Source organism: Serratia sp. CC22-02 (genome assembly GCF_900182895.1).
Lineage (GTDB): Bacteria > Pseudomonadota > Gammaproteobacteria > Enterobacterales > Enterobacteriaceae > Serratia > Serratia nevei.
In genome coordinates this window covers 169,439-223,051 of the sequence record NZ_FXUD01000007.1, presented here as the reverse complement: position 1 = coordinate 223,051, position 53,613 = coordinate 169,439, and the positions used below count along the sequence as shown (strand labels likewise).

Below are 53,613 nucleotides of genomic sequence, written 5' to 3'. Positions count from 1 at the left end.
CTGGCGGAACCGCTGTACCGGCAGATCTACCTGCGGATTAAAGACGCCATCGCCCAGGGCAGCCTGGCGGCGGGCAGCCGATTACCCTCAGTGCGCGGGTTGGCGAGCGATCTGGGCGTGGCGCGCGCCACGGTGGAAAGCGCCTACGCGCAACTTATTGCCGAAGGTTTCTTGCAGAGCCGTGGGCAGGCGGGCACCTATGTCTCGCCGCAGCTGCCGCACGTGCCGCCGGGTGCGGTATCCGCTGCGCCGCCGCTGGCGGCGATGGCGCCCGATCCGCTGCAGCCGCAGGGCATGCTGCAGCCTTTCCAACTGGGCGTGCCGGCGTTGGACGCGTTTCCCCGGGCGTTATGGCAGCGCATTGTCGCCCGCCAGCTGCGCGGTTCCACGGTGTCTTCCCTGGCGCTGCCGCCGGCCGGCGGCCTGCCTGAGCTGCGTGAGGCGATCGCCCATTATCTGCATTTGTCGCGCGGCATCAGCTGCAGGCCGGAGCAGGTTTTCCTCTGCGCCGGTTATCCGGCGCTGTTGGACTGGGTGGTGGAGACGCTGTTGCACGCCGGCGACGCGGTATGGATCGAAGATCCCGGCTATCCGGTCACGCGCCCGCTGCTGCGGGCCGCCGGCGTCAGGCCGATCGCCGTGCCGGTGGATGAACAAGGCATGGACGTGGCCGCCGGTAGGCTGACGGCGCCTGAGGCGCGGCTGGCGGTGGTGACGCCGACCCATCAAAGCCCGCTCGGCGTCACGCTCAGCCTGGCGCGGCGCATGGCGCTGCTCGACTGGGCGCAGCAGCGCAGGGCCTGGATCCTGGAAGATGACTACGACAGCGAGTTTCGCTATCACGGGCGGCCATTGCCGCCGCTGAAAAGCCTCGATGTTCAGGGGCGGGTGCTGTACGCCGGCACCTTCAGCAAAACGCTGTTCCCGGCGCTGCGCATGGCCTACCTGGTGGTGCCCGCCGGCCTGACGGAGGCCTTTGCGCGCAGCAGCCGGCTACGTGGCTGCGGCTGCCCGCCGCTGCTGCAGGCCGGCGTGGCGGATTTTATCCGGCAAGGGCATTTCTACCGCCACCTGAAACGCATGCGGCCGCTGTACCGCCAGCGGCGTGAGTGGCTGACGCAGGCGCTGGAACGGCAGCTGGGAGCGTGGCTGACGGCGGTGCCGCAACAGGGCGGTATTCAGCTGCTGGCACGGCTGCGTGACGGGGTGGCGGATACGCCGTTGGCGGCGCAAGCCTGGCAGCAGGGGCTGGCGGCGCAGGCGTTGTCGGACTGGCGAATCGACCATCCCGCGGGGCAAGGATTGCTGCTGGGCTTCGCCAATTTTACTCGGCAAGAGGAGACGGAGCGGGCGGTGCAGGGGCTGGCGCAGCTGTTCAAACGCCTAAATTAAACGGCCCGCGATTTCCGCGGGCCAGACGCACATCTGTTTTATCTTTATGACTGCAGGGGTGTTAACGCCGGGCCAGCAGCACGCCGAGCACGATGCCGACGGCGGCACCGATCCCTACGCCCTGCCAAGGTTTGTCACGCACATAGCTGTCTGCTTGATCGACCGCGTCGCGCGCATGCTGTGTCAGACTGGTGGAGCCATTGAACCGCGCCCGGGCGTCGCGCAGCACGCCTTTCGCCTTGCTGTGCAGCTCTTTCAGTTCCTCTTTGGTCTTGTCACCGGACTCGCGCAACACTTCATCCAGCGTATCGGCCAACAGAGTGACGTCCTGATCGATATCGCGTTCTGTTCTTTCCGCTTTCTTAAACATTCAGCTCTCCATTTCGACACATGTCTTTTAAGTGTAGACCATGCCGAGATTTGTGTGGCCGATCACGCAAAAAAACGACGATTTACCGGCGTTAGCAGCCGGCGGCGATAAAATCGCCGTTGGCGCTGACCGGGATCACCGAATTGAACAACACCAGCGCGAACAGGATCAGGATCACGCCGCCGAGCATCACGGCGATGCGCGACGCCTGTGCCAGATAGTAGCCCGTCAGGCCGGGTTGATGGGCCAGAAAACGCTCGCGCGCGTGGTGCACCAGCGTGGCGAGGATCATGATCGACAGCCCGGTGCCCAGCGCCATGCTCATGGCGGAGATCACCCCCCAGGTGAACATGCCGATGGCGTTGGCGAACACCAGAATCAGGATGGCGCCGCTGCATGGACGAATACCGATGGAGACGATCAGCCACAGCGCGTTGCGCCAGCCGCCGGTCAGTTCGGCTGCGCCGGGCTGATGCCGGTGGCCGCACTCGCACGCCGCGCTATGCGCGTGGTCCGCTGGGTGCAGCGCCTGAATGACCGGCGCGCGGCGCCGACGCCAGCGCCAGCCGCTGGCGCGCAGGATCACCATCAGGCCGAAGGCGGCGATGAAGACCGCGCTGCCTTTTTCCACCCAATAACGGCTGAGGCTGAGATCGCCCATCGACAGGTTGAGCGCCACCGCCAGCACCACCACGAACACAATGGCGACCACGCCTTGCATCAGGCTGCCCAGCAGGGTGATCGCCCGGCTGGCGTTCAGCCGTTCGCGGTGGGTGGCCAGATAAGTGGTGATGACGAACTTGCCGTGGCCGGGGCCGATGGAGTGCAGGAAGCCGTAAGCGAAACTGGCCAGCGTCAGCATTAGCCCGCCGCTGTATTGCTGGTTACGCTGCTGCAGCAGATAGAGCACCAGATAGCGGTGCATGTAAATCTGGAAGTTGATGCAATACTGCACAAACTCGGCCCAGTGCCGCACGAACAGGTAGAGCAGCGTCAGCAGCAGCAGACCGGCGAGGGCCAGACCGGCATAGCGGCCCGGCGCGTGTTTCAGCGAGACGGTTTTCATAGCGTGAGCGAGCCTGTACGAGGGGCATCTTCCTTCAGCATATACCCGCCGATGCGGTTCACAAGCGCCGTTCACAAACGTTGTACATTTGGTTACTCGGCGAAACCAATCACTCACGGAAACGGCAGTTTGATTCCACTAGTATCTGTTTCAACGGCTCCACCGGAGCTTACCGAAACAACACTCTGAGGATTTAAAGATGAAAAAAGTATTAGCGCTGATCGTTGCTGCCACTATGGGTCTGTCTTCTGTTGCTTTCGCTGCTGATACTGCAGCTACTGCTCCGGCTACCACCACCGCGCCAGCTGCGACCACCACTACCGCTGCGCCAGCGGCTGCTGCTGAAAAAGCACCAGCTAAAGCAACGCACCACAAGAAAGCTAAGCACCACAAAAAAGCGCCAGCCCAGAAAGCTCAGGCCGCTAAAAAGCACCACAAAAAAGCGCCAGCTCAGAAAGCCCAGGCTGCTAAAAAACACCACAAAAAAGCGCCAGTGCAGAAAGCTCAGGCCGCTAAAAAACACCACAAAAAAGCCGGTAAAAAAGCTTAATTAAGTGATGTTTGCGGAACCGAAAGGTTCCGCACTCTCCAGCCCGTACTCCAGACACCCGGTTCTTCCGGGTGTCTTCTTTTGAGGCGACGAACGATGATCAATCGCTATCTGTTTGAAGTCATTTTCAGTGCGGTAACCCTGTGCGGGGTGATCGTCGGTTGGGAACTGTTTTTGGCCGGCAGCTTTTTGTAATTATTGCGCCGCGGCGGTTTCGTGCAAATGCCGCCAGCCGAGTACGTTGGGCTGACGTTCAAAGACCACCGTGGAATAGCGCAGCGTGGCGCTTTGCCCCGGCAGGCTCTGTTTTTCCCGGTAGCTGACTACTGCGCCCGTCGGCCATTCGGCCACCAGCTTCATCTCTTCTATCTCGATTTCCAATCCCGGTTTGGCGGCGCGATGCGCGCGGAAAAAGGCGCACAGCGCGGCAAAATCCAGCGGAGCGCCGCTCAGCGCGATCATGCTGAAATCCGGCGTAAAGCGCGCCAGCAGCGCCTGTTCTTCTCCAGCCCCTTTGCCCAGCCAGCGTTCAATGGCGATGTGGGCGTCGATCACTTCGGTAAAGTACGGGTTCATAAAGCATCCTGTTGAGCGTTGAGTTGGCGCACGATGGCGCGGTTGGCGAGGCGCAGGCACAGCAGCAGCGGGATAAATACGCTGGCGCCCGCCAGAATGAAGCAGGTGCGGTAGGCCGCCGCGGGCGGCAGCCCGGTCAGCAGCAAATTCAGCAGCAGGCTGAGCAGCGCCACGCCGAGGCAAAAACTGAGCTGGCGATTGATGTTCCACAGCGCGCTGGCGTCCGCCAGCTGAGCGTCGGGGATCTGCAGGAACGCGCTGCTCTGCGCGGTGCTGCTGCACAGGCTGCCGCCAAACCCCATCAGGGCGAAGGCGGCGATCTGCAATGCGTGCTGGCCGGCCAGATCGATCTGCGCCAGCGTCAGCATGCCGGCGCCTTGTAACAGGCAGCCGGCGATCAGCAGCGGCCGCGGGCCGAGGCGATTAAAGGTTTTGCCGGTCAGCGTGATGGCCAGGAACGACGCCAGCGCCCAGGGCAGCATCAGGCCGCCGACCTGGGCGGCGGGCATCCCCAGCTGGTTTTGCAGATACAGCATCGCCACCAGGCTGACGCCGATGAACAGGCCGGGAATGCACAAATAAACCGCCATGGCGTTGCGCAGCAGCGGATCGGCGACCAGCCGCAGGTTCAGCAGCGGCTGCGGGGTGCGCAGGCTATGGCGCAGATAATAGGCCAGCACCAGCAGGCCGGCGGCCAGCAGCGCCGCGCCGGAAGCCTGATGACCGGCCTCGCTCAGCCGGGTCAGGCCGAGCAGCAGCAGCGTCAACGCCGCGCAGGCGCTCAGCAGCCCTTTGCCGTCGAGCGGTTTACGCACCGCCGCCGACGTTTCCGCGCGCAGCCACAGCGCCGCCAGCGCCAGGGCCAGGGCCGCCAGCGGCAGGTTGGCGAAAAACACCCAGCGCCAGTCCAGCCGATCGACGAGCCAGCCGCCCAGCGCCGGTGACAGCGCCGGCGCCAGCAGCCCCACCAACATGATGGCCGCCGACAGCCCGGCGCGTTCATGGCTGCGGTACAGCTGGTAGGTCAGCGTTTGGCCGATGGGGATCAGTAAGCCGCCGCCCATGCCTTGCAGGGTGCGCCAGCCGATCAGCGCGCCGATGCTGTCGGCGTTGCCCGCACCGAGGGTGGCCAGCATGAACAGCGCCAGCGACAGCAGGAACACCCGCCGCCCGCCGATGCGCTGCGCCAGCCAGGCGCTGAGGGGGATCACCAGCGTCAGGCCGAGAATATAGCCGTTGCTGACCCACGCCAGTTGGCTGACCGACGCCCGCATCACCTGGCCGATGGCGGGGTAGGCGACGTTGGCGATAAACATATTGATCAGATCGACGAAAAAGCCGAGCAGATAGACGATTGCCACTTTGCTGCGATAAGACATGGTGCCTCCGGTTGAAGGCGAGCAGTGTATCGGGGGGAAAAGTGCGGATAAATCGGCGGCGGGCGATTACACTGTCAAAATGATTTTGACAATAAGGGCGGCGAAATGCTGAATCTGCAGCGCCTGGCGATCTTTGCGGCGGTGGTGGAAGCGGGCAGCTTTACCGCGGCGGCGGCGGCGCTGGGGCAAACCAAGGCGGTGGTGAGCTTTAACGTCAAACAGCTGGAGAACGAGCTGGGGGTGTCACTGCTGGCGCGCAGCACCCGGCGGCTGTCGCTGACCGACGCCGGCGAACGCTTTTACCAGCGCAGCCTGCAGCTGCTGCAGGAGGCGGAAAACGTGCTGGACGACGTGCGTCGCGATCATCACGGCCTGAGCGGCGTGCTGCGCATCACCAGCACGCCGGAGTACGGCGCGCAGGTGGTGGTGCCGGCGCTGGCGGCTTTTTCGCGGCAGCATCCGCGGCTGCGCATCCAGCATGTCTCTTCTTCTTATCATGCCGATCTGATCTCGGAGCGCTTTGACGTGGCGATCCGCCTGGGCCAGCTGGCGGACTCCAGCCACCGCGCGGCGCTGATCGACAGCTTCGCCATTTTTCCGGTGGCGTCGCCGGGTTATCTGGCCGACCGACCGATTCATTCGCTGACGGATCTGGCGCAGGCGCAGTGGATCGCCCACAGCCGGCTCAGTTCACCGCTCAGCTGGCAGGTGGCCACGCCGCAGCGCGAAGCGGTGCTGTTCAAGGTCGCGGACGCTGCCACGCTCACTGGCGATAGCGCCGCGGCATTGCTGGCGTTCGCCCTGCATGGCGCCGGGGTGGCGCTGCTGCCGGCGTGGCTGGCACAGCCCGAAATCGACGCCGGCCGGCTGCAGCGGTTGCTGCCGGATCACCGTTTCCCCGAGCAGAGCATCTATGCGCTCTACCCGAACACCCGCCATGTGCCGGAAAAGGTACGGGCGTTTATCGATTTTCTGCGCGCGCGGGTGGCGGCAAAATCGTTAGCGAAATAATAATTCGTTATAACTCTCTCATTTATCATCAGATCCCATCGGGGTATGCTGGCAATCTCTGTCTACCCCGTCCGATGCGAGCCACCTTCGATGACCGCAGAAAATAACCTCCAGCTGAACCGACGCATTCTGTCCGTGGTGATGTTCACCTTCGTCTGCTACCTGACCATCGGCCTGCCGCTGGCGGTGCTGCCGGGATTTGTGCATGAGCATCTGGGCTACAACTCGGTGCTGGCGGGCCTTATCATCAGCGCGCAGTACTTCGCCACGCTGTTCAGCCGCCCGCACGCCGGGCGCTATGCCGATCAGCTGGGGCCGAAGAAGGTGGTGCTGTTTGGCCTGGCGTGCTGCGGCGCCAGCGGCCTGTTTTACGCGCTGGCATTCGGCGTTGACGGTTACCCGTGGCTCAGCCTGCTGTTGCTGTGCGTGGGGCGGGTGTTTCTCGGCGTCGGCGAAAGCTTCGCCAGCACCGGTTCCACGCTGTGGGGTATCGGCCGGGTTGGAGCGATGCACACCGCGCGGGTGATTTCCTGGAACGGCGTTGCCACCTACGGGGCGATGGCGGCCGGGGCGCCGCTCGGCGTGTACCTGAATCAGCAGTGGGGATTGGCCGGGGTGGCGGCGCTGATCGTGCTGGCGGTCGCGGTGGCGCTGCTGTTGGCGAGCGGCAAGCCGGACGTCTCGATCGCCGCCGGGCAGCGCATCGCCTTTCGCGCGGTGTTCGGTCGTATTTGGGCCTATGGCCTCGGGCTGGCGATGGGCACCGTCGGCTTCGGCGTGATCGCCACGTTCATCACGCTTTACTATGCCGACAAAGGTTGGAGCGGCGCGGCGTTTTCGCTGACGCTGTTCAGCTGCGCCTTCGTCGGCATCCGCCTGATCTTCAGCAACGTCATCAACCGCCACGGCGGTCTGAAGGTGACGCTGGCGTCGTTTCTGGTCGAGATCGTCGGGCTGCTGTTGATCTGGCTGGCCGGTGAGCCCTGGATGGTGCAAACCGGCGCGTTGCTGGCCGGCGCCGGTTTCTCGCTGGTGTTCCCGGCGCTGGGCGTCGAGGCGGTGAAACAGGTGCCGCCGCAGAATCAGGGCACGGCGCTCGGCACCTATTCGGCGTTCCTCGACCTGGCGCTGGGCATCACCGGCCCGCTGGCCGGGCTGCTGATTGGGCAAGCGGGCGTGCCGTCGATCTATCTGGCGGCGGCGCTGCTGGTGGCGCTCGGGGTGTTGCTCACTCTGCGCCTGCTGCAGCGCAGCCGGAGCTGATTCAGGAATAGTCCGAAACCCGGATTCCTCCCCAGAAAATCATTGTTTCGGTGAATGATTACGGTAAGGTCGCTCAGCGGTCCAGAATGAGAGGAGGAATCGATGTATTTACGGCCGGATGAAGTGGCTAAAGTGTTGGAGAATACCGGCTTTGAGCGTGATTATGTCACCGATCAGGCCTATGGCTACCGCAAGGGTGCACACTACGTGTATGTGAATCGCGAAGCGCGGATGGGCAGAACCGCGTTGGTGATCCACCCGGCGTTGAAAGAGAGAAGCGTGCATTTCGCCACGCCAACCTCCCCGGTGCGCACCAGCGAGCAGTATCTGGAGTTTCCCCTGGATTTAAGCGGCGACGCCCCGAACCTGCGTTACGGCATCGCACACGGCTTCAGCTCGCGCGAAGCGCTGTCGCGCTACCTCTTCAGCATGTTCCTGTAATCGGTCCCCCGCTTCGGGGGACGCGATCAGCCGTGGGCCAACGCTTCGCGGTTGAAACGCTCGTTGTAGGCGCGACGGAACTGCGCCAGTTCAAACGCATCGATATCCAGTTCGGCGAAGTAAAACAGCGCCGCTTCGGTGTGCTCGGCGTGCAGCTCCGGCGATAGCCCGGCGCGCAGCAGCACGTCGCGCCACAGGGCAATCTGTTCGTCGTCCGCCTGTTTGATGAACGTCAGGTAGATGAACAGCAGATAAGCCGCCTGGTGCATCTCTTCGGTGTAGCCGTTGTTCAGCATGCGAATAAAGGTCTGGCTTTGGCGGCCGCCCATTTCCTGGATCATCGATTCGATCAGCATTGGTTTGACCCTCAGCAGATGGGCCAGCGAATCGATGGCTTTGCGGGTGTCGGACGTCAGGATGCGGTAACCGATAATGAATACGACGATCAGGGCGGCGAGGATGATCCAGGTCATTTAGGCTTTATTACACTCTCAATACGCCAGAAGAGGGGCGGGAGGCGCTGTGCGACAGCGCCCGCTATCAATGCTGTTCGCCGCTGAAATTACCGACCGCGCTCTGTTGGCGCAGGTGGTGATTGAAGGTGGCCGCGTCTTTGGCCAGCGCGTCCAGATGGGCGCCGAGCATTTTGATCTGCTTCACCAGCGCATGCTGTTCCGGCACCGAACTGGCGGTGCTCAGCTTGCGCGCCAGTTGTTCATTCTGCGCCCGCAGCGCGGCTTCGCGCTGTTTGGCCTCTTCCAGCAGTTGCTGCAGCGCCTGGTAGCTCTGCTGCCATTCGCGGTGTTGCCGTTCGAAGCTGCTCTGCAACTCATTCATCGCATTTTGAAACTGGATTTCCAGCTCGCGCATTGTCATGGGCTCGATCCTTTGCGGCACTCAATGATGGCTTAGCAGTATAGCGAAAACTGTTCGCAAGCTCACCCGTTGACGACAAATGAGACAAATGCTGCTGACAATTCCCGGCTTGCAACCGTGGCAAGGCGTCTTACAATCGACCCCATTCCCGGCCGTAAAGGCTGCCGTTCAAGAGAGGTGGAAGATGAGCGAGCAGGAAAAAGACTTTTTTGAACAGGCGATGGCGGACGTGGTGCCGCTGGCGAGCGGACGGCAGACGCTGTACCTCAAGCCGCAGGAGGCGATGGACAAAAGCGCGCGGCGCGAAGCGCAGCGGCTGATGCAGGAAAACTTCCTCAGCACCGATTTTCTCGAGGTGATCCCCTGCGAACAGCCGCTGGAGTTCAAAGGGGAAGGCATTCAACAGGGCGTGCTGGACAAGCTGCGCAACGGGCGTTATCCGCCGCAGGCGTCGCTGAACCTGCTGCGTCAGTCGGTCGAAGCCAGCCGGCAGGCGCTGTTTCGCTTTATCGTGCAGGCGGAGGCGCAAAACCTGCGTTCGCTGCTGATCGTGCACGGCCGCGGGCGGCAGAACGAAAGCCATCCGAATATCGTGCGCAGTTACGTCGCCAAATGGCTGGCGCAGTTTGAACAGGTTCAGGCGTTTTGCCGTGCCTTACCGCGCGACGGCGGCGAGGGCGCCTGCTATGTCACGCTGCGTAAATCGGCGCAGGCCAAGGCGGAAAACTTTGAGCGCCACGCCAAGCGCAGCCGTTGAAGGGATAGCCGAAATAAAATGGCCGGCGATATTCGCCGGCCATCGATGAATTATTTATTAAATATTTTATAGTCCAGCGAATAACGGCCGGCGCCGGTTACCGCCAGCAACAGCAAGCCGCCAATGATGCTGATGTTTTTAAAGAAGTTGATTTCATTGCCCATCATTTCCATGCCGGTCATTTTCCAGAACGGATGGCCGATAAACGCGGTGCCCAACACATACAGGGCGAAAATGACCGCGATAGGGCGAGTAAACAGACCGAGAATAAGCGCGATGCCGAAAATAAACTCCACCACTACGGCAACGATCGCCGCTAAATAAGGCATCGGCGTGCCGTAGCCTTCCATCGCCGTGACGGTCGCACCGAAGTTGACCAGTTTCATCCAGCCGAAAATGATAAACAGAACCATCAGTAATATGCGGGACAGCAGAATTACGCCGTCTTTTGAGCTATCACCCATTTCGAACTCCTTAGCCACTGTCGGAATGATGTTGTCTTACTGAATAAAGATTAGAACAATTTACGTTTTTTTCTAGCGGCGGCGGGCGGTTGCGCCACTTTTTTCGGTGAGCGAGACGCGTGGTGAAGCCGGCGGCATTGCCTATACTTGAGCCTGGAGCAAAAACAATAAAACAGGCAATGTGAGGCCAAAATGGACGAGGAATTGACCGCCGCCGGTTACCGCCGTTATTCCGGCGACAAGATTGACGTTTATTTTAACAGCGCGATATGCCGCCATTCTGCCAACTGCGTGCGTGGCAACGCGGCTATTTTTACCCTGAACCGCCGCCCGTGGATTATGCCGGACAATGCCGACGCGGCGGAGGTGAAACGCGTTATCGACACCTGCCCCAGCGGCGCACTTAAATATAGGGAGAAATAATATGGAACATAAAATACTGGCAGACGACAAGCGTTTTTATATCAATGACGAGCAGGGCAAGCTGATCGCCGAGATCTCTTTCGTGCCGAGCGGCGACAAGCTGACCATTATCGATCACACCTGGGTGGATGAGTCATTGAAGGGGCAGGGCGTCGGCAAAAAGCTGGTGGCGCTGGTGGTGGAGAAGATGCGCGCGGAGCGGCGTAAAATCATTCCGCTCTGCCCGTTCGCCAAGCATGAGTTTGATACCACGCCGGCCTATCAGGACATTCGCGCCTGAGGCGATAACGGGGCGCGGTGCGCCCCGGTCATTCAGCAGACGCCGAAATCGCCGTCTTCGTGGTACAGCGCCACGTCGCTGGCCTGCACCTCCGTGCGCTGCTCTTTGCCCAGTTCATTCCAGCTGCAAACCAGGGTTTCACCGTCGATCGCCACCACGGTCATCTTTGGGCCGCCGGTGGTGCGTTGAACAAAATCACCGATATTGAATGCCATGCGTTCCTCCACAACAGATTAAACCTCACCTATTGATAACACAGAATGGTGCTGCCGTTGGCACGAGTTTCGTTATGTATTATTTTATATAGCGATTATCACCAAGGAGAGCAGAATAACATGCCGGGATTATTGATGTTTTATGTGGGCGGTACGGCGCCGGGCGCCAATATTGAGCTGCACGACGTGCAGTTCGCGGCGGCGGATCGGCCGGAAGAGGCGTATCCGCTGCTGCGTGAAAAGTGGTTCGGCGATAAGCGCAAGGTGCATGTCGACGGCTATGCGCGCATCGACTGGGCGGACGGTTACGACGTGAGCCTGGAGCCTGCGCCGTTCGCCGGTGAAGAGAAGCTGTTTTTCGTCAACGTGGGCGGCTACCGCAGCGATGAGCTGGCGGAATTGCACCAGTTCGGCCTGTTTGTGGCGCGTTCCGCCGACGAGGCGAAGGACAAAGCCAAACGGGTGCTGCTGACGGACAGCGCGCAGCAGCACAAGGATGACCTGGCCGAGGTGGACGACTGCCTGCTGCTGCAGGCGCTGCAGGGCTACCACGTGCATCTGCGGGCCAACCCGCACGGCAAACCGGCCCGGCCGCTGTGGCAGGGGTATCTGCCGATCGGCGAACCCGCGCTATAACGCCGCCAACGCCTGCAGCTGTTGCCGCAACCAGCGGCAGGCCTCTGGCCGGCCGTTCTTGCGGTGCAGGTAGATTTTGATCTGATACGGCGGCACCGGAAACGGTAGGGGGTGGATATCCAGCGCCGCCGCCTGCCGCAATTTTTGCGCGGCGTAGCGCGGCATGCTCATCACCAGTTCGCTGTCGGCGACGATGAACGGCGCTCCCAGCAGCGAAGGCGTGCGGATGGCGATATCGCGCTGCAGCCCCAGCTTATCGAGCTGGTAGTCAATGACGCCGCGCTGTTCGTTCCACGGCGTCACCACCAGATGGCGCGCCCGCAGGTAGTTTTCCAGCGTCAGTTCGCCGTATTTTACGCTGAAGGCGGGTGAACAAATCGCCACATACTCATCCTCCAGCCAGTTCACCTCGTCGATCTCCGGGTAGCTTTCGCCGTCGGTTTCGGTAAAGCCCAGCGCGAAGTCGATGCGCCCCGCCAACAGATCGTTCAATGCTACCTTACGCTCGGAATAGCGCAGCTGGAACGACAGCCCGGGCGCCAGGCGTTGCATCTGCGCCATCAGCGCGGGAAACACCGCGAAGGCGGTGTAATCGGTAATGGCGAAGGTGAAGCTCTCCCGGCTTTCGGCGGGGACGAAGCGCGGGCGCGGATGCAGCCCTTTGGCCAGCAGCGCCAGACTTTCGCTGACGGTCGGGGCCAGGCTGTCGGCATACACCGTCGGGTGCATGTCGTTGCCGACCCGGTAGAACAGCTCGTCCGCCAGCGCCTTGCGCAGCCGAATCAACGCGTGGCTCAGCGCCGACGCGCTGAGGGCCAGCTCTGCCGCGGCGCGCGTCACCGACCGCAGCCGATAGACCGCTTCGAACACCAGCAGCAGGTTGAGATCGAGACGCTTCAAATCCAGATGCATGATATTCATTACCTGTTGATGAAAATGCAGTTCATACAGTATTTGAGGCGCGATATGCTGGCAAGCACAGTCATCAACACACTCAGGATTTGCCATGACCATTGAGATTTACCCGGCGCAAAAAAGTGACGCCAAACTGATTCTGGACATGATTATCGAGCTGGCGGTGTACGAAAAGGCGCGCGAGCAGGTGCTGGCCAGCGTGGAAGATATCGAACGCAGCCTGTTTGGGCCGGGCGCCTGTTCCGAAGCGCTGATTTGTACGGTAAACGGCGAGCCGGCGGGTTATGCGGTGTTCTTTATGAGTTACTCCACCTGGCTGGGTAAAAACGGCATCTATCTGGAAGACCTGTACGTGGCGCCGAAGCATCGCGGCGCGGGCGCCGGTAAAAAGCTGCTGCGGCACATCGCCCAACTGGCGTGCGAACGGCAGTGCGGCCGCCTGGAGTGGAGCGTGCTGGACTGGAACCAACCGGCCATCGATTTCTACCTCAGCATCGGCGCGCAGCCGCAGAGCGAGTGGGTGCGCTATCGTATGGAGGGCGAGGCGTTGACGCACTTCGCGGCGCATGGGGTGGCGTTGCCGGCATAATAGCCGTTGGGGGGAGGCGGACTCCCCAACTGTGGTGGTGTGAACGGTTTACTGCGGATCAATCAGGCGGGTTTGCGGGCGGCGAGAATGAAGATCATCGGGCGCTCCTGCTCTTCGTCCAGCGCCGGATTAGCGGCAATTTGCTGCGCGCTGGGGCCCCATTCGTTCAAATGCTGGATGATAAACCCTTGCTGCGCCAGCGGGTTGATATAGCCGCCGAGCGTGCGGTGCTGCTTGATGACGCCTTCCGCCAGCCAGTTGGAAACGCGCTGGCCTTCTCGCTGGTAGCCGTTCACCGGCCAGGATTTCTGCCCGTTGCCGTCGGTCAGCCAGCCCTGCTGCGCCGGGGCGGTGTAGATCGGGTGCTCGGCGGTGAAGATGAACTGCCCGCCGGGTTTCAACGCGGCGTAAACCGTGGCGAACAGGGCGGCCAGATCCTCGAGGTAGTGCAGCGTCAGCGAGCTGTAGACAAGATCGTAACTTTCCGGCGGCAGCTGCAGCTGCGCCAAATCCTGCCGACGGTACTCGATGCCCGCGTCGGCGGTCATCTCCCGCGCCTTGGCCAGCATTTTTTCCGAGACGTCCAGCCCCAGCACGCTGGCTGCGCCCTGTTCGCGCGCGCTGCGGCAAAACCAGCCGTAGCCGCAGCCGAGATCGACCACGCTTTTGCCCTGCAAATCCGGCAGGATGCGGCGGATGGCGGCCCATTCCGGCGCGCCGTCCAGGCCGTGCTGCGAGCGGCTGAGCTGCGCATAGCCGTCGAAAAAGGCCTGATTGTCATAGATATTTTGCGTCATGATGACTCCTTGGGGTGAATGACGGCGGCGGAATGCCGCTGCCATACCGTGCATATTGCTGCATAATTCTACGCTGACAACATGAATAACGGGAATGACGATGGACATGATTTCGGTGCGGCAAGCGCCCGAGCTGGCGCCGCGCGCCATTGCGTATTTTCAGCGGCACTGGGCCACGGCAGAGACGCTGATAATGTATGAAGACGCCATCAACCGCAGCCTCGGCGCCGCTAACCCGCTGCCGCAGTGGTACCTGCTGATGGAAAATGATCAGATCCTCGGCTGCGCGGGGCTCATCACCAACGACTTTATCAGCCGTGGGGAGTTGTATCCCTGGCTGTGCGCGCTCTATGTAGAGGAAGCGCAGCGCGGCCGGGGCTACGGCGCCAAACTGATTGAGCATGTGGCGGCGGAAACCCGCCGGCTGGGCTTCCCGCAGCTGCACCTGTGCACCGATCTGGAAGGCTACTACGAGCGCAGCGGCTTCGTTTATAACGGGCTCGGGTATCACCCGTGGGGCGAATCCTCGCGGGTCTATTCGCGAGTGCTGTGATCGCCGCCGCCGAGGACGATTAAGACAAATCTGACTTTTCTTTCACCTCATCGCGCATCGCGGGTTACACTGGCCGCTTGTTCGCCACCGACCGGGTTAATTCGCCGCCGCGATGAGAGTACCACGCCAGCTACAGCAACGCTTTACCGCCTGCATCGCCATTATGGCGGTGCTGTTGCTGTTTGTGGCGCCGGTGGTGTCGAAATCGCTGATGCACCACCCGATGATGGGCGGCATGGCGCAGACGGACGCCGCTATGCCGCACGACATGCACGCGATGGCGATGCCCGCCGCCGAGCATGCCGGCCACCACGGCATGGATCCTGCGGAGATGATTTTCTGCGGCTATTGCGAGCTGCTGATCCACGTGCCGCTGCTGCTGTGGACATTCGTCCCGCTGCTGTGGCTGATGGCGCGCATCGCGCGCCTGCCTTGCGCGCCGCGCATCGTTTCTCCGCCCATTCGGCGCCTGACTCTGCGGCCGAGCCCGCGCGGGCCGCCCGGCCAACCGTTTTTCCCTATTGCTTGATCATGGGTAACGCCGTTCGTATCGCTGCGGACGGTTTGCCTGCGCGCACAGTTTGAAAAACGAGAAAGGCCATGTCTTCAATAACCAAAACTCCACCTGCCGCATCGCCGCGTGGCGCGATGCTGAACCTGATCAGACGGCTGCATTTTTATATCGGCCTGCTGGTCGCTCCTTTTATTCTGGTCGCTGCATTGACCGGCACGCTGTATGTGTTGACGCCGCAGCTTGAAGAGGCGCTGTATCGCGATGCGCTTTTCACCGAACCGCACGGGCAGGCGAGATCGCTGGCTGACCAGATCGCCGCCGCCCGCCGCGCGGTGGGTGACGAGGCGCGCATTTACGCCGTGCGCCCGGCACCCGGCGCAATGGACACCACGCGCGTACAGTTCGCGGGTGCCGATCTGGGTGCTTCCGAGTCGCGCGCGCTGTTTGTCGATCCTTATACCCTGGCGATCAAGGGCGATATGACGGTGTACGGCACCTCCGGCGTGCTGCCGCTGCGCACTTGGCTGGACAAGCTTCACAGCAGCCTGCTGCTCGGCGATCTGGGGCGTAACTACAGCGAGCTGGCGGCCTCCTGGCTGTGGGTGGCCGCGCTGGGCGGCGTGGCGCTGTGGTTGGCGACGCGGCCGAAGCGCAAGCTGAAAAGGGCGAAAGGGGGCTTTGCCGCCAGCCGCCATTGGCATATCACGCTGGGCGTGGTGTTGCTGGCCGGGCTGCTGTTCTTCTCGGCTACCGGGCTGACCTGGTCGCAGTGGGCCGGCGGCAACATCGACGCGCTGCGGGCCAACCTGGGCTGGCTGACGCCGCAGGTCAACACCAGCCTGCAGGCCGATGCACCGCAGACGCCGGCCGATCCGCACGCCGAGCACCGCGGGATGATGCCGGGCATGAAGATGGGGCCTGCCGCGCAGAGCAATGCGCTGAACGGCGACTGGGATCGGGCGCTGCACGCTGCGCGCGCCGCTGGAATAGGCGCCGCCAAGGTCGAGCTGCGCCAGCCGAAAGGCGAGGGCAAAGCCTGGACGGTAACCGAAGTGGATCGCAGCTGGCCAACGCAGGTGGACGCGGTTGCCATCGCACCGCAAAGCTTCGCCGTCATCGATCAGGTGCGGTTCGACACCTTCCCGCTCATCGCCAAGCTGACCCGCTGGGGCATCGACGCCCACATGGGCATTCTGTTCGGCTTGCCGAATCAGCTGCTGCTGGCGGCGTTCGGCCTTGGGCTGTGCTTGATGATTGCGTTGGGTTACCGCATGTGGTGGATCCGCCGCCCGGCGGCAGGGGCGCAGCATCCGGTGCATACGCTGGTCGCCGCCTGGCTGGCGCTTTCCCTACCGGCGCGTGCCGTCACGCTGCTGGTGGCTTCCGTACTGGGGTATTGCCTGCCGGTGATGGGCGTGAGCCTCGCGGCGTTGCTGCTGGTGGACGTGTGGCGCTGGCGCGGCCAGCGGCAAGGCCTTCAGAACGAAACGCCGGAAGCGGCCGCCCGCCGCGCCGAGGTGCGCAAGTTCCGCGCGGCGGTGGCGACGGTGGCGCTGGCGGTCGGCTGCGTGATGGGCCGAGCGATCCTTGGCGGCACTGTCGAGCAGTTTCAGCTGCCGATCGGCGACTGGAGCGCCCAGATGGTGATCATGCAGAGCCTGATGGTGCTGCTGTATACGCTGGTGTTCACCCTGCTGCTTTCCATTCCGCTGTGGTATTTCTTCCTGGGGGAGAACGAGGGGCGGTGAGGTATTTTGCGCCGACATGAAGCGTTCAACCCCGCTGCGGCGGGGTTTTTCTTGGTTACATCAGCCGGTGGGCGTGCAGCTTAACGCTCTCCATGATGCTGTCCATCGTCACCTGCACGCGGTGCGGCAACACGCCGCGCCGGCGGTAGATCAGGTAGGCCTGCATATCGATGCCGCGCTCGCGCGCCAGGCAGGGCTGTAGGGTGCCGGCATCCAGCTCGGCGGCGACGGAATAGTACGGGGCGTAGACGATGCCCAGGCCCTGTTTGGCCAGCTCGATCGCCGGCAGAATGTTATCGCAGACGCTGGCGCCGCCGATCTCGACCTGTACCAATTCCCCCTGCGCATTGTAGCCGCTCCAGGTATTGCGGATGCCGCCCAGCATGCGCAAGGTGATGCAGCGATGCTGCGGCAGTTCATCCAGCGCTGTCAGCGGCGAGCGGGCAATGTAATCCGGCGCGGCGAACAGCCCGACGCGAAAGCGGGTGAAGGGCCTGGCGATCAGGCTTTCGTTTTGCGGCTGGAAAAAGCTGATCAGCAAATCGCAGTCGCTGTCGAATACTGCGCCGTACTTTTTCTCGCGTTCGTCGGGGTTGCGGGTCACCAGATCGACAGTCAACGCCGGCGCAGCGTGCAGCAGCGGCGGCAGTAAATAACGGGCCAGGAAAGCGTGGATGCCGATCGGCGCGCCGAGCGTGACCATGCCACTCAGGCTGCGTTTATAGGTGCCGGACATATCGAGCAGCTCGCTGTGTTCGTCCAGCAACTGCGAGGCGCGCCGTAAGAATTGCTCGCCGAATTCGGTCAACGCCAGGGTACGCGGGCCGCGCAGGAACAGTTCCAGCCCGAGCCGCCGTTCCAGCGCGGTGAGGGCGCGCGACACGTTAGACTGCGGCATATCCAACCGCTGCGCCGCTTTGCTGACGCTTGCCGTTTCGGCAATGATGCGGACAATCCTGAGTTCTTCAATGCGGAAGTCTTTCTCTTTCATTGGCCGGCTCTTGTGAGTTTGTATATCAAAAATGATATACACCTTTGGCGGCATTGTCATATGACTTATCGTGGACGGGTGGGTATCATTCGATTTGATTATTTGCTATCCACCAAAATAAAGAGAAACCCGTCAATGAAAGTGACAAGAGCGGTTATTTTGCCTGCGCTGTTATTACTGGCCGCGTGTTCTTCCGCCGTGACCGAAAAAGAAAAGTACTCGACCTTTTTGACCAATTATAACGATATCAATAAAGGTCAATCCGCGTCCGGCAAAGACGTTTTATATTGGAAGGATAAGAACGTCGATTTTTCCCGTTATCAATATCTGGTTTATCAACCGATGATCTATTTCCCGCGGCCGAAACCGAGCGAGATGGTGAGCCAGCGCGCACTCGACAATATCCTGAATTACACCAACCAGCAGTTTAAGCAGGCGATGGGTACCCACTTTACGCTGGTGGATATGCCGCGCGAGCATACCCTGATTTTCCGCGGCGCCATCACGGCGATCGACACGCAGAAGAAAGGGCTGCAGATCTATGAAGTCTTGCCGATCACCCTGCTGATCGCCGCGACGCAAAGCGTAACCGGGCACCGCACCATGGAGAGTGCGGTCTATATGGAAGGCGAGTTTATCGATGCGGCGACTAATCAGCCGGTCATTAAAGTGGTGCGCAAGGCTTCAGGGGAAAATCTCAATAACGAGAAAGCGCAGCTTAAAGTCACCGACGTGAAGAATGCCATCGATACCATCGCCAACGATATTAGACAATATAACACGCTATAAACCTCGTTTATTTCCGCTATGACCAATCAGGGCTTTACATGTTTCTTAATTATTTTGCTTTAGGCGTACTGATTGCGGTATTCCTGATTTTATTCTACGGCGTCATTATTATTCATGACATTCCCTATTTGCTGGCCAAAAAGCGCCAGCACCCGCATCAAGATGCGATTCACGTCGCCGGCTGGGTCAGCCTGTTTACGCTGCACGCTATTTGGCCACTGCTGTGGATCTGGGCCACACTCTATCGGCCGGAACGCGGTTGGGGCATGAGTGAGAAGGCAGAACCTTCAACGGACCTGCAGGCGCAAATTGCGCTGCTCGAAGCCGAATTGCAACGCCTGCAGGAAAAGCCGACGGCGGTTTCCGGCCCTACGGTAAGTTGAGCGTAGCCTATGGATTTGCTCATTATTCTCAGCTACGTGGCGCTGAGCTACGGCGTATTTAAACTGTTCCGCATTCCGGTTAATAAATGGACCGTGCCGACTGCGGTGCTTGGCGGAATATTTATCGTCGGCGCCTTGATTTTGACGATGAACTACAACCATCCGTACAGCGATCGGGCGCAGAAAATTGCCGTTTCTGTGCCGATGGTGCCGCAGGTCTCGGGCATGATCGTTGAGGTGACGGAGAAAACCAACGTGCTGCTGCGCAAAGGCGAGGTGCTGTTCCGTCTCGACGACAGCCGCTACCGCGCGCGGCTCACCAGGCTGGAGGCGGATCTGGCCGGGGCAGAGGCGGAGATCAGAACGCGCCGGGCGGCGCTCAGCGAGTCCGCCGCCAACGTGCAGCGGGCTAATGCGGAGTACGAGCGTGCCCGCAAGGACTACCAGCGCTATGCGAAAGGGGCGGCGATGCCAGTCAACCCGTTCTCGGAGCAGGACGTCAGCCATGCGCAGCAGCAGTACCAGGCGCAATCCGCCGCGCTGCAGGCGGCGAAAGCCCAGTTCCAGCAGGAACAGGCGCGGTTGTCCGGGCGCTATGACGGCGAAGACGCCACGATAGCCAGCCTGAAATCGCAGATTGCCGAAGCGCGCTACAACCTGGAACAAACGGTGGTGCGCGCGCCGAGCGACGGTTATGTCACGCAGGTGCTGGCGCGGCCGGGCACGGCGGCGGTTCGCCTGCCGTTCAAGCCGGTGATGATTTTTATCCCGCAGCAAAAGCGCCAGGTGGTGGCGGTGTTCCGTCAGAACGCCATCCTGCGCTTGGCGCAGGGGGACCAGGCCGAGGTGGTGTTCAACGGCTTGCCGGGGCAGGTTTATGGCGGCACCGTAAGCCGGGTGTTGCCGGCGATACCGGACGGCAGCTACCAGGCCAGCGGCGCATTGCAGGGCCTGAGCGCCACGCCGGGCCGGGAAGGGGTGTACGTGATGATTGACCTGGCGGCCAACCCGGATCTGGATCATCTGCCCGACGGCGTGAGCGCCCAGGCGGCGGTGTATACCGGGCACTTCGAGCACGTCTCCGTGATGCGCAAAGTGCTGCTGCGCATGACCAGCTGGCTGCATTACCTTTATTTGGATCACTAGCCTGCATCGGCTCGGGGGAGCCCGGGCCGTGGGGCGAGCCTTCGGAATACGACAAAAACAAAAAAGCCCGCAACCGAAGTTGTGGGCTTTTTCGCTATTATCGCCGGGTCTATCTGGTTCACTGGCGACGTATTTGGTGGAGCTGGGGGGATTTGAACCCCCGTCCGAAATTACTACACCGTCGGCACTACATGCTTAGTCCAATCTTTACATTCGCCGGCCAGCTGCGGATGGACACGCTACTGACAGACTAGCCTGATTGAGTTTAACGCTTCAGCCCCAGGCAGGACGTCCACGCGATCTCTTTTGGGTTTGACCTCTCTTGATCCCCGTCCTAAGAGCGGAGGCTAGGGAGAGAGGGCTCTAAGCAGGGTATTAAGCTGCTAAAGCGTAGTTTTCGTCGTTTGCGACTATTTTTTTGCGGCTTTTTACGAGGCCAACCGCCCCTCGGCATGCTCCTAGGGCTTCGCAAATCCCGTCGAATCCAGAATCAGCCCCAAGTAACTTTGTGCAGTATACCAGAAGTTTACCTCGATAAGCCAGCGGCTTAACGATTGGCGTGCTTCATGATACGGGCTTTCGCCGTCTGCCATTCGCGATCTTTGATGTCATCGCGTTTGTCGTGCTCTTTCTTGCCTTTGGCTACGCCGATCTTGATCTTGCTCCAGGCATTTTTCCAATACAGGGACAAGGCCACCACGGTGTAACCTTCGCGGTTGACGCGGCCGAGCAGGGTATCCAACTCGCGTCGTTTCAGCAGCAGTTTACGGGTACGCGTCGGATCGCACACCACATGCGACGAAGCCACGTTGAGCGGGGTGATGGTGGCGCCAAACAGATAGGCTTCACCGTCACGAAACGTCACGTAGCTGTCGCTGAGGTTGGCTTTGCCTGCACGCAGCGATTTAACTTCCCACCCTTGCAGCGACAGGCCCGCCTCGAACTCTTCTTCAATGAAGTATTCGAAACGCGCGCGCTTGTTTTGAGCAATGGTGGCGGAACCGGGTTTGTGTGCTTTTTTCTTTGTCATAGTGCGTTCATTATACTGGATGCTTCAGCGAAAGAAATCCTTTCCCGTTCAGCACCTGCGCAATTTTTCGCATTTTTGGCGCCCCCATCCCTTAGCAGATTTTTTGTTTGCCGCCAGATAAATGGTATTATCTGTACGTTTTATGTCTCACAGGAAATGATATGCCCCAGATCAGTCGGTCTGCATTAGTGCCGTTCAGCGCCGAGCAGATGTATCAGTTGGTTAACGATGTTCATTCTTATCCCGATTTTCTGCCAGGCTGCACAGGCAGCCGGGTGCTTAACGCTACCTCCAACGAAATGACCGCCGCGGTGGACGTCGCCAAGGCCGGTATCAGCAAGACCTTCACCACGCGCAATACGCTGCTGGATAACCAGAGCATCAATATGCAGCTGGTCGATGGTCCGTTCCGCAAGCTGATGGGTGGCTGGCAGTTCACGCCGCTGAGCGAAGAGGCCTGCAAGGTGGAGCTGCACCTGGACTTCGAGTTCACCAACAAACTGATAGAGCTGGCGTTCGGCAAGGTGTTCAAAGAGCTGGCGGGCAGCATGGTGCAGGCATTCACCCAGCGGGCGAAAGAGGTCTACAGTGTCTGACATCCAGGTCGAGGTGGTGTACGCCTTGCCGGAGCGTCAGTACCTGCGCAAGGTGAAACTGGCCGAGGGCAGCAGCGTCGAGCAGGCGATCCAGGCTTCGGGCCTGCTGGAGCTGCGCCAGGATATCGATCTCAAGAGCAACAAAATCGGCATCTACAGCCGCCCGGCCAAACTGGGCGATACGCTGAACGACGGCGACCGGGTGGAGATCTACCGGCCGCTGATAGCCGATCCGAAAGAGCTGCGCCGGCAACGGGCAGAAAAGGCAAAAAAATAAGGCGCTTATAGCGCCTTATTTTTTTATCTGAAACTGATTTTCTCTTCCGCGTTGCAGCCTGCGACTGTCATGAGGAACATCATGCCCCCTCATGGGCCGGAAGAGCGGGCGGCGCCGATTACTTGGTCAGCGCCGGTTTGTTTTGGATATCGGTCAACACGCCTGCGCTGTCGAAGGTCAGCGTCAGCGTCTGCTGGGTGATGTCTTCATGGCCAGGCTGCTGACGGAACACATAGAACCACGTCTGAGTCCCGAACGGGTCTTGCAGCATTGGGGTGCCCAATGTGTAAGCGACCTGTTGCTGGGTCATCCCTTTCTGAATTTTCGCCACGTCGGTCGACGTCAGGTAGTTCCCCTGGTTGATGTCAGGACGATAAACCACCTTTTCAAAAGTAGAACAGCCTGCAGTCAGCATCACAAGAACTACAGCGGCGGCAGTCAGCGTTTTACAGCGCATAGTAATCACATTCCTTTAGGGCATAGGATGCCGATGATAATAGACCTTGCGGCAGTTGGAAACCTTTATACCCTTCATCTTTCAAGTTGCGACGCGTTGGCTTTCTTTTAGCACCTCAAGCGCTTGGCCTGTTTCAGGCCGTTGAGGAGGCTTCGAATCGCCGCCGCGCCGCACTTTAGATATCTTTCGGGTCAACAGCGTCACTGTCAGACCGCAGGAAAGTGAAAAAGTTGAGCTTTTTTATGCCGCCAGCAGTTCTTTGGCGTTCGCCAGCGTATTGCGGGTGACTTCGCTGCCGCCGAGCAGGCGCGCCAGCTCCTGCAGTCGGGCGCGCTTATCCAGCGGCGCCATCTGGGTTTCGGTGACCGTGCCGTCGGTCTGCTTGCTGACGAACAGGTGTTGATGCCCGCACCCGGCCACCTGTGGCAGGTGGGTCACGCACATCACCTGGGTGGATTCGCCGAGCTGGCGCAGCAGGCGGCCGACAATGGCGGCAGTCGGGCCGCTGATGCCCACGTCCACCTCATCGAATATCAGCGCCGGGGTTTCCATCTTGCGGGCGGTGATCACCTGAATGGCCAGCGCGATGCGCGACAGCTCACCGCCGGAGGCGACCTTCGCCAGCGGCTGCAGCGGCTGCCCCGGGTTGGTGGAGACGCAGAACTCGGTGCGGCTGGCCCCTTCGGCGCTCAGATGCTGCGGCTCAAAACGCACATCGATGTTGAACTTGCCGTGCGGCATGGAGAGCGCCTGCATGCTGTCGGTAATGAGCGTGGTCAGCTCGGCGGCGTAGTGCAGGCGTTTCTGATGCAGCTGCTCTGCCAGCGCCAGCGCCTGCTGGTGATGCAGGGTGACCGCCTCGTTCAGGTGTTCATGGTCGCTTTCCTGCTGTGAAAGCAGCTGCTGTTCATCCAGCAACTGCTGATGCAGCTGCGGCAGCTCCTCCGGCGCAACCTGATGTTTGCGCGCCAGGCTGATTTGGCGCGACAGGCGCTGTTCCAGTTCGTGCAGGCGATTGGGATCGAGATCCATGCGATCGGCGTAGTGGCGCAGCTCGTCGCTGGCTTCGCTGATCTGGATAGAGGCCTCTTCCAGCATGTCCAGCAGGCCGCTGAGCTTGTCGTCCAGCCCGGCCAGCTCGAGCAGCAGGTGCTTGGCGCTGTAGAGTTGGCTGAGCATGTTGTTCTCGTCGCTGTCGGCCAGCAGCTGCAGCGTCTGCTGGCTGAGGGTCAGCAGCTGGCCGCTGTTGGCCAGGCGCTTGTACTCGGCGTCGGTCTGTTCGAACTCGCCGGCCTGCGGCGCGAATTCGTTCAGCTCTTTCAATTGGTATTGCAGCAGCTGCTTGCGCGCTTCGCGCTCGATGGACTGCTGCTGATGGTGCGCCAGCTCGCGGCAGCTCTGGTGCCAGCGTTGGTAGGCCTGGCTCATCGCCGCCAGCAGGGCGGGTTCGTCGGCGTAGGCGTCGAGCAGCGCTTTTTGGTGCTCCGGTTTGAGCAGCAGCTGATGGGCGTGTTGGCCGTGGATTTGGATCAGGCGTTGCCCCAGCTCGCGCAGCTGCGACAGCGGCACGGCGGTGCCGTTGATAAAGCCGCGCGAACGGCCGTCGGCGTTGATCACCCGGCGCAGCAGGCATTCGTTGCTGTCGTCCAGCTGGTTCTGTTCCAGCCACTCGCGCGCAGACGGGGTGTCCGCCAGCGAGAAGCGGGCGCAGATGTCGGCGCGGGCGGCTCCCAGGCGCACCACGTTGCCGTCGGCGCGGTTGCCGAGGCACAGCCCCAGCGCATCGATGGCGATGGATTTGCCGGCGCCGGTTTCACCGGTGATCGCCGTCATACCCGGTTGAAAATCGATTTCCAACTCACGAACGATAGCAAAGTTGCTGATGGTTAATTGCGCCAGCATGGGAACCTTCCTGTGTATAAACACATAACTGTAATTTCATACAGTATAAACTGGTTTTATATACAGTAAAGTGGCCGGCGCAGATTTTAGAACAATTTTTTCGACCAGCCCAGCTTGGTGCTTAACGTGTTGAAATAGCTGTAGTCCTTCGGGTGAATCAGATTCAGGTGGAAATCGCTGCGGCGGATCAGCACTTCTTCGCCTTCCTGGATAGGCAGCGCGATCTGGCTGTCGCAGCTGATCTCCAGATCGCTGCCGATCTGCGAAAACTTCAGGCGGATGGTGCTGTCGCCGTTGATCACCAGCGGCCGGGCGGAGAGAGTGTGCGGGAACATCGGCACCAGCGCGATCGCCTCCAGCGACGGGGTGAGGATCGGCCCGCCGGCGGAGAGCGAGTAGGCGGTGGAGCCGGTCGGCGTGGCGATGATCAGGCCGTCGGAGCGCTGCGAGAAGGCGAAGCGATCGTCGATGTACACTTCGAATTCGATCATGTGCGCCACTTTGCCGGGGTGCAGCACCACTTCGTTGATGGCGGTGCTGATGCGGCACTGCTGGTGCTCTTTATGCACGATGGTTTCCAGCAGGAAACGCTGTTCGTCGATGTACTCACCTTCCAGCACGTCCGCCAGCTGCTGTAGGGCGTTGTCGGGATCGAGATCGGTGAGGAAGCCGAGGTTGCCGCGGTTGACCCCGATCACCTTGATGTCGTAACGCGCCAGCACGCGCGCGGCGCCGAGCATATTGCCGTCGCCGCCGACCACCACCGCCAGATCGGCGCGCTGGCCGATATCCGCCAGGCTGCCGGTCACGGCGTCTTTCAGCCCCAAATCATGGGCGATCTGGCGTTCGACCATCACCGAATAGCCGCGGGCGACCAGCCAGTGGAACAGCATCTCGTGGGTTGCCAGCGCTGAAGGGTGACGCGGGTGGCCAACAATGCCAATACAGGCGAATTTTTTATTCATTTGTTGTGATTTTCCTCACCGGGACCCGTTTATGCCCCACATTGTGACCGGTTGACTTGAAACCCCGGTTTTGATCCCCATAATAAGCCAAGTTGCGAGATTAATGCTAAAACGCGGAGACATTCATGAGTAGTAAAGAACAGAAGACGCCAAACGAGCAAGTCTCGGAAGAAATGGAACAACACGCTCATCACGATGATACGCTGCCGGAAGCGGCGGAAGGCGTCGATCTGCGCGATGCGCGTATCGCCGAACTGGAAGCCCAACTGGCGGAAGCTCAGCAGCACGAGCGCGACAGCCTGCTGCGCGCCAAAGCGGAAGCGGAAAACATCCGCCGCCGCGCCGAACTGGACGTCGAGAAAGCGCACAAGTTCGCCCTGGAGAAATTCTCCGGCGATCTGCTGCCGGTGATCGACAACCTGGAGCGCGCGCTGGATCTGGCGGATAAAAACAACCCGGAACTGGCCGCGATGATCGAAGGCATCGAGCTGACGCTGAAATCGCTGCTGGACGTGGTGCGCAAGTACGGCATCGAAATCGTCGGCGACGTCAACGTGCCGTTTAACCCGGAAGTGCATCAGGCGATGAGCATGATGGAATCCGCCGATCATCAACCGAACCACGTGATGATGGTGATGCAGAAAGGCTATACGCTGAACGGCCGCCTGCTGCGTCCGGCGATGGTTGCAGTCTCCAAAGCCAAGGCGTAATCGCCCCGGCAACGCATAAAGAAAGGCACCCGAGGGTGCCTTTTTTGTCTCTGTGCTACGCCTGCGGCAGGCGCGGCATCCAGTCGATCGGCGTGAGCCCTTGCTGCTCCAGCAGCTGATTGGCCTGCGAGAAATGACGGCAGCCGAGGAAACCGCGGTGCGCGGAGAGCGGCGACGGGTGCGGCGCCTTCAGCACATGGTGGCGGTTGCGGTCGATAAAGTTGCCTTTCTTCTGCGCGTGCGAGCCCCACAGCAGGAACACCACGCCTTCACGGTTCTCGTTCAGGGCGGCGATCACTTTATCGGTAAAGGTTTCCCAGCCCAGGTTGGCGTGCGAGTGCGCGCGGCCGCCTTCCACCGTCAGCACGGTGTTGAGCAGCAGCACCCCCTGTTCGGCCCAGCTTTGCAGGTAGCCGTGATCCGGGCGTTCGAAGCCGGGAATGTCGGTCGCCAGCTCTTTATACATGTTCACCAGCGACGGTGGCGCCGGCACGCCGGGGCGCACCGAGAAAGAGAGGCCGTGCGCCTGATTGGGGCCGTGATACGGATCCTGGCCGAGGATGACGACCTTGACGTCCGCCAGCTCGGTATAGCGGAAAGCGTTGAACACGTCCTTCTGCGGTGGATAAATGGTCTTACCGGCCTGGCGTTCAGCGGCAACAAAGGCGAGCGTTTCAACAAAATAGGGCTGCTCTTTCTCTTTGCCGATCACGTCATGCCAGGTGAGGGAGGTGGCCATAAACGCTCTCCTTTGTTTTCTTTAGCAATTCATGGGCTATAGCTTACCGTTTCGGCACGCACAGCGAAACCCGCTTTTCATTTCTCGCCGCCGTGTCTTATGCAATTATTTTTGAAAATTTACAAAAATAATTGGTTTTTGCCGCGGTGGGAAAATTGATATAAAACATAAATTTGCCCCTTCACGCCCTGTGCCTACCCGGTAAAAATTGACTTTAATCAAGGAACTGCCCCGGTCAGGCTGGTATACAGAACAACAAGACAACAATGGTTTTACCAAATGGCCGAAACCAGAATTGGGTTTTCTCACGACGTGAATTTTTACGCCCTTGTACGGAGGCAACATAATGATTACCGGTATTCAAATTACCAAAGCGAATGACCAGGCGCTGGTGAATTCTTTCTGGCTGCTGGACGATGAAAAAGCGGAAGCTCGCTGCGTGTGCGCCAAGGCCAACTACGCGGAAGATCAGGTTGTCGCGGTGAGCGACCTGGGCCAGATCGAATACCGTGAAGTGCCGCTGGAAATGCAGCCGACCGTGCGCGTGGAAGGCGGTCAGCACCTGAACGTCAACGTGCTGCGTCGCGAAACCCTGGAAGACGCGGTCAAGCACCCGGAAAAATACCCGCAGCTGACCATCCGCGTGTCCGGCTATGCGGTGCGCTTCAACTCCCTGACGCCGGAACAGCAGCGCGACGTTATCGCCCGCACCTTTACCGAAAGCCTGTAATTTGCGGCGCAGTCAATCAGGGAGCTTCGGCTCCCTTTCTGGCGTTTGGCGGCCGAAAACCGAACGCGGATCACATTCTGTACAAAGATAAGCATTTCTAATACAGAACTCATCCGACCTGCCGATAGCTAAATCAGCACCTATTCAGGTGCTCAATAAAAAGTCTATCGACAAGGAGTCGGCATGAGTATGCCTTTAAGTTTTACCTCTGCAGTATCCCCGGTGGCCGCGATCCCTACGCCTCGCGCCGCTGCCGAGACGGCGACGGCGGCGCAGCCCGCGGCAGCGCCGGCAAATCCGGCGCCGGTGGCCTCTCCCTCTCAGAACACGCTGAACGCGCAGAATCTGTTGAATACGCTGGTCGGCGATATCTCAGCGGCGGCACCGACGGCGGCGGCAGCGCCGGGCGTGACGCGGGGGCAGCAATCGCAGGAGGGGGATTATGCGTTGGCGCTGTTGGCCAAGGACGTTTACTCACTCACTGGCCAGGGTGCCGCCGGGTTCAACCGCCTGAGCGACAGCGCGCTGCTCGGTTTCGGCATCGATCCCGCCAGCCTGCACGACGTGGGCAGCGGTTTCCAGGCTGGGATTTACAGCAACGACAAGCAGTATGTGTTGGCGTTCGCCGGCACCAACGACTGGCGCGATTGGCTGAGCAACGTGCGGCAGGCGACGGGCTATGACGATGTGCAGTACAATCAGGCTGTTGCCGCTGCCAAAAGCGCCAAGGCGGCCTTCGGCGATGCGCTGGTGATCGCCGGCCATTCGCTTGGCGGCGGCCTGGCGGCCACGGCGGCGCTGGCGACCGGCACGGTCGCGGTCACCTTCAACGCGGCCGGGGTCTCGGATTACACCCTGAATCGCCTGGGCATCGATCCGGCGGCGGCGAAGAAAGATGCCGAAGCCGGCGGTATTCGCCGCTACAGCGAGCAATATGACATGCTGACCAGCACCCAGGAGTCGACCTCGCTGATCCCGGACGCCATCGGCCACAACATCACCCTGGCCAACAACGATACCCTGACCGGCATCGATGACTGGCGGCCGAGCAAGCATCTGGATCGCAGCCTGACGGCGCACGGCATCGACAAGGTGATAAGCTCGATGGCGGAACAAAAGCCGTGGGAGGCGAAGGCCAATGCCTGAAGGGCGTCGCTTGCGGCGGGCGCTGGCGATAGCCTTACTGGCGCTGGTCGCGGTGACCGGTTTACTGATGATGGCTAAGGAGCAACAGATGGGGCAGGAGATTTCGCCGTTTGACGGCCGCAGCAATCTGGCGCTGGCTCAGGCGGTGGCGCGCGGTGATACGCAGGGTATCCATGCGCAGGCCACGCAGGATCGTTTGCGCGAGCGGGGCGATCGGCAGGTCACGCTGTTGCAGTGGGCGGTGCTTTCGCAGCAGCCGGATAGCGTGCAGGCGTTGCTGGATCTCGGTGCCGACCCGGCGGCGGCGGGGCTGGACGGCAACAGCGCGCTGCACACCGCGGCGATGCTGCAAGACGCGCAGTACCTGCGGCTTTTGCTGGCCGAAGGGGCGCAGGTGAACGTGCGTAATGCCGTTACCGGCGCCACGCCGCTTGCGGCGGCGGTGCTGGCCGGGCGTGAAGAGCAACTGCGGCTGTTGCTGGCGGCCGGGGCGGACACCACCTTGAGCGATCGGCTGGGGGATACCCCGCTGCATCTGGCGGCGAAGATTAACGCGCCGCACCTGGCGCTGTTGCTGTTGCAGGCCGGGGCCGATGCCCGGGCGCGCAACCAGCAGGGCGTCGCGTTCCAGTTTTACTTCTCGCAAACGCCGGCGCATTTGCAGAATGACGAACTGAAGGCACAGTTCCGCGAACTGGATAAATGGCTGCAGGGGCACCGTCTGGCCACGCACTACGCGCAGCCGTAAACGCCCATAAAAAAACCGCCTGTACAGGCGGTTTTTTCTTAGGCAGCGGGGGTTATTCCGCGTCGCCGGCCGGTTTGGCCTTCGCCTGACGGCGTTTGCCGACGTTTTTGGCGTCACGGTGGCGCACTTTCACCTTGGCCTTTTCTTTGTTCTTCGCTTTATCTTCCGCGCGTTTGGCCAGCACTTTCTTCGATGGCTTGCCGTTGCTCTTCTCGTTCGGCACCTTGGTTTTCGGCCGCAGCTCATCGATCACGCGCGCTTTCAGCGGCTCATTCAGGTAACGGCCCACTTTGCCCAGCAGCAGATGGTCGTGCGCTTCCACCAGCGAAATGGCGGTGCCTTTGCGCCCGGCGCGGCCGGTACGGCCGATGCGGTGCAGGTAGGTGTCCGCCGTGCGCGGCATGTCGAAGTTGAACACGTGGGTGATATCGAGGATATCCAGACCGCGTGCGGCAACGTCGGTGGCGACCAGCACGTTAACCCGGCCATCCATCATGCGTTTGACCGCTTCGTTGCGTTTGGCCTGCACCATTTCGCCTTCGAGATAGCAGGTGTTGATGCCTGCTTCGCGCAGCCAGGTGGCCAGCTCGTGCACGCGCTCGCGTTTGCGCACGAAGATCACCGATTTCTGCACGTCCGGCTGCTTCAGCAGGTGGATCAGCAGCGCGGTTTTGTGCTGCACGTCATCGGCACGGTAGTACCACTGCAGGATCTTTTTGCGTTCGCGGCGCGACGGATCGGCTTCCACTTCCACCGGCTCTTTCAGGATGCGCTCGGCGAATTCGCGGATCGCTTCGCCTTCCAGCGTGGCGGAGAACAGCAGCGTCTGGTTGCGCCAGCGGGTTTCGGCGGAGATGGTTTCGATGTCCTGCGCGAAGCCCATATCGAGCATGCGGTCGGCTTCGTCGAGGATCAGGGTTTCCACCGCGCGGCAGTCGAAGTTCTCTTCTTTAATGTATTGCAGCAAACGGCCGGTGGTGGCAACCACCACGTCCTGGTTTTCACTGAACACTTCCGCGTGGTTCATGTAAGCGACGCCGCCGGTGATGGTGGCGATATCCAGCGAGGTATGAGCAGCCAATTCACGCGCCTGATCGGCGACCTGCATCGCCAGTTCACGCGTTGGCGTCAGGATCAGTACGCGCGGCGGGCCGGATTTTTTGCGTGGAAAGTCCAGCAGGTGCTGCAACACGGGCAGCAGGAAGGCGGCGGTTTTGCCGGTGCCGGTCGGAGCCGAACCTAAGACGTCGCGCCCGTCCATCGCCGGCGGGATCGCAGCGGCCTGAATGGCGGTGGGGCGATCGTAGCCTTTGTCGCGCAGCGCGTCGATCAGGCGATCATCGAGTTCGAGTTCGGAAAAAGTGGTTGCTGTCATGGTCTACCTCTACTTGGGGCGCCGATTATAGACGGGTTGGCCGCGATCTTCACCTATTTAAGCGGAAAGCCGCTCTTTTCCCGTCGATCAGATTGCCTTATGCTACGCCAGTTTTATAGCCAGGTGGTGAGTGTGAGCAAGCGATCGAAAGCCGATTTTACCCCGCGCCGCGGGGGTTTTACCTTTAAACAATTCTTTGTCGCCCACGATCGTTGCGCCATGAAAGTGGGCACCGACGGGGTGCTGCTCGGCGCCTGGGCGCCGCTGGGGCAGGCGCGCCGGGTGCTGGACATCGGCAGCGGCAGCGGGCTGATCGCGCTGATGCTGGCGCAGCGCAGCGGCGACGAAGTGACCATTGACGCGGTGGAGCTGGATGAAGCCGCCGCCGGCCAGGCGCGCGAAAATGCGGCGGAGTCGCCGTGGCCGCAGCGCATCCGCGTGCATGCGCAGGATATTCACCATTATGCGCAGCAGCATGCCGCTGAGTATGATCTGATCGTCAGTAATCCGCCTTATTTCGAGCCGGCGGTGGCCTGCCGCGACCAGGCGCGCCACAACGCGCGCTACACCGAAACCCTGACGCACGATGCGCTGTTGGCCTGTGCGGCACAGCTGTTGGCGGAACAGGGAACGTTCTGCGTGGTGCTGCCGCACGACATCGGCGCCGAATTCGAACGTCTGGCGCAGCAAAGCGGCTGGCAGACGGCGGCGAAAGTGAACGTCAGCGATCGGGCCGATACGCCGCTGCACCGGGTGCTGCTGGCGCTGACGCGGCGGGAAACGCCGCTGCGGGAGCAGGCGCTGGCGATCAAGCAGGCCGATGGCAGCTATACCGACGATTTCCGCCGGTTGATCGCCGACTTCTACCTGTTCTACTGAAAAGAAAAGGGCGCCGATTAGGCGCCCTGTCGCAGAGGTTAAGGCTGCAAAATGGTCGGCAGCGCTTTCGGCAGCAGATCCGGATAGTCCAGCGTGTAGTGCAGGCCGCGGCTCTCTTTGCGCGCCATGGCGCTGCGCACGATAAGCTCGGCCACCTGCACCAGATTGCGCAGCTCCAGCAGGTTGTTGGAGATGCGGAAGTGAGCGTAGTACTCGTCGATTTCCGCCTGCAGCGTGTTGATGCGGCGCAGGGCGCGTTCCAACCGCTTGGTGGTGCGCACGATGCCGACGTAATCCCACATGAACAGCCGCAGCTCGTGCCAGTTGTGCTGAATCACCACCCGTTCGTCCGCATCGTCCACCCGGCTTTCATCCCAGTGCGGCACCTGTTTGGCCTGCTGAATGAACGGCAGGCGCTGCAGAATGTCTTCCGCCGCCGACCAACCGTACACCAGGCACTCCAGCAGCGAATTCGACGCCATGCGGTTGGCGCCGTGCAGGCCGGTATAGCTGACCTCGCCGATGGCGTACAGCCCGTCGAGATCGGTGCGGCCGTGCTGATCGACCATCACGCCGCCGCAGGTGTAGTGCGCCGCCGGGACGATCGGGATCGGTTGCCGAGTCAGATCGAAGCCCAGCGTCAGCAGCTTCTCGTGGATCATCGGGAAGTGCTGGGTGATGAACTCCGCCGGCTTGTGGCTGATGTCCAGGTACATGCAGTCGGCGCCCAGGCGCTTCATTTCATGGTCGATGGCGCGGGCGACGATATCGCGCGGGGCCAGTTCGCCGCGCGGGTCAAAATCCGGCATAAAGCGGCTGCCGTCCGGGCGTTTCAGATAAGCCCCTTCGCCGCGCAGCGCTTCGGTCAGCAGGAAGTTGCGCGCCTGAGGATGGAACAGGCAGGTCGGGTGGAACTGGTTGAACTCCAGGTTGGCGACCCGGCAGCCGGCGCGCCAGGCCATGGCGATGCCGTCGCCGGAGGAGATGTCCGGGTTGGTGGTGTATTGGTATACCTTGGCTGCGCCGCCGGTGGCCAACACCACCGTTTTGGCGCGGTAGGTTTCCACCCGCTCCAGCTCGCGGTTCCAGACGTAAGCGCCCACCACTCGGCGGGTGCCCGGCAGGCCGATTTTGTTCGAGGTAATCAGGTCAACCGCGTTGCAGCGCTCCATCACGCAAATATTGGGGTGAGCGCTTGCTTTCCCCACCAGCGTGGTCTCTACTTCCTTACCGGTAGCGTCCGCGGCGTGCAGAATGCGGCGATGGCTGTGGCCGCCTTCGCGCGTGAGGTGATAATGCTCCTCGCCCTGCGCGTTGACCTCGGTGTCGAACAGCACGCCCTGATCGATCAGCCACTGCACGCAGTGGCGCGCGTTGCCTGCGATGAATTCGACGGCCTCTTTGTCGCATAGGCCGGCGCCGGCAATCAAAGTGTCATCAACGTGTGAGGCAATGCTGTCCGTCTCATCGAACACCGCGGCGATCCCGCCCTGGGCGTAAAAGGTGGCGCCCTCGCTGAGCGGCCCCTTGCTGAGAACGGTAACCTTGCAATGCTGCGCCAGGCGCAGCGCCAGTGACAGGCCCGCAGCGCCGCTGCCGACGATCAGTACATCGCTAACATGTTCAGATGATGGTTGCATAACGTATGATGTGTGCAGAAGAAGAGTGAATTTCATGTTAGCCTAACTGTCCGGGCAAAAGCCACGGATAGGGCGACATCAACAGAAAAAACAATGGCGATATGGAACTTCGTGTTCTATATGAACTCCAAGCGAGTGCTTGCTCAGGAAAATAATGTATGGCTGGCAGTACAATTTTACGCGTGGAGACGGATTTGGGGAGAGTTTACCTCGGATGAGCGAGCAGTTAACGGATCAAGTTCTGGTCGAGCGGGTCCAAAAGGGCGATCAGAAATCGTTTAACCTACTGGTAGTGCGCTATCAGCATAAGGTGGCGAGTCTCGTTTCCCGCTATGTACCGCAGGGCGATGTGCCCGATGTGGTGCAGGAGTCGTTTATCAAGGCCTATCGCGCACTGGAATCGTTCCGTGGCGACAGCGCTTTTTATACCTGGTTGTATCGAATCGCCGTGAACACGGCAAAGAATTATCTGGTTGCTCAGGGGCGCCGTCCGCCATCCAGTGATGTGGACGCCAACGATGCGGAAAATTACGAAAGTGCGGGCGCACTGAAAGAAATTTCGAACCCTGAGAACTTAATGTTGTCAGAAGAGCTGAGACAGATAGTTTTCCGTACCATTGAGTCGCTCCCTGAGGATCTTCGCATGGCGATTACCCTGCGGGAGTTGGATGGTCTAAGCTACGAAGAGATAGCTGCCATCATGGATTGCCCGGTCGGAACCGTACGTTCGCGTATTTTCCGCGCCCGGGAAGCTATCGATAATAAAGTTCAACCGCTGATCCAGCGTTAGCAATGGCGGGCACAGGAAGGGTACTTAGGCATGCAGAAAGAAAAGCTTTCCGCTCTGATGGATGGTGAATCGTTCGACAGCGAGCTGTTGAGTTCTCTGTCGCAAGATCGAACGCTTCAACAAAGCTGGCAGAGCTATCACCTGATACGTGACACACTGCGAGGTGATGTCGGGCAAGTGATGCATCTCGACATCGCCGATCGCGTAGCCGCTGCACTTGAGAAAGAACCCGCCCGGCTGGTGCCTTCCGCCGTTCAGGAATCTCAGCCGCAGCCTCACACCTGGCAGAAAATGCCGTTCTGGGACAAAGTGCGTCCTTGGGCGAGCCAGATTACGCAAATCGGTATGGCGGCCTGCGTGTCGCTGGCGGTGATCGTCGGCGTACAGCACTATAACCAACCTGCTGCGTCATCGAACGCGTCCGAATCGCCGGCCTTCACCACGCTGCCGATCATGGGCCAGGCCTCACCGGTCAGCCTGGGCGTCCCGGCCGACAGCTTCTCCACCGGCAGCGGCCAACAGCAGCAGGTGCAGGAACAGCGCAAGCGTATCAACGCCATGCTGCAGGACTATGAACTGCAACGTCGCCTGCATTCGGATCAGCTGCAGCTTGAACAAAGCAACCCACAACAGGCTGCCATTCAGGTTCCCGGAACTCAGTCTTTAGGAATGCAACAGCAGTAATGAAGCAAATCTGGTTCTCCGTTTGTTTATTGACGGGCAGCCTGCTCTATTCCAGCATCGCCCCGGCGCAGCCAACTGCGTCCGGGGCGTTATTGCAACAGATGAGCAGCGCCAGCCGTTCTCTCAATTACGAGCTCGCCTACATCAGCATCAGCAAGCAGGGAATCGAGTCGTTGCGCTATCGCCATGCGGTGATCGGCAACGTGCCGCTCGGCCAGCTGTTGCATATGGACGGCCCGCGCCGCGAAGTATTGCAGCGCGGCGGCGGGATCAGCTACTTCGAGCCTGGCCTGGAGCCGTTCACGCTCACCGGCGATCACATCGTCGATGCGCTGCCGGCGATCGTCTATGCCGATTTCACCCGTCTGGCCAAGTACTACGACTTCATCTCCGTGGGCAGCACCCGCATCGCCGATCGGCCGTGTGAAGTGCTGCGCGTGGTGGCGCGCGACGGTTCCCGCTACAGCTACATCGTCTGGATGGACGAGGACACCAAGCTGCCGCTGCGGGTGGATCTGCTCGATCGCGACGGCGAAACGCTGGAGCAATATCGGGTGATCTCCTTCGCGGTCGGCGCCGACGTGCAGGGCGCGATGCAGGGGCTGCTCAAAGCCAACCTGCCGCCGCTACTGTCGCTACCGGCGGTGGAAAACGTCCAGCTCAGCTGGAGCACCGGCTGGCTGCCGGCCGGGGTGGACGAGGTGGCGCGCAATCGCCGCAAATTACCGAATGTCGCCGTGCCGGTCGAATCCCGGCTTTACAGCGACGGTCTGTTCAGCTTCTCGGTCAACGTCAGCCCGGCGGGCAGCGGAGCCGGGCAGCAATACTACCGTCAGGGGCGCCGTACCATTCAGACCGAAGTGCGCGCGGGCAACGAAATCACTATCGTGGGCGAATTGCCGCCGTCTACGGCCAAGCGCATCGCCGACAGCATTTCTTTCAAGGTATCGCCGTAATGATGAAAGAGTGGGCCACGGTGGTTTCGTGGCAACAGGGCGTAGCGCTGCTGCGCTGTGAACCCAAGGCCGGTTGCGGCAGCTGTACCGCGCGCTCCGGCTGCGGCGCGCGCGCGTTGAACGAGCTGGTGCCGGAAACCGCGCATCAGCTGCAGGTGCATATCGATCAGCCGCTCGAACCGGGGCAGCGTGTCGAGGTTGGCATTGCGGAGGGCAGCCTGCTGCGCTCCGCCATGCTGGTTTACCTGACGCCGCTGCTGGGCATGATGTTGGGCGGCACCTTGCTGCAATATTGTTTCGACAGCGACGCCTCGGCGGCAGTCGGCGCCGTGCTGGGCGGCGGGGCGGCCTTTATGCTGGCGCGCCGGTTGGCCCGGCGTCTGGGCGAGCAGGCCGATTACCAGCCGGTGGTGCTGCAGATTGGGCTGCCGCCTACCGCGATGCGCATGCAGGCGGAAAACTCCCCGCTGATTTAAACCGACGGCCGCGTCATCGCCGGGTTGTGATAGGCGGGGATGCGGTTGTGGATCATATGCTCCAACAGCGCGATAAACAGATCGGCGCTGAGCAGCGAATCGTAGTTAATCGCGAACAGCACATTTCCCTGGCCGTCGAGCAAACGGATGCCGAGCTGCGGATGGTTTTCCACCGCGCGGATCTGCTCGAGCGGCACGTTTCCCCGTTCCGTGGCCAGCAAGGTGGCGCTTAGCCGCAGCGTTTCAGTCGGCGTACCTTGCCGTTTGCCCAGCAGCAGCTGCCACAGCCAGCGTGCGTCGCCCTCAACGGTGTGAAACGGCACCACTTCCCCCTGATAGAGCGCATTCAATGCCAGCGGCCCGCGCTGCTGCAGCTGTTGGTCAACGATCACGTCCGCCAGCCGCCACGAATGGGCGACGTTGCTGAAAACCGTACACCAGGGCTGATCCGCGCCGGCGCGGAACGCCGTGACGTCAAACAGCCCGCCAAAAGCTTTGCCGCCGCGAAAGCGATAGATGTCGCCGATCTTCTCAAACGGGATGAAGCGCTCTTTGTGATGGTGGCCGTCAAAGACCCGCACGCCGTGCTCGTACAGGCGATAGGTCAGCGTCGGGCGCAGATAGTGCCGCAGCGCCAGCAGCGTACAGCCGAGTAAAACCGTGCCCGCGCCGGCCTGCAACAGCGTGATGACTTCACTCTCATCAATGCTGCTCAGCAGCGGCAGCACCAACAGCGCGGCCCCCACGCTAAACAGCAGCGCCGCCGCCGCCAGAATGCCCCAGTTGACCTTCGAAAAATCGTGCCGGCTCAGCATTTGCCCTTTATCGATCATATGCACCTTCCAATCAACGTACGCAGATATGCTGCTGAACCCCGGTGGGCTGCCGATGTAGTGCCCGGAATAATGTTTTGTCGCGGAGTTCACGCCCTTTCTATCCGAGGGGCGGTGGTGGCGTATATGGGGTTTTTCCTAAAGGCAGAGGGGCGAAATGGAATTCTAAGAGGTTGATCCAAATATTCTTTTCTTATAATTTCGGAGAGGGTTTATTGCGCTGCGGCCGGTTATGTATTAGTGCCGGAGTTTGACGGCCACGAAGCACCTGCAAGCCTTGGGTTCAGGCCGTATCGTCCGCGTTAACATCTGTTTTCACCCGCCGGGGTGCCCTGTAACATTTAGCTGCGCATAATAGAATGCCTTCACTGCACCGATCGCTAGGTTTTCAGTGGTGTGGCATGTAGAATGCAGCGATTCAGGTGCAAGACGGCCTAACCCATTCACTGTCGCTTTAGGTCCATGCGGGTTTCTATAGGCGAGTAATTCAGAAATACCAAGGCAGAAAAACTTTTATAATGAAGCATATACGAAATTTCTCCATTATTGCCCATATTGACCACGGTAAGTCGACGCTGTCTGACCGCATTATCCAAATCTGCGGTGGCTTGTCCGACCGTGAAATGGCCGCGCAGGTGCTCGATTCCATGGATCTGGAGCGCGAGCGCGGCATCACCATCAAAGCGCAGAGCGTGACGCTGGATTATAAGGCGCTGGATGGGCAGACCTATCAACTCAACTTTATCGACACCCCCGGCCACGTTGACTTCTCCTATGAAGTTTCCCGCTCGCTGGCGGCCTGCGAAGGCGCGCTGTTGGTGGTGGATGCCGGTCAGGGCGTAGAAGCCCAGACGCTGGCCAACTGCTACACCGCGATCGAAATGGATCTGGAAGTGGTGCCGGTACTGAACAAGATTGACCTGCCGGCCGCCGATCCGGATCGCGCCGCACAGGAAATCGAAGACATCGTCGGTATCGACGCTACCGATGCGGTGCGCTGCTCGGCCAAAACCGGCGTCGGCGTGCCCGAAGTGCTGGAGCGCCTGGTGCGCGACATCCCGCCGCCGCAGGGCGATCCGGATGCGCCGCTGCAGGCGCTGATCATCGACTCCTGGTTCGATAACTACCTGGGCGTCGTCTCTCTGGTGCGCGTCAAGAACGGCACGCTGCGCAAGGGCGACAAGATCAAGGTCATGAGCACCGGCCAGGTGTACAACGCCGATCGCCTGGGCATCTTCACGCCGAAGCAGGTCGATCGCGACGTGCTGAACTGCGGCGAAGTAGGCTGGCTGGTCTGTGCGATTAAAGACATCCTCGGCGCGCCGGTGGGCGATACCTTGACGCAGGCGCGTCAGCCGGCGGATAAAGCGCTGCCGGGCTTCAAGAAAGTGAAGCCGCAGGTGTACGCCGGTCTGTTCCCGATCAGCTCCGACGACTATGAATCCTTCCGCGATGCGCTGGGCAAACTGAGCCTCAACGACGCCTCCCTGTTCTACGAGCCGGAAAGCTCCACTGCGCTGGGCTTCGGCTTCCGCTGCGGCTTCCTCGGCCTGCTGCACATGGAGATCATTCAGGAGCGTCTGGAGCGTGAATACGATCTGGATCTGATCACCACCGCGCCGACGGTCGTCTACGAAGTGGAAACCACCGGCAAAGAAGTGATCTACGTCGACAGCCCGTCCAAGCTGCCGCCGTTGAACAATATCCAGGAACTGCGCGAGCCGATCGCCGAATGCCACATGCTGATGCCGCAGGAATACCTGGGCAACGTCATCACCCTGTGCGTTGAGAAGCGCGGCGTGCAGACCAACATGGTCTACCACGGCAACCAGGTGGCGTTGACCTATGAAATCCCGATGGCGGAAGTGGTGCTCGACTTCTTCGACCGCCTGAAGTCCACGTCGCGCGGTTATGCGTCGCTGGATTACAACTTCAAGCGCTTCCAGGCTTCCGACATGGTGCGCGTGGACGTGCTGATCAACAACGAGCGCGTGGATGCGCTGGCGCTGATCACCCACCGCGACAACTCGCAGTATCGCGGCCGTGAACTGGTGGAGAAGATGAAAGATCTGATCCCGCGTCAGCAGTTCGACATCGCGATTCAGGCGGCGATCGGCACGCACATCATCGCGCGTTCCACCGTGAAGCAGTTGCGTAAAAACGTGCTGGCGAAATGCTACGGCGGTGACGTCAGCCGTAAGAAAAAGCTGCTGCAGAAACAGAAAGACGGTAAGAAACGCATGAAGCAGGTCGGCAACGTCGAGCTGCCGCAGGAAGCGTTCCTGGCCATTCTGCACGTTGGTAAAGACGGCAAGTAACCGCGACGAGTTCGCGAAACGAGGGAGTTTGCATGGCGAATATGTTTGCCCTGATCCTGGCGTTGGCCACCCTGGTCACCGGGATCATCTGGTGCTTCGAGCGCTTTAAATGGGCGCCGGCCCGCCGCGCGAAGATCGCGGCGGTCAACGAGCAGACCGCGGGCGCCGTAGACGATAAAACGCTGGCGAAAGTGGCGAAGCAGCCTGGTTGGGTAGAGACTGGCGCATCGGTGTTCCCGGTGCTGTTGCTGGTCTTTGTGGTGCGTTCGTTTATTTACGAACCGTTCCAGATCCCGTCAGGCTCAATGATGCCGACGCTGTTGATTGGCGATTTCATTCTGGTGGAGAAATATGCCTACGGCATTAAAGATCCGATTACCCAGACCACGCTCATTGAAACCGGCCATCCGAAGCGCGGCGATATTGCGGTATTTAAATATCCGCTGGATCCGAAGCTGGATTATATCAAGCGTGTAATTGGCCTGCCGGGCGACCGTATTACTTACGATCCGGTGAATAAGCGCGTCACGGTGCAGCCGTCCTGCAACAGCGGGCAGTCCTGCGATACCGCGCTGGCGGTGACCTATGCGGACGCCCAGCCGAGCGACTTCGTGCAGCTGTTCAGCCGCAGCGGCATGGGCGAGGCCAGCAACGGCTTCTACCAAATCCCGCTGAACGACAACGTGCCGCAGGGCGGCATTCGTCTGCGCGAGCGTCAGGAGAGCCTGGGCAACGTGACCCACCGCATCCTGACCGTGCCGGGCACGCAGGATCAGGTGGGCGCTTACTACCAACAGCCGGGCAAACCGCTGGCGGAGTGGGTGGTGCCGGCCGGGCATTACTTCATGATGGGCGACAACCGCGACAACAGCGCGGACAGCCGCTACTGGGGCTTTGTGCCGGAGAAAAATCTGGTGGGTAAAGCCACGGCCATCTGGATGAGCTTTGAAAAGCAGGAAGGTGAGTGGCCTACCGGCGTGCGTTTCAGCCGGATCGGCGGCATTCATTAATCGCTGACTTATTCTCTGTCTATTTCACGCCGCAGCCTACTGCGGCGTGAAAGATTAAGGGGATATAAACACAGCATTATGTTTCCACTCGTTGTAGAATACTTTCTCGAGCGATAAAAAGTTGGCTCCTGCTGGGAGCCACTGCAAACGAAACAGCTTTGGATCGGCTTTCGGCGAAGCAGGCCTGTTCCGTATGCTGCAAGTTTTTGACGCATTCTTGATCTATTGGTAACTCATGAACCCCATCGTAATAAACAGGCTGCAGCGGAAGCTGGGCTACACTTTTCAACAGCAGGAGCTTTTACTGCAGGCTTTGACTCACCGCAGCGCCAGCAGTAAACACAATGAACGTCTTGAGTTTCTGGGTGACTCGATTCTGAGCTTTGTCATCGCCAATGCGCTCTATCACCGCTTTCCTCGCGTAGACGAGGGCGATATGAGCCGCATGCGTGCCACGCTGGTGCGCGGCAACACGCTGGCGGAGATGGCGCGCGAGTTTGACCTGGGCGAATGTCTGCGGCTGGGGCCGGGCGAATTGAAAAGTGGTGGGTTCCGCCGCGAGTCAATCCTGGCGGATACGGTGGAGGCATTGATCGGCGGCGTGTTCCTGGACAGCGACATCCAGACCGTCGAGCGTCTGATTTTGGACTGGTATCGCAGCCGGTTGGACGAAATCAGCCCCGGTGATAAGCAGAAAGACCCGAAAACCCGTTTGCAGGAGTTTTTGCAGGGGCGTCATCTGCCGTTGCCTTCTTATTTGGTGGTGCAGGTTCGCGGTGAAGCGCACGACCAAGAGTTTACCATCCACTGCCAGGTGAGTGGTTTGAGCGAGCCCGTGGTGGGCACCGGCTCGAGCCGCCGTAAAGCCGAGCAGGCGGCAGCGGAACAAGCGCTGAAAAAGCTGGAGCTTGAATGAGCGAAGTAAAACAACACTGCGGGTTTATCGCCATCGTCGGCCGCCCGAACGTGGGCAAATCGACGTTGCTGAACCAACTGCTGGGGCAGAAGGTTTCCATTACGTCGCGTAAGCCGCAGACGACCCGTCACCGCATCATGGGCATCGACACCGATGGCGCCTATCAGGCGATCTACGTCGATACCCCAGGGCTGCACATCGAAGAAAAACGCGCCATCAACCGCTTGATGAACCGCGCGGCCAGCAGCTCGATCGGCGACGTCGAACTGGTGATCTTCGTGGTCGAAGGCACCAACTGGACCGCCGACGACGAAATGGTGGTCAACAAGCTGCGCAGCCTGCGTTGCCCGGTATTGCTGGCGATCAACAAGGTCGATAACGTCACCGACAAATCCAAGCTGTTGCCGCACATCGCGTTCCTCAGCCAGCAGATGAACTTCCTCGACGTGGTGCCTATCTCCGCCGAGAAAGGGATGAACGTCGACATCATCGCCGGCATCGTGCGCAAGCTGCTGCCGGAAGCGGAACACCACTTCCCGGAAGACTACATCACCGATCGCTCCCAGCGCTTTATGGCGTCCGAGATCATCCGCGAGAAGCTGATGCGTTTCCTGGGCGAAGAGCTGCCGTATTCGGTGACGGTGGAAATCGAACAGTTCGTGGCTAACGATCGCGGCGGCTACGATGTGCACGGCCTGATCCTGGTCGAGCGCGAAGGCCAGAAGAAAATGGTCATCGGCAACAAAGGCGCCAAGATCAAAACCATCGGCATCGAAGCGCGCCAGGACATGGAACAGATGTTCGACGCCAAAGTGCATCTCGAGCTGTGGGTGAAAGTGAAATCCGGTTGGGCGGACGACGAACGTGCGCTGCGCAGCCTGGGCTATGTTGACGATCTGAAGTAACGATCCGTGGACGGCTGGGAGCGCGCTTTCGTCCTGCATGGGCGGCCGTACAGTGAAACCAGTCTGATGCTGGATCTGTTTACCGAAGGTCATGGGCGGGTGCGCTTGCTGGCGAAAGGCGCGCGCAGCCGCCGTTCCAATCTGAAGGGTTGCCTGCAGCCCTTTACCCCCCTGTTAGTGCGCTGGGGCGGCCGCGGCGAAGTGAAAACGCTGCGCAACGCCGAAGCGGTCTCCCTCGGTTTACCCCTCAGCGGCATGATGCTTTACAGCGGCCTGTACGTGAACGAACTGCTGGCGCGCGTGCTGGAGCAGGAAACCAACTACTCGGTGCTGTTCTTCGACTATCTGCAATGCCTGCAGGCGCTGGCGGCGGAAGACAGCTCGCCGGAGCAGGCGCTGCGTCAGTTCGAACTGGCCTTGCTGCACCACCTGGGCTACGGCCTCGATTTCCTGCACTGCGCCGGCAGCGGCCTGCCGGTGGATGATGCCATGACCTATCGTTACCGCGAAGAGAAAGGCTTTATCGCCAGCCTGGTGGTGGATCATTACAGCTTCACCGGGCGCGAACTGCGCGCGCTGGCGGAGCGGCAGTTTCCCGATGCCGAGACGCTGCGCGCCGCCAAGCGTTTCACCCGTATGGCGCTGAAACCCTACCTCGGCGGCAAGCCGTTGAAGAGCCGCGAACTGTTCCGCCAGTTCGTGCGCAAACAGCCGAATACGCCGGTCGACGACGCCTGACCTTTTCCCCTTTTGCCGCCCTGCGCCCGCGTGTAAACTGCTGGCACTGAAAATCGTATTTAGAGGTTGTCATGGCTGATTTGCTGCTGGGCGTCAATATCGATCACATCGCCACGTTACGTAACGCGCGCGGAACCCAATACCCGGATCCGGTTCAGGCGGCATTCATTGCCGAACAGGCGGGGGCCGACGGCATTACCGTGCATCTGCGCGAAGACCGTCGCCATATCACTGACCGCGACGTGCGCCTGCTGCGCCAGACCATCCAGACGCGCATGAATCTGGAGATGGCGGTGACCGACGAGATGCTGGACATCGCCATTGAGCTGAAGCCGCACTTCTGCTGCCTGGTGCCGGAAAAACGTGAAGAAGTGACCACCGAAGGCGGCCTGGACGTCGCCGGCCAGCTGGACAAAATGAGCGTGGCGGTTGAGCGCCTGGCGCAGGCGGGCATTTTGGTCTCGCTGTTCATCGATCCCGATCATCGCCAGATCGACGCGGCGGTGGCGGTGGGCGCTCCTTATATCGAGATTCACACCGGTGCCTACGCCGAAGCCCAGGGCGAGCTGGCGGTACAGGCCGAGCTGCGCCGCATCGCGGTAGCCGCCGCCTACGCGGCCGAGAAGGGGCTGAAGGTCAATGCCGGCCACGGCCTGACCTACCACAACGTGCAGCCGATTGCCGCGCTGCCGGAAATGCACGAGCTGAACATCGGCCATGCAATTATCGGCCAGGCGGTGATGTGCGGGCTGCCGGCCGCAGTTGCCGACATGAAAGTGCTGATGCGGGAAGCGCGCCGGTAATGGCGGTGCTCGGGCTGGGTACCGACATCGTCGAGATGGCGCGTATCGAAGCGGTGGTGGAGCGCAGCGGCGATCGTCTGGCACGCCGCGTGCTGAGCGACGCCGAGTGGGCGCTGTATCAGCAGCACCAGCAGCCGATTCGCTTTCTGGCCAAACGTTTCGCCGTGAAAGAGGCCGCTGCCAAGGCGTTCGGCACCGGCATTCGCAACGGCCTGGCGTTCAACCAGTTCGAAGTGTTCAACGATGCGTTGGGCAAGCCGAATATTCGTTTGCACGGCCGCGCCGCCGAGCTGGCCGGGGAGATGGGGGTCGCCGCGATCCACGTTTCGCTGGCCGACGAACGGCGCTACGCCTGCGCGACGGTGATCGTCGAAAGCTGAAAATAGAAAGGGCGCCTGTGGCGCCCTTGTCAGTCCTGCGGCGGATTAAATGCGATCGGCGTGGTGCAGCACCACGAACTTGTCCCACAGCTGTTCGTTGCTCTCGCGATGCTGCGGATCGGTGATGATGGTGTTGTCGATCGGGCAAACCTGCTGGCAGGTCGGCGTATCATAATGGCCGACGCACTCGGTGCAGCGATCGGTATCGATCTGATAAATCTCATCGCCCATCGAAATCGCCTGGTTCGGGCATTCCGGCTCGCACATGTCGCAGTTGATGCATTTCTTGGTAATCAGCAGTGCCATTGTCAGTTATCTTTCCATCGGTGTGCTCGGGCTGGCGCGCAATCTATCATAGAATCGCCGCGCGGCGGGCGTTTTTTCGTCATCTTACCGCTTAGGGTAACTCAGGTGGGTCGTCAGCCAACTGATCGAAATCAACCCTTCTCTGCCCGTCAAACACCCAGCGCTTATCGGTATCCGCCATACGCATCGTCGGCATCACCTCCGGATGAGCAACCCGTATTCCCGCCTCTTGAGCAAACAACCCGATAAAATCGAACGCGCTCAAGGGATCATCAATGATCTGGTGTTGTTGGTCGCGATCGCTCAGCACCAGCAACGGCACCTGGTAATTCTGCCGGGTATCGCCGCTGTGACGCAGAGAACGTATGCCGCCGATATCCTTATGGGAAAGACCGTGATCGGAGAAATAGAACAGTTTAAACGGCGCACCGGTCCGTTTCAGACTTTGATAAACCTGCTCGATAAAACGATCAGTCTTGCGATAGGTAGAGAGGTAGCAGGCCAGCTCCTTATTCGGCGACTCGACGCTCGGCGGTTCGCCGTTAAGCCGCGCGCAAAAGTCGGCGTGCGAGCCCATCAGATGCAGCACATACAGGTTGCCTTGCCCCTGGCGGCTCAATAGTTGGTCAAATATTGGCAGCAGCGCATCATCATCGGTGTTGCGCGATTGATAGTCGCCTTTCTTCAGGAAGTAATGGTTATCGCTGAACATGGCGATTTTTGATACCGGCGTATCGAATTGCCCGAACATGCCCTGATTGGACAGCCAGTGGGTATTGAGGCCGGCGGCTTTTGCCAGGGTGATGATATTATCTCCGAGGGCAATGTTGTGGCCGTTGCTTAAAGCCAGCGTGCGGGGGAGCGATTCGAACGTATTCGGCGCGGTGGAAATATAGTTACTGTAAAACCGTCCCTTGGCATTATCCAGAAACGGTGTAGTGGACACCGGATAACCAAATAAGGACATATGATCCCTGCGCATACTTTCGCCGACGATAATGACATAGTTCTCATTCGTTGGTACGCCGGCGGTAAGCGACCAGCGGTTTGGTGCTGAAGCGTCGGTGTTTAATTCATCAATCTGCTGTTGGTATTGATGGTAAGCCGAATAAGTGGATAAAAAGAAGTCAGGCAATCTGAGATTGCTCAACCCACCGCTGAATGCTCTGGCGATAATAATCGCCGTAAGCAGGCCCAATGCGATCAATATTGTTTTCTTTGACAGGGGGTGTCGCCAAATAAATCGACCGAGAATGGCCGGCGTAACCAGAATGGCGATAGGCAACAGATAACAGCTGACCGGGAGGGTTTGCAAAAACTCCCTTGCCTCTATCGGGTTGGATTGCAGCAGGGCTGACACCACGACGGCTGATGGGGAACCGTATATGGCCCCGACCGGCGCATACAGTGCGCACAGCAGAATAAACGGAATAATCAGGCCGTAACGGGTAAGCGAATGGATAGATAATAATAACAAGATAAGTGCAATAAAAAGAATATCAATGCCTTTTCCACCGCTGTATCCCATCGCTTTGATTAATATCAAAGCAATAATGGCGTAAAATAAAAAAGTGCGCAGGGTCGGGTGAGCCACGGAGTGCCGCAACTTATCTAAAATAACAGTGTGTGTATTCATAATGGTATCGTTAAATAATGCTGTCCATGCATGCTCAATTATTGATTGATAATTGAGCGAGTCACCGCCCGCACATTATTTTTCGAATGCAGAGAAGGGAAATAATTGAGCTGGCGGCGTTTTATCGGCCGCCATTATACGCCTCAAACCAACTTTTTCATTAACTGTTCGCTGTGCTTGATGCGGTCGCGGGCATGATCGAGATCGTGTTGAATCAGCGCCATAAACAGCAGATCGGTGAGAGCGTACTGGGCCGTGCTGGAAGAGATGGCCGCGCTGCGGGTGTGGGGCTCTTCGGCGATGGTGTAGAGGCAGTGATCCGCGCGCTGCTGCAGGCCGTTGGGAGAAAAGCTGGTCAGCGCCAACACCCTGGCGCCGGCCTGGCGCGCCTCTTCCGCCGCCAGATTGATTTCACGCCGTTCGCCGCTGAAGGAGATAGCCAGCAGCAGATCGCGTTTGTCCAGCGCCTGCACCGCCGCCAGCTGAACGTGCATGTCCGCTTCGGCCACCGCCATCACGCCGATTTTCAGCAGCTTGAAGGAAAAATCCTTGGCCACCAGCCCGGAAGCGCCGATGCCAATTAGCATTACCCGGCGCGCCTGGCGCAGCATGTCCAGCGCCTGATGCAGCCGCTCTTCGCTGTTGATGTCCAGCGTCGCGCGCAGCGCCGCCTGCTTTTCCGCCAATAGCTTTTCACCGACGGTTTTCAGCGTGTCGCTGCTGAGGATGTGGTTGTGAACGGTCACGACCGGCTCGGCCTGCGGCTGGGCCAGCGTCTCGCTCAGCGCCAGCTTCAACGCCGGGAAACCTTTATAGCCCAGTTTTTGGGCGAACTTCACCACGCTCGACTGGCTGATGCCGGCCAGCTGGGCCAGCTTTTGCGAGCTGAGATGGCGCGCCTGCTCGGCGTTGTTCAGCAAAAAATCCGCCAGCTTGCGGTCGTTTTGCGCCAGTGTCGGATACATCTGGCGAATGCGCAGAAGGGTACTCATTGATCTTTCCCTGGAAACCAGCGGCCATTTTGCCACGCAGGCGGCGAAAACGCGCGGTGAAAATTTTTGTGAGCTCGTCGTTAAAATAGCAAATAGCGCTCGCTTTGTTGAATAAAATATTCAAATATTGATTTAATTTTGTGAATTAAAAATTCAAAGGTGAACAGATGAACTTAGGCGCACTGGTATCGGAAACCCGCAACCCGGCCACCATGAGGCTGGATGAGATGTCGACGCTGGAGATGGTCCGCTGCTTTAACCAGGAAGACCGCAAGGTGCCGGAGGCGATCGAAAAGGTGCTGCCGGCGATCGCGCAGGCGGTCGATTTGGCGGCGGCGGCGTTGAAGGTTGGTGGGCGGCTGATTTATTTGGGCGCCGGCACCAGCGGCCGCCTGGGCGTGCTGGATGCCTCCGAGTGCCCGCCGACCTTCGGTGTGCCGCACGGCGTGGTGGTGGGGCTGATCGCCGGCGGGCCGGGCGCGCTGCTTAAAGCGGTGGAGGGGGCGGAAGACGACGAAGCTTTGGGCGAAGCCGATCTCCGGGCGCTTAACCTCACCGCCGTCGATATGGTGGTGGGGTTGGCGGCCTCCGGGCGCACGCCTTATGTGATTGGCGCACTGCGCTATGCGCGCGGGCTGGGCTGCCCGACGGCGGCCATCTCCTGCAACCCGGATTCGCCGATCGCGCACGAAGCGCAGGTGGCGATCTCGCCGGTGGTAGGGCCGGAGGCTCTGACCGGCTCGACGCGTCTGAAATCCGGCACTGCGCAGAAGCTGGTGCTCAACATGCTGTCGACCGGCGCGATGGTCAAGCTGGGCAAGGTCTACCAGAACCTGATGGTGGACGTGAAGGCCACCAACGTCAAACTGGTGGATCGCGCCTGCCGCATCGTGGTGGAGGCCACCGGCGCCGAACGCGCTCAGGCGGAGGCGGCGCTGGCGCAGACCGGCTTCGAAGTCAAACCGGCGATCCTGATGCTTTTGGCCGGCGTCAGCGCTGAAGAGGCGCAGCAGCGGCTGCAGCGGCACGACGGCTACCTGCGCGCGGCGCTGGCGCGTTAATTCACGGTGGGGGCGGCGATGGACAAGACAACGGCATTGGCGACACAGATCCTGGCGGGCGTGGGGGGCGAGGGCAATATCCTCAAACTGGAGAACTGCATGACGCGGGTGCGCGTTGAGGTCAGCGACGAGCAGCGCCTGGATCTGGCCGCCCTCAGGCAGCTGCCCGGCGTGAAGGGCTATATCAAACAGGGTGAGCAGCATCAGTTTATCGTTGGCCCAGGCGCCGCCGCCAAGGTGGTGGATGCCATGCGCGAATTGCTGAGCGGTAGCGCGCAGCCCGTCGTCGCCGTCGGTGACGCGGCCCGCACCAAGGCGCAGGCCAAGCAAAAATACGCTGCGCCGATGAGCGGCGCGCTGAAAAAACTGGCCGATGTCTTTATTCCGCTGATCCCGGCGTTTATCGCCTCGGGCCTGATCACCGGCATCATCAACCTGCTGAAACGGCCTGACATCGCCGGCCAGCTGGCGGTGGACTACCCGAACGTGCTGGGGCTGTTGGCGATCTTCGGCAGCGCGGTGTTCGCCATCATGAACATTTTGGTCGGGGTCAACGCCGCGCGGGTATTCGGCGGCTCTCAGGCAATGGGCGGCGTGATGGCCGGCATTCTCTCCAGCCCGGCGCTGGCGCAGATTACCTTGTTCGGCGAGGCGCTGCAGCCGGGGCGCGGCGGGGTGATCGCCGTGCTGCTGGTGGTGGCGTTGATGTGCTGGGTGGAGAAACGCCTGCGCACGCTGCTGCCGGAATCGGTCGAACTGATCCTTAACCCACTGCTGACCACGCTGGTCACCGCCTCGCTTGCGATCCTGATTCTGCAGCCGATCGGCGGCATTATCTCCGACGCCATCGCCCACGGCGCCAATCTGGCGATCGACAAGGGCGGGCTGCTGGTGGGAGCGCTGCTCTCGGGGCTGTTCCTGCCGCTGGTGCTCTCCGGCCTGCATCAGGGGCTGGTACCGATCCACGTCGAGCTGGTGCAGGCGCACGGTTCCAACCCGCTGCTGCCGATCCTGGCGATGGCCGGCGTTGGGCAGGTGGGGGCAGCGCTGGCGGTGCTGTTGAAAACCCGCAATGCGCGGCTGAAAAAGGTGATCAAAGGGGCGTTGCCGGTCGGCATTCTCGGCATCGGCGAGCCGCTGATCTTCGGGGTGACGCTGCCGCTGGGCCGGCCGTTTATCGGCGCCTGCCTCGGCGGTGCGGTTGGCGGAGCGCTGATCAGCTACTGGAAGGTGGCGACGGTGATCACCTTCGGCATTTCGGGGCTGCCTTTGGCGTTGACCATCGTCTCAGGTAAGGTGATGTTGTATCTGGCGGGGATGCTGATTACGATTATCGCCGGTTTTCTCTTCACCTGGATGATGGGGTTCAACGATCCCGAGGAGTAGCGTTTGAGCGACAAGCAGCAACAACCGGCCGCAGAGGGGCGCCGCGTGGTCTTTTTCGATCTGGACGGCACCCTGCATCAGGAGGATATGTTCGGCAGTTTCTTGCGTTTTCTGCTGCGCCGCTTACCGCTGAACCTGTTGCTGGTGATACCGCTGCTGCTGCCGATCGGTCTGGCGCTGATGCTGCTGGGGCGCGCCGCGCGTTGGCCGATGAGCCTGCTGCTGTGGGCGATCACCTTTGGGCGTTCCGAAGCGAAGCTCAAGGCGCTGGAGCGGCAGTTTATCGAGGCCTTTCGCCAGAAGGTGACCGCATTTCCGGTGGTGCAAATGCGGCTGCGGCAGTACCTGGAGGAGCACGATGCCGAAGTGTGGCTGATTACCGGCTCGCCGGAGCGGCTGGTGGAGCAGGTGTATCGCGATTCGGCGTTTCTGCCGCGGGTGCGGTTGATCGGCAGCCGCATCACGCGCCGCTGCGGCGGCTGGGTCTTGACCCTGCGCTGCCTGGGAGCCCAGAAAGTGGTGCAGCTCGAGCAGCGGCTCGGTGCGCCGCTGAAGCTGTACAGCGGCTACAGCGACAGCAAGCAGGATAATCCGCTGCTGTTCTTTTGCGAGCACCGCTGGCGGGTAAGCAAGCAGGGCGAGCTGCAGCAGCTGGAATAAACCAAGGGCGGAAGATTCCGCCCTTTCTGCTTTTATCGGCACCACGATCAGTCGTCGGTCACGTCGTGCGGCTTGCGCCCCAGCTGCCAAATCTTCTCCGCATAATGCCCCAGCGCCCACAGGCTCAGGCCGAGCAGCACGAAGAAAACCGCCTTCGGCATGCTGTCCCAGAAAAACTCGAACAGACGGGTATACAGGTTAATGCCGAGGAAGGTCAGCCCGAAGCCGCGCAGCATGGCGTCGTCATGCTTCAACCCCAGCCAGATGGCGGCGAGGGCGGCCAGCCCGAACAGCAGGCTCCAGTGGAACAGCTCGATCTGGCGCGCGCTGTACCAGCTGTCGAGATCGCCGTAGTTGCCGAAGATAGACAGCAGCCACAGAGCGATAAACAGGTACAGCAGGCCCATCGCCAGCGACACCCGCTGCAGGCCGCGTTGCGCCAACAGCGGCCGCAACAGCAGCGCGGCGGCGATCAGCACCGCACCAAAGGCGATAAAGCGAATCGGGTAGCTCATGCCGAGCCAGTAGGCGCCCCAGCCGGACAGGTAGCCGGTCTCGGCGCCGAAGGCATTGCCGAGCGACAGCAGGGCGAACCACCACACCAGCCCGGAGCGGCTGAACCAGCCGATCGCGCCGTACAGCAGCGCGGCGAACAGCAGCAGCACGGAAACCCGGCCGCTGCCGTTATCCAGCCAGACTCCCAGCTGCCATAAGGCGCAGGCGGTAAGCAACACGGCGACAAACAGCGCGGCCTCATTGCCGTAGCGTTTTTCCGGGTGGCGCCGGCGGCGACGCAGCGCCCAGACGTAGGCCAGCGCCGCCAGTACGCCGGCGATCGCCATGCGCACCGGCGCGTCGAAGCGGAACAGTCCGCTGAGCCATGCAAGCAGTTCGCTGTCGGCGAACAGGCTGGTGACGGCGATCAGCAGCGAGGCCAGCGCGGCGAGAAACGCATAGCGCGCCAGCCGCCGCCAGTCGAAAGGCTGCACGGCCACATGCTGCAGCAGTTGCTGCCGTTGTTCGGGCGTCAAGGCGCCTTCTCCCACCCAACCGTCCAGCGCCTTGCGCACCACGACCGCGTTCTTTTTACTGAGTTTCATGCTTCTGGTCCCTGAATCACACGCTGATTCGGCCAGTATAGCCATTGGCGGGCGGCTACGACAAAGGGAGGCTAGTGTGTATAATGCCCGCCGCAAAAGCGCACGAGGAATTATGCGATGACTGAATATAACGATGAGTACTGGATGCGTCAGGCATTGCAGCTGGCCCTGCGCGCGCAGGAAGAGGGCGAGGTGCCGGTGGGTGCGCTGCTGGTGCTGGACAATCAGGTCATCGGCGAGGGGTGGAACCGCCCGATCGGCCGACACGATCCTACCGCACACGCCGAGATCATGGCGCTGCGCCAGGGCGGCGCGGTGCTGCAAAACTACCGTTTGCTGAACGCCACGCTGTACGTCACGCTGGAGCCCTGCGTGATGTGCGCCGGTGCGATGGTGCACAGCCGTATCCGCCGGCTGGTGTATGGCGCCGCCGACGAGAAAACCGGCGCGGCCGGTTCGCTGGTGGACATTCTGCGCCATCCGGGCATGAACCATCAGGTGGAGATCGTCTCGGGCGTGCTGGCGGACGAATGCGCCGCCACCCTGAGCAATTTCTTCCGTCTACGCCGTGAACAGAAAAAAGCGCTCAGGCTGGCGCAGCGGGCGGCGGATAAGCCGGAATAATCAGTAGTTGAGCGCCAGTTCCGGCATCACCGTCGGGTAGCCTTTCCCCAACGCCTCTTGCTCGGCGGCCGCTTGCGCCGCCTTTCTCTCTTTTTCCTGCAGATAGCCCACCAGACTGACCTGGTAGCGGCGGATGTTTTCTACATAGTTGTAGGCTTCACGCCCGCGCGCATAGCCGTAGGTCAGCTGCGGGTAGTAGCGCTTCTGGCTGAGCATTGGCAGGCGCTGTTTGACGTCGACCCAGCTGTCGGGGTTGCCCTTTTGCGTCTTGGTCAGCTTGCGCGCGTCCAGCATGTGGCCCCAGCCCATGTTGTAGGCCGCCAGCGAGAACCAGATGCGCTCGTCTTCCGGCACGCTGTCCGGCACCTTGGCCATCAGCCGTTGCAGGTAAAGGGCGCCTCCCTGAATGCTCTCTTCCGGATCGAGGCGGTCGTTGACCCCCAGGCCGTCGGCGGTGGCGCGGGTCAGCATCATCAGGCCGCGCACGCCGGTGGGTGAGGTGGCCTGCGGATTCCAGTGCGATTCCTGATAGGCGATGGCCGCCAGCAGCTTCCAGTCGATCTCGTTGGCGTGCTTCTCGAACAGCGGGCGGAAGTTGGGCAGCACCGAATCGATGGCCGACAGGAAGGTTTTGGTGTCCACATAGTCGAAGCTGCCGACGTGGCCGAGGTACTTCTCTTCAAGCCGCGCCAGGGTGCCGTCGTCCACCATCTGGCTGTAGAAATCCAGCATCGCCGCGTACAGGCTGTCGTCGCCGTCGCGTTTCAGATACCAGGTGACCGGTTCTTCGTCGGTGACGTCGAACGCCACCGCCAGCTGCGGATGGATGCGCTGCAGCAGCGCGATGGTCACCGAATCGCCGAGGGTGTAGTCCAGCTTGCCGTCGGCCACTCGCTCCAGCAGCTCTTTGGAGGTGAGATCGCTGGAGGACTCCCAGGCGAGATCCGGGTATTTATCCTGCTTGAGCTGCTTTAGCGTGCTGACGTGCGCGGAACCGGAGGCGACCGCCAGCTTGCCTTTAATGTCGGCGAAGCCTTTTGGCCGCGGGGTGCCCAGCCGGTACACCAGCTGTTGGGAAACGGAGTAGTAGGCCGGGCCGGTGCGCGCGCGGCTGAGGCGCTCCTGGTTGTAGATCAGGCCGGCCGCCAGCAGGTCAGCGTCGTCATCGTCCAGATCGTCGAACAGGTCATTGATGTTCTGATGGGGGATCACCACCAGCTTCACCCCGAGGTAGTTGGCGAAGCGCTTCGCCAGTTCGTAGTCGAGCCCACCCGGCCCTTGCTTGGTGTTGAAATAGGTCAGCGGGGAGTTCAGCGTGCTGATACGCAACTCGCCGCGGGAAATGATCTCCTGGAGTTGCCCGCCCTGGCCGCTGCGCCAGGTGATATTGGGCCACAGCGCGAGAGCCAGAAGCAGGGTGACAACGCCGATGAGGATGTAGTTTATTTTAAGACGTTTCAAATAGTTATCCAGTGGTGGCACAGGTACACCGGCGACGACAACCGCGACTTTTCTCATGGTTAAATCACCAGTGCGGGGGGCATTTTGCGCAACAAAACGCCAGTGTGCAACTTTATTGACACGTTATGACAATTCGACGGTGCGGCACGCTTTTATCAATAATCCCTACGCAAACGGTTTCGTCGGCGGCGAGGATTCTCTATAATGGCGCGCGTTTTCCCCTGTTGCGCCCAATGAAGCGTCTTATCCGCCGCTTCGAA

62 protein-coding genes and 1 other RNA gene (1 of these 63 running past the window's edge) are annotated in these 53,613 nt (G+C 60.6%); 38 read left to right on the top strand and 25 right to left on the bottom strand.

Going from position 1 to position 53,613, the window contains the following annotated elements; translation table 11 throughout:
- Positions 1–1,392, top strand: partial view of a MocR-like pyridoxine biosynthesis transcription factor PdxR gene (pdxR, locus tag QOL81_RS21110; RefSeq protein WP_283440016.1) — the 3' portion only. 42 nt of this gene lie to the left of the window's left edge; 1,392 of the gene's 1,434 nt are visible here — the last part of the coding sequence; its start codon lies beyond the left edge, outside the window; the stop codon is at positions 1,390–1,392.
- Between the two features lie 61 nt (positions 1,393–1,453).
- Here the strand turns inward: pdxR and QOL81_RS21105 are convergent, their stop codons facing one another.
- Positions 1,454–1,762 carry an ElaB/YgaM/YqjD family protein gene (locus tag QOL81_RS21105; RefSeq protein ID WP_004928950.1) on the bottom strand — a complete coding sequence of 103 codons (309 nt, stop codon included), beginning with the start codon at positions 1,760–1,762 and terminating at the stop codon, positions 1,454–1,456.
- A gap of 91 nt (positions 1,763–1,853) precedes the next feature.
- Positions 1,854–2,828: a nickel/cobalt transporter gene (locus QOL81_RS21100; RefSeq protein ID WP_060425082.1), complete on the bottom strand. Its 975-nt coding sequence runs from the start codon at positions 2,826–2,828 to the stop codon at positions 1,854–1,856.
- 199 nt (positions 2,829–3,027) lie between these two features.
- Here QOL81_RS21100 and asr point away from each other — a divergent pair, with 199 nt between their 5' ends.
- A complete protein-coding gene (gene asr / locus QOL81_RS21095; protein ID WP_004928953.1) occupies positions 3,028–3,378 on the top strand; it encodes an acid resistance repetitive basic protein Asr in 351 nt (116 codons plus the stop codon).
- A gap of 195 nt (positions 3,379–3,573) precedes the next feature.
- Here asr and QOL81_RS21090 read toward each other — a convergent pair whose 3' ends face one another.
- Both QOL81_RS21090 and QOL81_RS21085 read right to left on the bottom strand, forming a co-directional pair.
- On the bottom strand, positions 3,574–3,954 hold the full coding sequence (locus QOL81_RS21090; protein ID WP_049200826.1) for a DUF4440 domain-containing protein: 381 nt from the start codon (positions 3,952–3,954) through the stop codon (positions 3,574–3,576).
- Positions 3,951–5,333: an MFS transporter gene (locus QOL81_RS21085; protein WP_225529428.1), complete on the bottom strand. Its 1,383-nt coding sequence runs from the start codon at positions 5,331–5,333 to the stop codon at positions 3,951–3,953. Before QOL81_RS21085 ends, QOL81_RS21090 begins: the two co-directional genes overlap by 4 nt.
- 105 nt (positions 5,334–5,438) lie before the next feature.
- Between QOL81_RS21085 and QOL81_RS21080 the strand changes: the two genes are divergently transcribed.
- The 3 genes from QOL81_RS21080 (at position 5,439) to QOL81_RS21070 (ending at position 8,048) form a co-directional block, all read left to right on the top strand.
- On the top strand, positions 5,439–6,344 hold the full coding sequence (locus tag QOL81_RS21080; protein ID WP_049200821.1) for a LysR family transcriptional regulator: 906 nt from the start codon (positions 5,439–5,441) through the stop codon (positions 6,342–6,344).
- 90 nt (positions 6,345–6,434) lie between these two features.
- A complete protein-coding gene (locus QOL81_RS21075) occupies positions 6,435–7,607 on the top strand; it encodes an MFS transporter (RefSeq protein ID WP_100397071.1) in 1,173 nt (390 codons plus the stop codon).
- A gap of 102 nt (positions 7,608–7,709) precedes the next feature.
- On the top strand, positions 7,710–8,048 hold the full coding sequence (locus tag QOL81_RS21070; protein WP_038872785.1) for a DUF2002 family protein: 339 nt from the start codon (positions 7,710–7,712) through the stop codon (positions 8,046–8,048).
- A gap of 26 nt (positions 8,049–8,074) precedes the next feature.
- Here the strand turns inward: QOL81_RS21070 and QOL81_RS21065 are convergent, their stop codons facing one another.
- Positions 8,075–8,521 (bottom strand): DUF1198 family protein, encoded by a 447-nt coding sequence (locus QOL81_RS21065; protein WP_025303978.1) that lies wholly within the window; start codon positions 8,519–8,521, stop codon positions 8,075–8,077.
- A 67-nt stretch (positions 8,522–8,588) separates the two neighbouring features.
- Positions 8,589–8,924, bottom strand: coding sequence for an MbeD/MobD family mobilization/exclusion family protein (locus QOL81_RS21060; protein ID WP_004928976.1), 336 nt, complete (start codon positions 8,922–8,924; stop codon positions 8,589–8,591).
- A gap of 184 nt (positions 8,925–9,108) precedes the next feature.
- On the opposite strand from QOL81_RS21060, the gene smrA reads away from it, so the two are divergent.
- The gene (gene smrA / locus QOL81_RS21055) at positions 9,109–9,681 is read left to right on the top strand and encodes a DNA endonuclease SmrA (RefSeq protein ID WP_060425072.1); all 573 of its coding nucleotides are present in this window, start codon (positions 9,109–9,111) and stop codon (positions 9,679–9,681) included.
- A gap of 50 nt (positions 9,682–9,731) precedes the next feature.
- Here smrA and QOL81_RS21050 read toward each other — a convergent pair whose 3' ends face one another.
- On the bottom strand, positions 9,732–10,145 hold the full coding sequence (locus QOL81_RS21050; protein ID WP_016929826.1) for a DoxX family protein: 414 nt from the start codon (positions 10,143–10,145) through the stop codon (positions 9,732–9,734).
- Between the two features lie 192 nt (positions 10,146–10,337).
- On the opposite strand from QOL81_RS21050, the gene QOL81_RS21045 reads away from it, so the two are divergent.
- The gene (locus QOL81_RS21045) at positions 10,338–10,568 is read left to right on the top strand and encodes a (4Fe-4S)-binding protein (RefSeq protein WP_016929825.1); all 231 of its coding nucleotides are present in this window, start codon (positions 10,338–10,340) and stop codon (positions 10,566–10,568) included.
- Between the two features lies 1 nt (position 10,569).
- Entirely contained in the window at positions 10,570–10,848 is a 279-nt protein-coding gene (locus QOL81_RS21040) for a GNAT family N-acetyltransferase (RefSeq protein WP_063990620.1), read from the top strand.
- A gap of 32 nt (positions 10,849–10,880) precedes the next feature.
- Here QOL81_RS21040 and QOL81_RS21035 read toward each other — a convergent pair whose 3' ends face one another.
- Positions 10,881–11,063, bottom strand: a complete 183-nt coding sequence (locus QOL81_RS21035) for a GDFGVC terminal motif YodC-like protein (protein WP_025303973.1) — start codon at positions 11,061–11,063, stop codon at positions 10,881–10,883.
- A 120-nt stretch (positions 11,064–11,183) separates the two neighbouring features.
- Here QOL81_RS21035 and QOL81_RS21030 point away from each other — a divergent pair, with 120 nt between their 5' ends.
- Positions 11,184–11,699, top strand: a complete 516-nt coding sequence (locus QOL81_RS21030) for a DUF1543 domain-containing protein (protein ID WP_033649790.1) — start codon at positions 11,184–11,186, stop codon at positions 11,697–11,699.
- Here QOL81_RS21030 and QOL81_RS21025 read toward each other — a convergent pair.
- Positions 11,694–12,620: a LysR substrate-binding domain-containing protein gene (locus QOL81_RS21025; RefSeq protein WP_169318699.1), complete on the bottom strand. Its 927-nt coding sequence runs from the start codon at positions 12,618–12,620 to the stop codon at positions 11,694–11,696. The two genes, QOL81_RS21030 and QOL81_RS21025, sit on opposite strands and share 6 nt — an antisense overlap.
- Before the next feature lie 85 nt (positions 12,621–12,705).
- Between QOL81_RS21025 and QOL81_RS21020 the strand changes: the two genes are divergently transcribed.
- On the top strand, positions 12,706–13,203 hold the full coding sequence (locus QOL81_RS21020; RefSeq protein WP_060425068.1) for a GNAT family N-acetyltransferase: 498 nt from the start codon (positions 12,706–12,708) through the stop codon (positions 13,201–13,203).
- A 62-nt stretch (positions 13,204–13,265) separates the two neighbouring features.
- Here the strand turns inward: QOL81_RS21020 and QOL81_RS21015 are convergent, their stop codons facing one another.
- Positions 13,266–14,000, bottom strand: coding sequence for a class I SAM-dependent methyltransferase (locus QOL81_RS21015; RefSeq protein ID WP_076741042.1), 735 nt, complete (start codon positions 13,998–14,000; stop codon positions 13,266–13,268).
- Positions 14,001–14,100: 100 nt separating this feature from the next.
- Here QOL81_RS21015 and QOL81_RS21010 point away from each other — a divergent pair, with 100 nt between their 5' ends.
- The 3 genes from QOL81_RS21010 to QOL81_RS21000 all read left to right on the top strand — a co-directional run bounded on the left by QOL81_RS21010 (position 14,101) and on the right by QOL81_RS21000 (position 16,815).
- Positions 14,101–14,553 (top strand): GNAT family N-acetyltransferase, encoded by a 453-nt coding sequence (locus tag QOL81_RS21010; protein WP_060441182.1) that lies wholly within the window; start codon positions 14,101–14,103, stop codon positions 14,551–14,553.
- A gap of 112 nt (positions 14,554–14,665) precedes the next feature.
- Complete coding sequence (locus QOL81_RS21005; protein ID WP_187322698.1) at positions 14,666–15,082, top strand: DUF2946 domain-containing protein; 417 nt, start codon at positions 14,666–14,668, stop codon at positions 15,080–15,082.
- A gap of 71 nt (positions 15,083–15,153) precedes the next feature.
- Positions 15,154–16,815, top strand: a complete 1,662-nt coding sequence (locus QOL81_RS21000; protein WP_197757899.1) for a DUF2534 family protein — start codon at positions 15,154–15,156, stop codon at positions 16,813–16,815.
- A gap of 55 nt (positions 16,816–16,870) precedes the next feature.
- Here the strand turns inward: QOL81_RS21000 and QOL81_RS20995 are convergent, their stop codons facing one another.
- Positions 16,871–17,806, bottom strand: coding sequence for a LysR family transcriptional regulator (locus tag QOL81_RS20995; RefSeq protein WP_087762392.1), 936 nt, complete (start codon positions 17,804–17,806; stop codon positions 16,871–16,873).
- A gap of 135 nt (positions 17,807–17,941) precedes the next feature.
- On the opposite strand from QOL81_RS20995, the gene QOL81_RS20990 reads away from it, so the two are divergent.
- The 3 genes from QOL81_RS20990 to QOL81_RS20980 are packed head-to-tail and all read left to right on the top strand — an operon-like array spanning position 17,942 to position 20,124.
- A complete protein-coding gene (locus QOL81_RS20990) occupies positions 17,942–18,595 on the top strand; it encodes a DUF3313 domain-containing protein (protein ID WP_041036393.1) in 654 nt (217 codons plus the stop codon).
- A gap of 38 nt (positions 18,596–18,633) precedes the next feature.
- A complete protein-coding gene (locus QOL81_RS20985; RefSeq protein WP_197757898.1) occupies positions 18,634–18,978 on the top strand; it encodes a DUF3302 domain-containing protein in 345 nt (114 codons plus the stop codon).
- A 9-nt stretch (positions 18,979–18,987) separates the two neighbouring features.
- A complete protein-coding gene (locus QOL81_RS20980) occupies positions 18,988–20,124 on the top strand; it encodes an HlyD family secretion protein (RefSeq protein WP_094141970.1) in 1,137 nt (378 codons plus the stop codon).
- Between the two features lie 134 nt (positions 20,125–20,258).
- Here the strand turns inward: QOL81_RS20980 and ssrA are convergent.
- Positions 20,259–20,622, bottom strand: a transfer-messenger RNA (tmRNA) gene (ssrA, locus tag QOL81_RS20975).
- A 49-nt stretch (positions 20,623–20,671) separates the two neighbouring features.
- The gene (gene smpB / locus QOL81_RS20970; RefSeq protein WP_033635638.1) at positions 20,672–21,154 is read right to left on the bottom strand and encodes an SsrA-binding protein SmpB; all 483 of its coding nucleotides are present in this window, start codon (positions 21,152–21,154) and stop codon (positions 20,672–20,674) included.
- A gap of 161 nt (positions 21,155–21,315) precedes the next feature.
- On the opposite strand from smpB, the gene QOL81_RS20965 reads away from it, so the two are divergent.
- Together QOL81_RS20965 and QOL81_RS20960 are read left to right on the top strand one after the other, a co-directional pair.
- Positions 21,316–21,750 (top strand): type II toxin-antitoxin system RatA family toxin, encoded by a 435-nt coding sequence (locus QOL81_RS20965; protein ID WP_004929096.1) that lies wholly within the window; start codon positions 21,316–21,318, stop codon positions 21,748–21,750.
- Positions 21,743–22,027 carry an RnfH family protein gene (locus QOL81_RS20960; protein WP_004929098.1) on the top strand — a complete coding sequence of 95 codons (285 nt, stop codon included), beginning with the start codon at positions 21,743–21,745 and terminating at the stop codon, positions 22,025–22,027. Before QOL81_RS20965 ends, QOL81_RS20960 begins: the two co-directional genes overlap by 8 nt.
- Before the next feature lie 118 nt (positions 22,028–22,145).
- Here the strand turns inward: QOL81_RS20960 and bamE are convergent, their stop codons facing one another.
- The 3 genes from bamE to nadK form a co-directional block, all read right to left on the bottom strand.
- Positions 22,146–22,484, bottom strand: coding sequence for an outer membrane protein assembly factor BamE (gene bamE / locus QOL81_RS20955; protein WP_004929101.1), 339 nt, complete (start codon positions 22,482–22,484; stop codon positions 22,146–22,148).
- Between the two features lie 240 nt (positions 22,485–22,724).
- Positions 22,725–24,386: a DNA repair protein RecN gene (gene recN, locus QOL81_RS20950; protein WP_038870807.1), complete on the bottom strand. Its 1,662-nt coding sequence runs from the start codon at positions 24,384–24,386 to the stop codon at positions 22,725–22,727.
- An 86-nt stretch (positions 24,387–24,472) separates the two neighbouring features.
- Entirely contained in the window at positions 24,473–25,351 is an 879-nt protein-coding gene (gene nadK / locus QOL81_RS20945) for an NAD(+) kinase (RefSeq protein ID WP_019452304.1), read from the bottom strand.
- Positions 25,352–25,476: 125 nt separating this feature from the next.
- Between nadK and grpE the strand changes: the two genes are divergently transcribed.
- Positions 25,477–26,061: a nucleotide exchange factor GrpE gene (gene grpE / locus QOL81_RS20940; protein ID WP_025303955.1), complete on the top strand. Its 585-nt coding sequence runs from the start codon at positions 25,477–25,479 to the stop codon at positions 26,059–26,061.
- Between the two features lie 55 nt (positions 26,062–26,116).
- On the opposite strand, the gene ung is transcribed toward grpE, so the two are convergent.
- Positions 26,117–26,800 (bottom strand): uracil-DNA glycosylase, encoded by a 684-nt coding sequence (gene ung / locus QOL81_RS20935; RefSeq protein WP_033635636.1) that lies wholly within the window; start codon positions 26,798–26,800, stop codon positions 26,117–26,119.
- A gap of 346 nt (positions 26,801–27,146) precedes the next feature.
- Between ung and grcA the strand changes: the two genes are divergently transcribed.
- From grcA to QOL81_RS20920, 3 genes are all read left to right on the top strand, one after another.
- On the top strand, positions 27,147–27,530 hold the full coding sequence (grcA, locus tag QOL81_RS20930) for an autonomous glycyl radical cofactor GrcA (RefSeq protein ID WP_004929114.1): 384 nt from the start codon (positions 27,147–27,149) through the stop codon (positions 27,528–27,530).
- A 183-nt stretch (positions 27,531–27,713) separates the two neighbouring features.
- Positions 27,714–28,676, top strand: coding sequence for a Tle-like phospholipase domain-containing protein (locus tag QOL81_RS20925; protein WP_141959979.1), 963 nt, complete (start codon positions 27,714–27,716; stop codon positions 28,674–28,676).
- Positions 28,669–29,424 carry an ankyrin repeat domain-containing protein gene (locus tag QOL81_RS20920; RefSeq protein ID WP_060425055.1) on the top strand — a complete coding sequence of 252 codons (756 nt, stop codon included), beginning with the start codon at positions 28,669–28,671 and terminating at the stop codon, positions 29,422–29,424. Before QOL81_RS20925 ends, QOL81_RS20920 begins: the two co-directional genes overlap by 8 nt.
- A 52-nt stretch (positions 29,425–29,476) precedes the next feature.
- On the opposite strand, the gene srmB is transcribed toward QOL81_RS20920, so the two are convergent.
- On the bottom strand, positions 29,477–30,799 hold the full coding sequence (srmB, locus tag QOL81_RS20915) for an ATP-dependent RNA helicase SrmB (RefSeq protein WP_016929798.1): 1,323 nt from the start codon (positions 30,797–30,799) through the stop codon (positions 29,477–29,479).
- 99 nt (positions 30,800–30,898) lie between these two features.
- Here srmB and trmN point away from each other — a divergent pair, with 99 nt between their 5' ends.
- The gene (trmN, locus tag QOL81_RS20910) at positions 30,899–31,678 is read left to right on the top strand and encodes a tRNA(1)(Val) (adenine(37)-N(6))-methyltransferase TrmN (protein WP_060441112.1); all 780 of its coding nucleotides are present in this window, start codon (positions 30,899–30,901) and stop codon (positions 31,676–31,678) included.
- 38 nt (positions 31,679–31,716) lie between these two features.
- Here trmN and nadB read toward each other — a convergent pair whose 3' ends face one another.
- Entirely contained in the window at positions 31,717–33,318 is a 1,602-nt protein-coding gene (gene nadB, locus QOL81_RS20905) for an L-aspartate oxidase (RefSeq protein ID WP_283440015.1), read from the bottom strand.
- Between the two features lie 214 nt (positions 33,319–33,532).
- On the opposite strand from nadB, the gene rpoE reads away from it, so the two are divergent.
- From rpoE to rseC, 4 genes are read left to right on the top strand one after another with little or no spacing between them, the layout of a single operon-like run.
- Complete coding sequence (gene rpoE, locus QOL81_RS20900; protein ID WP_004929136.1) at positions 33,533–34,108, top strand: RNA polymerase sigma factor RpoE; 576 nt, start codon at positions 33,533–33,535, stop codon at positions 34,106–34,108.
- A 30-nt stretch (positions 34,109–34,138) separates the two neighbouring features.
- Positions 34,139–34,792, top strand: a complete 654-nt coding sequence (gene rseA / locus QOL81_RS20895) for an anti-sigma-E factor RseA (protein ID WP_049200771.1) — start codon at positions 34,139–34,141, stop codon at positions 34,790–34,792.
- Complete coding sequence (rseB, locus tag QOL81_RS20890) at positions 34,792–35,748, top strand: sigma-E factor regulatory protein RseB (protein WP_283440014.1); 957 nt, start codon at positions 34,792–34,794, stop codon at positions 35,746–35,748. Before rseA ends, rseB begins: the two co-directional genes overlap by 1 nt.
- Complete coding sequence (gene rseC / locus QOL81_RS20885; protein WP_283440013.1) at positions 35,748–36,224, top strand: SoxR-reducing system protein RseC; 477 nt, start codon at positions 35,748–35,750, stop codon at positions 36,222–36,224. Before rseB ends, rseC begins: the two co-directional genes overlap by 1 nt.
- Here the strand turns inward: rseC and QOL81_RS20880 are convergent.
- Positions 36,221–37,057 carry a hypothetical protein gene (locus QOL81_RS20880; RefSeq protein ID WP_141959971.1) on the bottom strand — a complete coding sequence of 279 codons (837 nt, stop codon included), beginning with the start codon at positions 37,055–37,057 and terminating at the stop codon, positions 36,221–36,223. The genes rseC and QOL81_RS20880 overlap by 4 nt on opposite strands.
- Positions 37,058–37,575: 518 nt before the next feature.
- Here QOL81_RS20880 and lepA point away from each other — a divergent pair.
- The 7 genes from lepA to acpS all read left to right on the top strand — a co-directional run bounded on the left by lepA (position 37,576) and on the right by acpS (position 44,127).
- A complete protein-coding gene (gene lepA, locus QOL81_RS20875) occupies positions 37,576–39,375 on the top strand; it encodes a translation elongation factor 4 (RefSeq protein WP_033635625.1) in 1,800 nt (599 codons plus the stop codon).
- Positions 39,376–39,407: 32 nt separating this feature from the next.
- Positions 39,408–40,385 carry a signal peptidase I gene (gene lepB / locus QOL81_RS20870; RefSeq protein WP_033644122.1) on the top strand — a complete coding sequence of 326 codons (978 nt, stop codon included), beginning with the start codon at positions 39,408–39,410 and terminating at the stop codon, positions 40,383–40,385.
- Between the two features lie 235 nt (positions 40,386–40,620).
- On the top strand, positions 40,621–41,301 hold the full coding sequence (gene rnc / locus QOL81_RS20865) for a ribonuclease III (protein WP_004929158.1): 681 nt from the start codon (positions 40,621–40,623) through the stop codon (positions 41,299–41,301).
- On the top strand, positions 41,298–42,206 hold the full coding sequence (era, locus tag QOL81_RS20860; RefSeq protein WP_283440012.1) for a GTPase Era: 909 nt from the start codon (positions 41,298–41,300) through the stop codon (positions 42,204–42,206). Before rnc ends, era begins: the two co-directional genes overlap by 4 nt.
- 6 nt (positions 42,207–42,212) lie before the next feature.
- Positions 42,213–42,944 (top strand): DNA repair protein RecO, encoded by a 732-nt coding sequence (gene recO, locus QOL81_RS20855; RefSeq protein ID WP_004929165.1) that lies wholly within the window; start codon positions 42,213–42,215, stop codon positions 42,942–42,944.
- A 71-nt stretch (positions 42,945–43,015) separates the two neighbouring features.
- A complete protein-coding gene (gene pdxJ, locus QOL81_RS20850; protein ID WP_047730060.1) occupies positions 43,016–43,747 on the top strand; it encodes a pyridoxine 5'-phosphate synthase in 732 nt (243 codons plus the stop codon).
- Positions 43,747–44,127 carry a holo-ACP synthase gene (acpS, locus tag QOL81_RS20845; RefSeq protein WP_019452319.1) on the top strand — a complete coding sequence of 127 codons (381 nt, stop codon included), beginning with the start codon at positions 43,747–43,749 and terminating at the stop codon, positions 44,125–44,127. Before pdxJ ends, acpS begins: the two co-directional genes overlap by 1 nt.
- A 45-nt stretch (positions 44,128–44,172) precedes the next feature.
- Here acpS and QOL81_RS20840 read toward each other — a convergent pair whose 3' ends face one another.
- The 3 genes from QOL81_RS20840 to QOL81_RS20830 form a co-directional block, all read right to left on the bottom strand.
- Positions 44,173–44,433 (bottom strand): YfhL family 4Fe-4S dicluster ferredoxin, encoded by a 261-nt coding sequence (locus QOL81_RS20840; RefSeq protein ID WP_025303942.1) that lies wholly within the window; start codon positions 44,431–44,433, stop codon positions 44,173–44,175.
- A gap of 91 nt (positions 44,434–44,524) precedes the next feature.
- Positions 44,525–46,069, bottom strand: coding sequence for a phosphoethanolamine transferase (locus QOL81_RS20835; protein WP_283440011.1), 1,545 nt, complete (start codon positions 46,067–46,069; stop codon positions 44,525–44,527).
- Between the two features lie 143 nt (positions 46,070–46,212).
- Positions 46,213–47,061, bottom strand: coding sequence for a MurR/RpiR family transcriptional regulator (locus QOL81_RS20830; protein ID WP_033654299.1), 849 nt, complete (start codon positions 47,059–47,061; stop codon positions 46,213–46,215).
- Between the two features lie 167 nt (positions 47,062–47,228).
- Here QOL81_RS20830 and murQ point away from each other — a divergent pair, with 167 nt between their 5' ends.
- Genes murQ through yfhb form a run of 3 tightly spaced genes read left to right on the top strand, consistent with a single transcriptional unit; the run spans position 47,229 to position 50,168 of the window.
- Positions 47,229–48,122: an N-acetylmuramic acid 6-phosphate etherase gene (murQ, locus tag QOL81_RS20825; protein WP_060425045.1), complete on the top strand. Its 894-nt coding sequence runs from the start codon at positions 47,229–47,231 to the stop codon at positions 48,120–48,122.
- Between the two features lie 18 nt (positions 48,123–48,140).
- A complete protein-coding gene (locus tag QOL81_RS20820) occupies positions 48,141–49,508 on the top strand; it encodes a PTS transporter subunit EIIC (protein WP_070914445.1) in 1,368 nt (455 codons plus the stop codon).
- 3 nt (positions 49,509–49,511) lie between these two features.
- Positions 49,512–50,168: a phosphatidylglycerophosphatase C gene (gene yfhb, locus QOL81_RS20815; protein WP_060425040.1), complete on the top strand. Its 657-nt coding sequence runs from the start codon at positions 49,512–49,514 to the stop codon at positions 50,166–50,168.
- 47 nt (positions 50,169–50,215) lie between these two features.
- Here yfhb and QOL81_RS20810 read toward each other — a convergent pair whose 3' ends face one another.
- Complete coding sequence (locus QOL81_RS20810) at positions 50,216–51,268, bottom strand: DUF2157 domain-containing protein (protein WP_100396633.1); 1,053 nt, start codon at positions 51,266–51,268, stop codon at positions 50,216–50,218.
- Between the two features lie 117 nt (positions 51,269–51,385).
- Between QOL81_RS20810 and tadA the strand changes: the two genes are divergently transcribed.
- Positions 51,386–51,892: a tRNA adenosine(34) deaminase TadA gene (gene tadA, locus QOL81_RS20805; RefSeq protein ID WP_015378796.1), complete on the top strand. Its 507-nt coding sequence runs from the start codon at positions 51,386–51,388 to the stop codon at positions 51,890–51,892.
- Here the strand turns inward: tadA and mltF are convergent, their stop codons facing one another.
- Positions 51,893–53,353: a membrane-bound lytic murein transglycosylase MltF gene (mltF, locus tag QOL81_RS20800; protein WP_033644113.1), complete on the bottom strand. Its 1,461-nt coding sequence runs from the start codon at positions 53,351–53,353 to the stop codon at positions 51,893–51,895.
- Positions 53,354–53,613 lie beyond the last annotated feature (260 nt).

Coding starts and splice junctions, on each gene's coding strand:
- QOL81_RS21105 (WP_004928950.1), bottom strand. CDS start 1,762: ATGTTTAAGAAAGCGGAAAGAACAGAACGCGATATCGATCAGGACGTC.
- QOL81_RS21100 (WP_060425082.1), bottom strand. CDS start 2,828: ATGAAAACCGTCTCGCTGAAACACGCGCCGGGCCGCTATGCCGGTCTG.
- asr (WP_004928953.1), top strand. CDS start 3,028: ATGAAAAAAGTATTAGCGCTGATCGTTGCTGCCACTATGGGTCTGTCT.
- QOL81_RS21090 (WP_049200826.1), bottom strand. CDS start 3,954: ATGAACCCGTACTTTACCGAAGTGATCGACGCCCACATCGCCATTGAA.
- QOL81_RS21085 (WP_225529428.1), bottom strand. CDS start 5,333: ATGTCTTATCGCAGCAAAGTGGCAATCGTCTATCTGCTCGGCTTTTTC.
- QOL81_RS21080 (WP_049200821.1), top strand. CDS start 5,439: ATGCTGAATCTGCAGCGCCTGGCGATCTTTGCGGCGGTGGTGGAAGCG.
- QOL81_RS21075 (WP_100397071.1), top strand. CDS start 6,435: ATGACCGCAGAAAATAACCTCCAGCTGAACCGACGCATTCTGTCCGTG.
- QOL81_RS21070 (WP_038872785.1), top strand. CDS start 7,710: ATGTATTTACGGCCGGATGAAGTGGCTAAAGTGTTGGAGAATACCGGC.
- QOL81_RS21065 (WP_025303978.1), bottom strand. CDS start 8,521: ATGACCTGGATCATCCTCGCCGCCCTGATCGTCGTATTCATTATCGGT.
- QOL81_RS21060 (WP_004928976.1), bottom strand. CDS start 8,924: ATGACAATGCGCGAGCTGGAAATCCAGTTTCAAAATGCGATGAATGAG.
- smrA (WP_060425072.1), top strand. CDS start 9,109: ATGAGCGAGCAGGAAAAAGACTTTTTTGAACAGGCGATGGCGGACGTG.
- QOL81_RS21050 (WP_016929826.1), bottom strand. CDS start 10,145: ATGGGTGATAGCTCAAAAGACGGCGTAATTCTGCTGTCCCGCATATTA.
- QOL81_RS21045 (WP_016929825.1), top strand. CDS start 10,338: ATGGACGAGGAATTGACCGCCGCCGGTTACCGCCGTTATTCCGGCGAC.
- QOL81_RS21040 (WP_063990620.1), top strand. CDS start 10,570: ATGGAACATAAAATACTGGCAGACGACAAGCGTTTTTATATCAATGAC.
- QOL81_RS21035 (WP_025303973.1), bottom strand. CDS start 11,063: ATGGCATTCAATATCGGTGATTTTGTTCAACGCACCACCGGCGGCCCA.
- QOL81_RS21030 (WP_033649790.1), top strand. CDS start 11,184: ATGCCGGGATTATTGATGTTTTATGTGGGCGGTACGGCGCCGGGCGCC.
- QOL81_RS21025 (WP_169318699.1), bottom strand. CDS start 12,620: ATGAATATCATGCATCTGGATTTGAAGCGTCTCGATCTCAACCTGCTG.
- QOL81_RS21020 (WP_060425068.1), top strand. CDS start 12,706: ATGACCATTGAGATTTACCCGGCGCAAAAAAGTGACGCCAAACTGATT.
- QOL81_RS21015 (WP_076741042.1), bottom strand. CDS start 14,000: ATGACGCAAAATATCTATGACAATCAGGCCTTTTTCGACGGCTATGCG.
- QOL81_RS21010 (WP_060441182.1), top strand. CDS start 14,101: ATGGACATGATTTCGGTGCGGCAAGCGCCCGAGCTGGCGCCGCGCGCC.
- QOL81_RS21005 (WP_187322698.1), top strand. CDS start 14,666: ATGAGAGTACCACGCCAGCTACAGCAACGCTTTACCGCCTGCATCGCC.
- QOL81_RS21000 (WP_197757899.1), top strand. CDS start 15,154: ATGTCTTCAATAACCAAAACTCCACCTGCCGCATCGCCGCGTGGCGCG.
- QOL81_RS20995 (WP_087762392.1), bottom strand. CDS start 17,806: ATGAAAGAGAAAGACTTCCGCATTGAAGAACTCAGGATTGTCCGCATC.
- QOL81_RS20990 (WP_041036393.1), top strand. CDS start 17,942: ATGAAAGTGACAAGAGCGGTTATTTTGCCTGCGCTGTTATTACTGGCC.
- QOL81_RS20985 (WP_197757898.1), top strand. CDS start 18,634: ATGTTTCTTAATTATTTTGCTTTAGGCGTACTGATTGCGGTATTCCTG.
- QOL81_RS20980 (WP_094141970.1), top strand. CDS start 18,988: ATGGATTTGCTCATTATTCTCAGCTACGTGGCGCTGAGCTACGGCGTA.
- smpB (WP_033635638.1), bottom strand. CDS start 21,154: ATGACAAAGAAAAAAGCACACAAACCCGGTTCCGCCACCATTGCTCAA.
- QOL81_RS20965 (WP_004929096.1), top strand. CDS start 21,316: ATGCCCCAGATCAGTCGGTCTGCATTAGTGCCGTTCAGCGCCGAGCAG.
- bamE (WP_004929101.1), bottom strand. CDS start 22,484: ATGCGCTGTAAAACGCTGACTGCCGCCGCTGTAGTTCTTGTGATGCTG.
- recN (WP_038870807.1), bottom strand. CDS start 24,386: ATGCTGGCGCAATTAACCATCAGCAACTTTGCTATCGTTCGTGAGTTG.
- nadK (WP_019452304.1), bottom strand. CDS start 25,351: ATGAATAAAAAATTCGCCTGTATTGGCATTGTTGGCCACCCGCGTCAC.
- grpE (WP_025303955.1), top strand. CDS start 25,477: ATGAGTAGTAAAGAACAGAAGACGCCAAACGAGCAAGTCTCGGAAGAA.
- ung (WP_033635636.1), bottom strand. CDS start 26,800: ATGGCCACCTCCCTCACCTGGCATGACGTGATCGGCAAAGAGAAAGAG.
- grcA (WP_004929114.1), top strand. CDS start 27,147: ATGATTACCGGTATTCAAATTACCAAAGCGAATGACCAGGCGCTGGTG.
- QOL81_RS20925 (WP_141959979.1), top strand. CDS start 27,714: ATGAGTATGCCTTTAAGTTTTACCTCTGCAGTATCCCCGGTGGCCGCG.
- QOL81_RS20920 (WP_060425055.1), top strand. CDS start 28,669: ATGCCTGAAGGGCGTCGCTTGCGGCGGGCGCTGGCGATAGCCTTACTG.
- srmB (WP_016929798.1), bottom strand. CDS start 30,799: ATGACAGCAACCACTTTTTCCGAACTCGAACTCGATGATCGCCTGATC.
- trmN (WP_060441112.1), top strand. CDS start 30,899: ATGCTACGCCAGTTTTATAGCCAGGTGGTGAGTGTGAGCAAGCGATCG.
- nadB (WP_283440015.1), bottom strand. CDS start 33,318: ATGCAACCATCATCTGAACATGTTAGCGATGTACTGATCGTCGGCAGC.
- rpoE (WP_004929136.1), top strand. CDS start 33,533: ATGAGCGAGCAGTTAACGGATCAAGTTCTGGTCGAGCGGGTCCAAAAG.
- rseA (WP_049200771.1), top strand. CDS start 34,139: ATGCAGAAAGAAAAGCTTTCCGCTCTGATGGATGGTGAATCGTTCGAC.
- rseB (WP_283440014.1), top strand. CDS start 34,792: ATGAAGCAAATCTGGTTCTCCGTTTGTTTATTGACGGGCAGCCTGCTC.
- rseC (WP_283440013.1), top strand. CDS start 35,748: ATGATGAAAGAGTGGGCCACGGTGGTTTCGTGGCAACAGGGCGTAGCG.
- QOL81_RS20880 (WP_141959971.1), bottom strand. CDS start 37,057: ATGATCGATAAAGGGCAAATGCTGAGCCGGCACGATTTTTCGAAGGTC.
- lepA (WP_033635625.1), top strand. CDS start 37,576: ATGAAGCATATACGAAATTTCTCCATTATTGCCCATATTGACCACGGT.
- lepB (WP_033644122.1), top strand. CDS start 39,408: ATGGCGAATATGTTTGCCCTGATCCTGGCGTTGGCCACCCTGGTCACC.
- rnc (WP_004929158.1), top strand. CDS start 40,621: ATGAACCCCATCGTAATAAACAGGCTGCAGCGGAAGCTGGGCTACACT.
- era (WP_283440012.1), top strand. CDS start 41,298: ATGAGCGAAGTAAAACAACACTGCGGGTTTATCGCCATCGTCGGCCGC.
- pdxJ (WP_047730060.1), top strand. CDS start 43,016: ATGGCTGATTTGCTGCTGGGCGTCAATATCGATCACATCGCCACGTTA.
- acpS (WP_019452319.1), top strand. CDS start 43,747: ATGGCGGTGCTCGGGCTGGGTACCGACATCGTCGAGATGGCGCGTATC.
- QOL81_RS20840 (WP_025303942.1), bottom strand. CDS start 44,433: ATGGCACTGCTGATTACCAAGAAATGCATCAACTGCGACATGTGCGAG.
- QOL81_RS20835 (WP_283440011.1), bottom strand. CDS start 46,069: ATGAATACACACACTGTTATTTTAGATAAGTTGCGGCACTCCGTGGCT.
- QOL81_RS20830 (WP_033654299.1), bottom strand. CDS start 47,061: ATGAGTACCCTTCTGCGCATTCGCCAGATGTATCCGACACTGGCGCAA.
- murQ (WP_060425045.1), top strand. CDS start 47,229: ATGAACTTAGGCGCACTGGTATCGGAAACCCGCAACCCGGCCACCATG.
- QOL81_RS20820 (WP_070914445.1), top strand. CDS start 48,141: ATGGACAAGACAACGGCATTGGCGACACAGATCCTGGCGGGCGTGGGG.
- QOL81_RS20810 (WP_100396633.1), bottom strand. CDS start 51,268: ATGAAACTCAGTAAAAAGAACGCGGTCGTGGTGCGCAAGGCGCTGGAC.
- tadA (WP_015378796.1), top strand. CDS start 51,386: ATGACTGAATATAACGATGAGTACTGGATGCGTCAGGCATTGCAGCTG.